The organism is Corallococcus sp. AB030, assembly GCF_003668965.1.
Lineage (GTDB): Bacteria > Myxococcota > Myxococcia > Myxococcales > Myxococcaceae > Corallococcus > Corallococcus exiguus.
Map to the genome: position 1 here is coordinate 1 of NZ_RAWQ01000061.1, position 45,066 is coordinate 45,066.

General features: G+C 68.8%; 38 protein-coding genes and 1 pseudogene. 26 read left to right on the forward strand and 13 right to left on the reverse strand.

Annotated features, from left to right (window positions below; all coding sequences use genetic code 11):
* Together D7Y15_RS16650 and D7Y15_RS16655 are read left to right on the forward strand one after the other, a co-directional pair.
* Positions 1-3,161 (forward strand): flagellar motor protein (locus tag D7Y15_RS16650; protein WP_121753196.1); only part of this gene is annotated, 3,161 nt, incomplete at its 5' end.
* Positions 3,162-3,176: 15 nt separating this feature from the next.
* Positions 3,177-6,284 carry a hypothetical protein gene (locus D7Y15_RS16655; RefSeq protein ID WP_120580648.1) on the forward strand — a complete coding sequence of 1,036 codons (3,108 nt, stop codon included), beginning with the start codon at positions 3,177-3,179 and terminating at the stop codon, positions 6,282-6,284.
* Here the strand turns inward: D7Y15_RS16655 and D7Y15_RS16660 are convergent.
* Positions 6,268-7,623 carry a response regulator gene (locus D7Y15_RS16660; RefSeq protein WP_120580649.1) on the reverse strand — a complete coding sequence of 452 codons (1,356 nt, stop codon included), beginning with the start codon at positions 7,621-7,623 and terminating at the stop codon, positions 6,268-6,270. The two genes, D7Y15_RS16655 and D7Y15_RS16660, sit on opposite strands and share 17 nt — an antisense overlap.
* 27 nt (positions 7,624-7,650) lie before the next feature.
* Here D7Y15_RS16660 and D7Y15_RS16665 point away from each other — a divergent pair, with 27 nt between their 5' ends.
* Positions 7,651-8,040 (forward strand): VOC family protein, encoded by a 390-nt coding sequence (locus D7Y15_RS16665; RefSeq protein WP_120580650.1) that lies wholly within the window; start codon positions 7,651-7,653, stop codon positions 8,038-8,040.
* A gap of 41 nt (positions 8,041-8,081) precedes the next feature.
* Positions 8,082-9,656 (forward strand): general secretion pathway protein GspE, encoded by a 1,575-nt coding sequence (locus D7Y15_RS16670; protein ID WP_233604979.1) that lies wholly within the window; start codon positions 8,082-8,084, stop codon positions 9,654-9,656.
* A gap of 1 nt (position 9,657) precedes the next feature.
* Here D7Y15_RS16670 and D7Y15_RS16675 read toward each other — a convergent pair whose 3' ends face one another.
* Entirely contained in the window at positions 9,658-10,617 is a 960-nt protein-coding gene (locus D7Y15_RS16675) for an alpha/beta fold hydrolase (protein ID WP_121753220.1), read from the reverse strand.
* A 514-nt stretch (positions 10,618-11,131) separates the two neighbouring features.
* On the opposite strand from D7Y15_RS16675, the gene D7Y15_RS16680 reads away from it, so the two are divergent.
* Complete coding sequence (locus D7Y15_RS16680; RefSeq protein ID WP_126933824.1) at positions 11,132-11,962, forward strand: hypothetical protein; 831 nt, start codon at positions 11,132-11,134, stop codon at positions 11,960-11,962.
* On the opposite strand, the gene D7Y15_RS16685 is transcribed toward D7Y15_RS16680, so the two are convergent.
* A complete protein-coding gene (locus tag D7Y15_RS16685) occupies positions 11,955-12,875 on the reverse strand; it encodes a serine protease (RefSeq protein WP_121753199.1) in 921 nt (306 codons plus the stop codon). The two genes, D7Y15_RS16680 and D7Y15_RS16685, sit on opposite strands and share 8 nt — an antisense overlap.
* Positions 12,876-13,296: 421 nt before the next feature.
* On the opposite strand from D7Y15_RS16685, the gene D7Y15_RS16690 reads away from it, so the two are divergent.
* The 10 genes from D7Y15_RS16690 (at position 13,297) to D7Y15_RS44165 (ending at position 23,486) form a co-directional block, all read left to right on the forward strand.
* A complete protein-coding gene (locus D7Y15_RS16690) occupies positions 13,297-14,298 on the forward strand; it encodes a hypothetical protein (RefSeq protein WP_148712786.1) in 1,002 nt (333 codons plus the stop codon).
* Positions 14,291-15,022 carry a PIG-L deacetylase family protein gene (locus tag D7Y15_RS16695; RefSeq protein WP_121753201.1) on the forward strand — a complete coding sequence of 244 codons (732 nt, stop codon included), beginning with the start codon at positions 14,291-14,293 and terminating at the stop codon, positions 15,020-15,022. The genes D7Y15_RS16690 and D7Y15_RS16695 overlap by 8 nt, the downstream gene beginning before the upstream one ends.
* Positions 15,019-16,932 (forward strand): glycosyltransferase, encoded by a 1,914-nt coding sequence (locus tag D7Y15_RS16700; RefSeq protein WP_148712787.1) that lies wholly within the window; start codon positions 15,019-15,021, stop codon positions 16,930-16,932. Before D7Y15_RS16695 ends, D7Y15_RS16700 begins: the two co-directional genes overlap by 4 nt.
* A gap of 38 nt (positions 16,933-16,970) precedes the next feature.
* Positions 16,971-18,074 carry a class I SAM-dependent methyltransferase gene (locus tag D7Y15_RS16705; RefSeq protein ID WP_121753203.1) on the forward strand — a complete coding sequence of 368 codons (1,104 nt, stop codon included), beginning with the start codon at positions 16,971-16,973 and terminating at the stop codon, positions 18,072-18,074.
* Positions 18,075-18,245: 171 nt separating this feature from the next.
* Positions 18,246-18,926 (forward strand): RedB protein, encoded by a 681-nt coding sequence (locus D7Y15_RS16710; protein WP_148712788.1) that lies wholly within the window; start codon positions 18,246-18,248, stop codon positions 18,924-18,926.
* On the forward strand, positions 18,926-20,425 hold the full coding sequence (locus D7Y15_RS16715) for a methyl-accepting chemotaxis protein (protein WP_121753205.1): 1,500 nt from the start codon (positions 18,926-18,928) through the stop codon (positions 20,423-20,425). Before D7Y15_RS16710 ends, D7Y15_RS16715 begins: the two co-directional genes overlap by 1 nt.
* Positions 20,426-20,467: 42 nt before the next feature.
* Positions 20,468-21,679: a proprotein convertase P-domain-containing protein gene (locus tag D7Y15_RS16720; protein WP_121753221.1), complete on the forward strand. Its 1,212-nt coding sequence runs from the start codon at positions 20,468-20,470 to the stop codon at positions 21,677-21,679.
* A 98-nt stretch (positions 21,680-21,777) separates the two neighbouring features.
* A complete protein-coding gene (locus D7Y15_RS16725) occupies positions 21,778-22,209 on the forward strand; it encodes a MauE/DoxX family redox-associated membrane protein (protein ID WP_121753206.1) in 432 nt (143 codons plus the stop codon).
* A 313-nt stretch (positions 22,210-22,522) separates the two neighbouring features.
* Positions 22,523-22,840 carry a hypothetical protein gene (locus D7Y15_RS16735; protein WP_121753207.1) on the forward strand — a complete coding sequence of 106 codons (318 nt, stop codon included), beginning with the start codon at positions 22,523-22,525 and terminating at the stop codon, positions 22,838-22,840.
* Between the two features lie 238 nt (positions 22,841-23,078).
* Positions 23,079-23,486, forward strand: coding sequence for a hypothetical protein (locus D7Y15_RS44165; protein WP_148712789.1), 408 nt, complete (start codon positions 23,079-23,081; stop codon positions 23,484-23,486).
* A 141-nt stretch (positions 23,487-23,627) separates the two neighbouring features.
* Here the strand turns inward: D7Y15_RS44165 and D7Y15_RS16740 are convergent, their stop codons facing one another.
* Complete coding sequence (locus D7Y15_RS16740) at positions 23,628-24,344, reverse strand: hypothetical protein (protein WP_233604980.1); 717 nt, start codon at positions 24,342-24,344, stop codon at positions 23,628-23,630.
* Between the two features lie 433 nt (positions 24,345-24,777).
* On the opposite strand from D7Y15_RS16740, the pseudogene D7Y15_RS16745 reads away from it, so the two are divergent.
* From D7Y15_RS16745 to D7Y15_RS16780, 8 genes and pseudogenes are all read left to right on the forward strand, one after another.
* Positions 24,778-26,357: pseudogene (locus tag D7Y15_RS16745) on the forward strand (IS3 family transposase).
* A gap of 35 nt (positions 26,358-26,392) precedes the next feature.
* The gene (locus D7Y15_RS16750) at positions 26,393-27,406 is read left to right on the forward strand and encodes a hypothetical protein (protein WP_121753208.1); all 1,014 of its coding nucleotides are present in this window, start codon (positions 26,393-26,395) and stop codon (positions 27,404-27,406) included.
* Positions 27,407-27,457: 51 nt separating this feature from the next.
* Entirely contained in the window at positions 27,458-27,922 is a 465-nt protein-coding gene (locus D7Y15_RS16755; RefSeq protein WP_148712790.1) for a hypothetical protein, read from the forward strand.
* Positions 27,923-27,926: 4 nt separating this feature from the next.
* Complete coding sequence (locus D7Y15_RS16760) at positions 27,927-28,541, forward strand: fimbrial protein (protein ID WP_158624511.1); 615 nt, start codon at positions 27,927-27,929, stop codon at positions 28,539-28,541.
* 89 nt (positions 28,542-28,630) lie between these two features.
* Positions 28,631-29,740, forward strand: coding sequence for a tetratricopeptide repeat protein (locus D7Y15_RS16765; protein WP_121753210.1), 1,110 nt, complete (start codon positions 28,631-28,633; stop codon positions 29,738-29,740).
* A gap of 75 nt (positions 29,741-29,815) precedes the next feature.
* Positions 29,816-30,442 carry an SRPBCC family protein gene (locus D7Y15_RS16770; protein ID WP_120579559.1) on the forward strand — a complete coding sequence of 209 codons (627 nt, stop codon included), beginning with the start codon at positions 29,816-29,818 and terminating at the stop codon, positions 30,440-30,442.
* A complete protein-coding gene (locus D7Y15_RS16775) occupies positions 30,442-30,771 on the forward strand; it encodes a helix-turn-helix transcriptional regulator (protein ID WP_014396181.1) in 330 nt (109 codons plus the stop codon). The genes D7Y15_RS16770 and D7Y15_RS16775 overlap by 1 nt, the downstream gene beginning before the upstream one ends.
* A 107-nt stretch (positions 30,772-30,878) precedes the next feature.
* On the forward strand, positions 30,879-31,394 hold the full coding sequence (locus tag D7Y15_RS16780) for an OmpA family protein (RefSeq protein ID WP_120579560.1): 516 nt from the start codon (positions 30,879-30,881) through the stop codon (positions 31,392-31,394).
* 50 nt (positions 31,395-31,444) lie between these two features.
* On the opposite strand, the gene D7Y15_RS16785 is transcribed toward D7Y15_RS16780, so the two are convergent.
* Positions 31,445-32,470 carry a methyltransferase gene (locus tag D7Y15_RS16785; protein ID WP_121753211.1) on the reverse strand — a complete coding sequence of 342 codons (1,026 nt, stop codon included), beginning with the start codon at positions 32,468-32,470 and terminating at the stop codon, positions 31,445-31,447.
* Positions 32,471-32,545: 75 nt separating this feature from the next.
* Between D7Y15_RS16785 and D7Y15_RS16790 the strand changes: the two genes are divergently transcribed.
* Positions 32,546-33,283 carry a class I SAM-dependent methyltransferase gene (locus D7Y15_RS16790; RefSeq protein WP_121753212.1) on the forward strand — a complete coding sequence of 246 codons (738 nt, stop codon included), beginning with the start codon at positions 32,546-32,548 and terminating at the stop codon, positions 33,281-33,283.
* Between the two features lie 696 nt (positions 33,284-33,979).
* Positions 33,980-34,474: a hypothetical protein gene (locus D7Y15_RS16795; RefSeq protein ID WP_121753213.1), complete on the forward strand. Its 495-nt coding sequence runs from the start codon at positions 33,980-33,982 to the stop codon at positions 34,472-34,474.
* Between the two features lie 215 nt (positions 34,475-34,689).
* Here D7Y15_RS16795 and D7Y15_RS16805 read toward each other — a convergent pair whose 3' ends face one another.
* The 5 genes from D7Y15_RS16805 to D7Y15_RS16825 form a co-directional block, all read right to left on the reverse strand.
* The gene (locus tag D7Y15_RS16805) at positions 34,690-35,517 is read right to left on the reverse strand and encodes a crotonase/enoyl-CoA hydratase family protein (RefSeq protein ID WP_120581043.1); all 828 of its coding nucleotides are present in this window, start codon (positions 35,515-35,517) and stop codon (positions 34,690-34,692) included.
* Positions 35,518-35,565: 48 nt separating this feature from the next.
* A complete protein-coding gene (locus D7Y15_RS16810; protein WP_121753214.1) occupies positions 35,566-36,522 on the reverse strand; it encodes a hypothetical protein in 957 nt (318 codons plus the stop codon).
* A gap of 5 nt (positions 36,523-36,527) precedes the next feature.
* Positions 36,528-37,844 (reverse strand): hypothetical protein, encoded by a 1,317-nt coding sequence (locus tag D7Y15_RS16815; RefSeq protein WP_121753215.1) that lies wholly within the window; start codon positions 37,842-37,844, stop codon positions 36,528-36,530.
* A gap of 61 nt (positions 37,845-37,905) precedes the next feature.
* Positions 37,906-40,536 carry an MYXO-CTERM sorting domain-containing protein gene (locus D7Y15_RS16820; protein ID WP_148712791.1) on the reverse strand — a complete coding sequence of 877 codons (2,631 nt, stop codon included), beginning with the start codon at positions 40,534-40,536 and terminating at the stop codon, positions 37,906-37,908.
* 59 nt (positions 40,537-40,595) lie between these two features.
* The gene (locus D7Y15_RS16825) at positions 40,596-42,230 is read right to left on the reverse strand and encodes an LVIVD repeat-containing protein (RefSeq protein WP_121753217.1); all 1,635 of its coding nucleotides are present in this window, start codon (positions 42,228-42,230) and stop codon (positions 40,596-40,598) included.
* A gap of 129 nt (positions 42,231-42,359) precedes the next feature.
* Between D7Y15_RS16825 and D7Y15_RS16830 the strand changes: the two genes are divergently transcribed.
* Positions 42,360-42,743, forward strand: coding sequence for a hypothetical protein (locus D7Y15_RS16830; RefSeq protein WP_148712792.1), 384 nt, complete (start codon positions 42,360-42,362; stop codon positions 42,741-42,743).
* A gap of 10 nt (positions 42,744-42,753) precedes the next feature.
* Here the strand turns inward: D7Y15_RS16830 and D7Y15_RS16835 are convergent, their stop codons facing one another.
* From D7Y15_RS16835 to D7Y15_RS16845, 3 genes are all read right to left on the reverse strand, one after another.
* Positions 42,754-43,347: a hypothetical protein gene (locus D7Y15_RS16835; RefSeq protein WP_120581365.1), complete on the reverse strand. Its 594-nt coding sequence runs from the start codon at positions 43,345-43,347 to the stop codon at positions 42,754-42,756.
* Positions 43,348-43,369: 22 nt separating this feature from the next.
* Complete coding sequence (locus D7Y15_RS16840; RefSeq protein WP_233597509.1) at positions 43,370-44,386, reverse strand: acetylserotonin O-methyltransferase; 1,017 nt, start codon at positions 44,384-44,386, stop codon at positions 43,370-43,372.
* Between the two features lie 120 nt (positions 44,387-44,506).
* Complete coding sequence (locus D7Y15_RS16845) at positions 44,507-44,827, reverse strand: hypothetical protein (RefSeq protein ID WP_120581367.1); 321 nt, start codon at positions 44,825-44,827, stop codon at positions 44,507-44,509.
* Between the last annotated feature and the right edge of the window lie 239 nt (positions 44,828-45,066).

Here is a 45,066-nt window from a genome sequence, read left to right on the forward strand (position 1 = left end):
CCTCCGAGCAGAGCCGTCCCCCGGAAGCGCGCGCCGCCGACCACGGGAAGCTGCGCTTCCTCATCAGCGGCCAGGCCTCTCCCGGAGACCGGGTCCGCGCGGGCGACGTGGACGCCACCGTGGAGGACTCCGGCGCGTGGCTCGCGACCGTGCTGCTGACGCCGGGCTCGAACGTCATCTCCATCACCACCACCTCGCAGGGCGGCGCGGTGGAGTTCGCCCAGCAATCCTTCGACGTGGTTCGGCGCGGTGAGCACGGCTGGATCGTCATCCCTCACGCGAAGGAGCGCCTGGGCGCCATGCGCGGGCTGTCCCCGGACGTGCCCCTGCCCACGGGAGACACCTTCCTGCGGCTGGAGGTCGCCCCTGGTACCCAGGTGACGACCCCTGACACCCAACTCTTCGCGGGCCCCGACGGGGAGGTCCGCCTGCCCGTGCGACTCGTCCCGGGACGCAACACCGTCCGCATCTCGATGGCTCCGCCGCAGCGGTCCTGGAGTGCCGTGACCGTGACCGTCGAGGCGCGTGCCCAACCCTTCGTCGTGGGCCTGCTCGACGTGGAGGCCAGCATCGCGCCGGCCGGCGGTGGCTTCCGGTTGCGGGGACGCGGCGCCCTCCATGGCGAAGCCCAGTTGGGGCCCGTGCAGGTGGTGGGCGAGCTGGACCTCACCGACACCGACCTGCGCCAACTGGACGACGCGCCGCTCGCGGACTGGCTGCGTCCCCGGAGGCCCGAGCGCTTCGACCGCTGGCCCGACCCCGACTTCGCCCCGGCGGAGTGGGGCGACAATTCCGTGTCCCTCACGCCCAACCCCGCGGAGGGACGCCTGCGCCTGGAAGCGCGGCACGAGCAGTACGGCCGCGCGGGCTTTGGCACCTATCGCGCGCTCCTGCAGGACCGCGAGGTGGGCCGCTACCACCGCCCGCTCTTCGGTCCCTACGCGGAGCTGCGCGAACAGCTGGGCCCCGTGAGCGTGGGGCTGGACGCCTTCGCTGGCGGGCTCGTGGACCCCACGCGCGGCCTGGCCGCGACGCCCGCGCACGAAGAGCTGCTGGCCACCGGCGGCAGCCTCTACTACCTGGGCGGCGGCATCGTGGCGGAGGGCTCCGAGCTGGTTCGCGTGGAGGTGCGCGACGGCGTCACCGGCCTGCCGCTGGGCGAACAGCACCTCATCCGGGGCCGCGACTACGAAATTGATTACCTGGCGGGCCGCATCCTCCTCGCGCGCCCGCTGTCGTTCCTCATCGGAGCGTCGCTCCTGCGCACGGACGCGCTCACCGAGACGCCGGCGCCGGTGCTCGTCGTGGACTACGCCGTGCTGCACACGGGGGATCCGCGCGACTCGGTGGGCGGCGAAGCCTGGGCGCGCTGGCTCGACTCCACCGTCGCCCTGGCCGCCGTGCGCGAGCGCCGGCTGGGAGCCCCCTTCCAGCTCCTGTCGGGGCGGGGACAGACGAAGCTGTGGGGATACTCGCTCCTCGCCGAGGCCGCGAGCAGCCGGGGCATCGCGGTGGAGCCCACCGTCTTCGGCGTGTCGGACGACGGCGGCCTGTCCTTCCTCCGCCCGGTGGGCACGCTGGACGACCACGGCGGCGCGGTGACCCTGCGCGTGAGTGGCCCCGGCGTGCTGGGCCCCGGGAAGGGGGGCTCCGTGGACGCCGCGTGGCGCGAGCGCTCGAGGGGCTTCTCCGACGGCGAGCACCTGGACGCGGCCCGCTTCCGGCAGCTGTCCCTGCGCGCCACGCAGCCCGTGGGCCCGGTGGCGATCACGCTCCTGGGCGACGAGCGGCGCTCGGCGGATCCGCGCCTGCCCTTCGAGGACACGCCCTTCGGTGCCCGCACGCTGGGCGCCGCCGTGGCCTATGAGCGCTTCGACGGAAGCGTGCGCCTGGAGCTGCGCGACAGCTGGCTGCGTGCCACGGAGGTGCCCGGCGAGGGCCCCGCGCTCGAAGGCGGCCGGACGTCCCTGGGCGTATCGGTGTCCCGCGTGCTGACGTCCCGCCTCACCGTGTCCGCGGCGCACCGGCAGCGGCTGCTCGAGCGCGGCGAAGGCCTGGGCCGGATGAACGACACGTTCACCTCCGCGGGCGTGGAGGTGCGACTGGACGACGCCGCCGCCGTGGGCGTGAAGGCCGGCTGGGGCCCGGAGCTGGGCCCCCAGGCCTGGCTGGATGCGCGCGTGCAGCGCGGCCGCGAGACCTACTACGGCGGCTACTCCGTGGACGTGGACGGGCCGGACTTCGGCGCGGGTCGCGCGGTGACGGGCGCTCGCACGGAGGTCGGGGATGGCACCACCTTGTTCGTGGAGGACGTGAGCGCGCACGACGCCATGGCGATGCGGCGGGCGCGCGCCGTGGGCTTCCAGTGGGCGGCGGGACAGAGCGGCTTCAGCGCGGGTGCCCGCTACGAGCGCGGCGTGCGCAGCCCGCTGGACATCCAGAGCGACCTCACGCGCGACGTGGCCAGCGTGTCCGCGCAGTGGCTGCGCGAGCGCTTCCGCGCGGACGTGCGCGCCGAGCTGCGCCATGAAGAGGGCACGCCCGTGCGTGGCACCTCTGGCCCGGTGGACCGCACCCAGGTGGTGCTGGCGCTGGCCGCGGAAGGCCAGTTGATGAAGGACGTGACGGCCTCCGGACGGTTGGACTTCGCGCACACCGCGGGCCAGGAAGGGCTGGAGGCCCGGTTCGCGCAAGGGTTCGCGGCGCTCGTCTGGCGGCCCGGTCCCTGGCTGGTGGTGGCCCGCTACGGCCTCACGCGCGAGCTGTCCCCGGGTGCCCGCTTCGCCTTCGGAGACCGGATGCTCCAGACGGTGTCGCTGATGCCGGCGGTGCGGCTGGGCGAGCGGCTCTCCGTGGCGTCCGGCCTGCACGTCGGACGCTCCAGCCTGGGCGAGTCCTCACGCTGGGTGTGGACGGGGACGCTGCGGCCCTCGGTGCGGCTGCTGGGTGGACTGGAGGTCGCGGTGGAGGCCGCCCGGCGTACATCGGCGGCGGACGACCAGGGCCTGACGGCGCTCCGGCCAGAGGTCGCTTACCGGCTGGACGAGCGCCTGCGGGTGGCCCTGGGGTACACGGTCCTGGGGTTCAGCGGCTTGGGTCTGGAGGCCGAATCGGAGGATGCTCCGGATCGCCTCTATCTCCGGGCGGAAGTGGCCTGGTAGGCGCCGGGCAGAGGGATGACGAACGTGCGATTCGGGTGGCTCATCCTGGGACTGGGGTTGTGCGCGGGCGTCGCCCAGGCGCGCTGGAGGAACGTCGCGACCCAGAGCTATCCGAAGGACGTGACCGTCTTCCGGCCCGGCTTCTTCGCCGTGGCGACCGACACGCAGTTGTACGTGTCGCGGGATGGCGTCGTGACGACCCTCAACGTCGGCACGGCGGGCAGCTTCCTGCGCGGGTCCAACTGCGTGGTGGGCATCCGCATGGACGGGATGCTCCAGAGCGTGGCCGGTTGCTCGCCCGCGGATGACGGCAAGCGTCTGTTCCCTGACGACGGCAACGACTACGAGGTAAAGGCCGCGCGCGTCACAGCTGATGGGGGCGTGGGGTATGCCGTCGCCGCCGAAGGGCCCTTGCTGACACCGCGGTTTCGGACCTCGCTCCTCCCGAAAGAGGGAACGGCCGAGTGGGGCACCCTGACGACCCCGCCGACGGACCTGAGCGCCCAGCAGCATCTCGCGGTGCTGCCCCCTCAGTCGGATGGGCAACCCCAGGCGCTGTTCTCCGTCTCCGCGAACAAGGCGAACTTCCTCTGGTACCGGGGCACGGGCGCGGTGTCCTATATCGCCACGGGCATCGCCGCTCCGAACTCGGCCCATGGCGTCGCCCTTCTGCCGGGCTCGACGGCGGAGCAGCCGCTCGCGTTCTTCGGCAACGACTTGGGTCTGTTCCGAGGCACGCTTGGCGGATCCACCTATCCGTTCGAACCCATCCTGCTGGCGCCTGGGTCGGTCGACGCGCTCGCGTTCGACGTGACGAGCGGCTCCAGCGCGGGGACGGGCTTCGGGCTGCTGCTCCTCAAGCAGAAGTCAGACGGCAATGTGGTGGCGTACAGCGCGGAGCCGGTGGTTCCCCCCGAGCGTCCAGGCACGCTCTGGCGCCGGAATACGGACTTCCCCACGGGCATCACCCAGACCGCGGTGCAACTGGCCTGCGCGGATGCGTCCTACTGCGTCGCCATTCTCTACGGCTCCGCGCAGAACGTCCTCATCTACGAGAACTTGAGCCCGCCCAACGTGAGCGAGCTGCCTGACACCCTCTTCGTGGACGAGGGCAAGACCGAGAACGTGGAGCTCAAGCTGCGTGACCCGGATGGGGATGCCGTGCGGCTGTCTGCCACCGTGCGAGCGGGCAGTCCCATCCGCGTCGTTCAGGGGCCGCTCGACTCGCACGAGGACAGCGGGCTCAAGCTGACGCTCACCGCGCCCACGGGCATCTGCAAGACCGAGACATCCTGGCTTGACGTGGTGGCCTCCGACGGTCTGGGGGCGCACGACACGCCGAAGGATGTGAAGCTGGTGGTGAACCACACCGTCAAGCCTGGAGCCCCCCAGGTGACCGTCGACGCGGTGGATGGCAACGACTTCTTCGCGGGAGGGCCTTCCGGCACCTTCACCGCCACGCGAGGCATCACCGGCTGCGCGCCCGTCAAGTACACGTGGACAGCGCCCCCTGGGGCACCCGGGCTCGTGACGGATGCGGGCGTGGCCACGTTCACGCCCCCTTCCACCCGGGAGGACCGCTGCAAGCCGGACACGGCCAACTTCACCTACGCGGTGACGGCGAATGACGGAACCTTGGACTCCCCGCCCTCGACCGTCACGGTGCGGCTCCACCCATGGGGCCCCCCTGAGGTCCCGTTTACCGCCCCCTCGCGTGAAGTCTTCACCAAAACGGCTTTGCTTCCCCAGGCGACCCACGTGTGCGGAGGCTCTCCCGGAACGCCAGGACTGCCGCCGGTGTCGACGTTCTGGTCGGTCCTGGAGAAGCCCTCGGGCGCGACGGTGACGGCCGTCCAGGGAAACGACCGGCGTCCCGTGGACCTGGAACCCGTCGAGGGCAACTCCGTGCTGCTTGACGGGGCGACGTGCGTGGAGGCCCTGAAGCTGAAGCTGCGTGCCTTCAACCGCATCACCGTGGAGGGCTTCGTCCTCGACAGCCCCACGGCCGACGTGGAGGTCACGGTGAAGCCGCGCTGGGTGCCCGTGGAATCGGTGAAGACGCTGGTGAAACTGGAGCCGGCGGAGGAGCGCATGCTGCGCGGCCACGTGACGACGGATCAGCCACTCAACTGCACGGGCATGCGTCTGCTTGCCACGGTGGTGACGCTGGAGGACCGGGACGATCCCAAGAAGGTGTTCGACACGTGGACGGCCACCGGAGGCGGAGGCGACTTCGCGCTGGACCTGCCCCCCACGTGCGGCAGCGGCAACTACACCGTGCGCGCGCGCGTGCATGAGACCCTGCCCGATGGCGGCGTCATGGCGCCGGAGGCGACGACGGAATTCTTCCGGCCGGCGCGCGAGGTGGTGCTGGGCGAGCTGAGCGGTGAGCTCATCGCCACCTGCGGCGAGGGCGCCCGGGGCACGCTGCGCCAGACGATTCCGGAGGGAGCCTGCTCGGCGGTGAAACTGAAGTGGGACCCTGCCGGAGGACCGGAGCTGGCGCCGCCCGTCACCCAGGATGACTCGGCGTCGCTGGCCACGGTGGACACGCAGCTGGAGTCCCTGGTGGGCGAGTTCGTCACCCTGAAGGTGTCGGCCGAGGGCGAGGGCGCCAGCGGGGCGGAGCGCGAGCACGCGGTGCGCATTGGCGCGCGGCCCTTCGTGACGGTGGAGCGGCGCACGGAGACGGGGGAGGGCATCAACTCCGGCCAGGTGGGCGTCACGGTGACGCTGCGCAACGACACTGCCTGTGACGTGAGCTCCATCCGCTACCAGGAGACCGTCACCGGCGCGCAGGTGGTGCCCCAGAGCGTGACGTTGAATGGCCGGCCGGTGACGCCGGCGGATGCGTCCGCGCAGCACTTCGCGGTGGAGCCGGTGTCGCTGCCCGCGGGCTCGACCGCGACGCTCACGTACGTGGTGCGCACGGCGCTCCTGGAGCCGCCGAAGTTCTCGGGCACGGCGTCGCTGCGCGAGGTCGTCGTGTCGCACACGGAGCCTCCGCCTCCCTCCACGTCGGGCTGCGGCTGCTCCGGCGGAGGCTCGGGCGTGACGGCGTTCGGGCTGGGCGCGCTGGCGTGGGCCGCGCGGCGCCGGCGGGGCGTCAGAGCCCGAAGCTGATGCGCTGGCGGCGGTTGGGCGTCTGCTGACGCTCCTCCAGCACGCCGGACAGCTCCAGGCCGCGCAGGGTGGCCAGGGCCTCGCGCTCGGACAGGTCCGTGAGGGCGAGCAGGTCCTCCACCGTCTTCGTGCCGTCCGCGAACGCGAGAAGCATCGCCTGGGGCCCCGCCAGCTTCAGCTCGTGCAGGCCGTAGGGCGGATCCGCAGTGGGGAACAGGCGGCGCCCGGGCGCCATGCGCTGGCGCAGCGCCACCAGCGTCTCCGTGCGCGTGACGCCTTCGAGGATGAGGTCCCCGGGGAAGAGCGACAGCGGCACCAGGTCCGCGCGCTGCGGCCTCATGGGGCTGAAGCCGTAGCCGCCCTCCGTCCACGCGAAGGTGGACCAGAGGATGTCCTTCACCTGCTCCTCCAGCAGCTGACGGCGCTGCTTGGGGGAGAGCAGGCCGCGCTTGAGCAGGGCGTCGCCGGTGCGCAGCGAGTGCTCGCGCGCGTAGCCCGCGGCCTCCGCGAGCTGCGCCTCCGTGAGCGCGCCCTTGCGCAGGCAGAAGCGGCCGAAGCGCTCCGGGGCCAGGTTGGAGGCGGCGTACACCACGCGGCCCGCCTCGAAGTAGACGACCTTGAGCACCGTGCCCTGGCGCAGCTTCAGCTCGCCGTGGTGGCGCGCTTCGTAATAGGCGTTGAGCAGGCGCGGCACCGACGTGTGCGCCAGGTCTCCGCCGAGCGACCACTCCGGCAACTGACGCCGCTGACGCACGGGCGCGGGCGCGGCCTCCGTCCACACGGCGCCACGCTGCGCGAAGGGCAGGGGCAGGGCCTCCGACACGTCGGCGGGCTCTTCCGGGGGCGCGGGTTCGGCGGGCTCGGGCGGGGAGAGGACGGACTCGAGCGCGGGCTCATCCGCCGCGGGCGTCTCCTGGACCAGCTCCTCCAGGACGAGCAGGTCCACCTCGTCGAGCAGCTCCCCGTGCGTCACGGGCGGCACGCCCGCGGCCTCCTCCAGCGCGTTGATCACGCCGTCCAGTTCGAAGGGCTTCTCGAAGAAGGCGCAGGCGCCGTGGACCTGCGTGGCTTCCCGGGCGAAGCGGTCGCCCTTGTACACACCGCTGACGGCGATGGCGGGGATGGCGTGCGCGCGCAGGGCTCCCAGCACCTCGCTGCCGCGGATGTCCGGCAGCAGCAGGTCCACCAGCGCGGCGTCGAAGCGCGAGTGGGGACCCAGGGCCTCCAGCGCGGATTCACCCGTGAAGACGGTGACCGCCTCATGGCCTCGGGTCTCCGCGACCGTGGCGATGAGGGAGGCGAGTTCCTGGTTGTCCTCCACGATGAGCAGTCGCGCCATGGGCCGGCAGACCCTACCATCAACCCCATGAAGGACGTTCAGGGCTTCCACCACGTGGCGATTCAAGCGAAGGACGTGGAGCGCGTGACGGCGTTCTATCGCGACCTGCTGGGCTTTCCGGAACTGAAGCGCCACCTGCGGGAGGACGGCACCCTGCGGAGCGTCTGGGTAGGCGTCCCAGGGGGCGCCTTCCTGGCCATCGAGGCGGTGGACGGGACGCCGGAGGTGGAGCCGTTCCGCCATCCGGCGCCGGGGCTGCTGATGCTCGTGTTCCGGATTGCCCGCGAGGCACGGGGTGGGGTGGTGGAGACCTTGGCCCGCGCGGGCGTGGCGCTGGAGCACGAGACGCGCTGGACGCTCTACGTGCGGGACCCGGAGGGCAACCGGGTGGGGCTGAGCCACCATCCAGACGACTAGGGGCGAGTGCCCGGCCGGGTGCTTGCGGAGGGTGACGGGGCATGGCTACAAGCGGCCCCATGCGCCTGGGTGAATTGCTCGTGAAGGACGGCCTCGTGTCGGCGGCGGGGCTGGAGGAGGCGCTGGAGTCCCAGGTGGTCCACGGCGGCAGGCTGGGGACGAACCTGGTGGAGCTGGGGCTCCTGTCCGAGCAGGACCTGGCCAAGGCGCTGGGTAGGCTGCACAACTGCGCCTACGCGTCCGGGGAGATGGTGCCCGACCCGAAGGCCGTGGCGCTGGTGAACCCCAATGATGCGGACGACAAGGAGTACCTGCCGATGCGGGCGGACGCGACGCGGTTGAGCGTCGCGGTGCTGAACCCGCATGACTTCACGACGTTGGACGCCATCGCGTTCAAGACGGGCAAGCGCGTGGTGCCGGTGGTCATCCCCGAGTTCCGGATGAACCAGCTGCTCCGTCGCCACGCGAAGGCGTTCCGGCAGCTGCGGGCCATCGACATGAACGCCGTCCGCCCGAGGCCCGCGAAGGGCGCGGCGGCGGCGGAGCTGGCGAAGGCGGCGGAGCGGCCGCCGGACCTGATGAGCGAGGAGGAGTTCCAGTCCGTCTACGCGCAGGCGCTGCGCGGTGGCTCGGATGCGGAAGCGGACGTGCTGGAGGGGGAGATCATCATCACCGGCGAGGAGGTGGTGGAGTCTCCAGTGGCCACGCCGCCCCAGGGCCGGCCCGCGATGCCGGCGCAGCCGCGTCCCGGAGCGGCCGCGCCGCCGCGAGTGGACATCCCCGCGCACGTCGCTCCGTCCGTCCCCGCGCAGGGAGTTCCCGCGCAGATGGCCCGTGCCGCCGCGAGTCCGGCGGGGCAGGGCGCGGCGAAGCAGGGAGTGCCCGCGCACATGACGGGTCAGCAGGGAGTGCCCGCGCACGTGGTGGGTCAGCCCGGAGCTCAGGCGGTGCCCGCGCATCTGGCGGGACAAGCCGGAGCGCGCGGTGTGCCCGCGCATGTGGCGGCCCAGGCGGGTGCGCAGGGAGTCCCCGCGCACGTCGCGGCCCAGGCCAGTGCGACGGGCGCGATGCCGCCGGGAGCCGCCGCGAGCCCGCCCGTGGCCGCGAAGCCGGTGGTTCCCCCTCCCACGCCGCTCACGTTCCCGGAGGCCCAGGCGGAGCTTGCGCGCAGCTCGGACCGCGAGGACGTGGCCCGCACGGTGCTCCGCTTCGCGATGGGCAAGTGGCGCCGGTGCCTGCTGCTGTCCGTGCAGGGCAACCTCGTCACCGGCTGGCACGGCATGGGGCAGGGCGTGAGCGACGAAGGCGTCCGTCGCATCGGCGTGCCGCTGCGAGACCAGAGCACCTTCCGCCTCGTGCGCGACCTGCGTTCCCACTACGTCGGTCCAGTGAAGCGCGACGCTGCGATGGGCATGTTCTACCAACTGCTCGGCGGCGGCTTCCCCACCACGGCGGTCATCCTGCCGCTGCTCGTGCGCGGCAAGGTGGTCCACCTGCTCTACGTGGACAACGGAGCGGAGCAGTTCACCCCGCCGGACGTGGGCGAGCTGCTCATCCTCTCCCAGGGCGTGGGCCGTTCGTACGAAGCGATGATGCGGCGTCGCAAGAGCGCGTAGCTCAATCGCCGCCGGTGGACCGTTCGGGTGTGTGCGCCAGCAAGGGCATCGCATCCGGGCGGTCCCACAGGACGAAGTGGCTGCACCCGTCCAGTTCCACCACGTCGAGCCCCGGCTTCGCGCGCCCGGCGCTCTCGCGCATGGACGCGGACTCCAGCACCCGGTCCTTCCCCGGAACGAGCACCGTGCCGCGCCGCAGGTTGCCGAACAGGGACGCATCGCGCGCCTGGCTCCAGGCTTCGATGTCCCGCAGGTTGGCCATCATCGTCGCCACCCGCTTCGGGTTGAACGGGAAGGCCATGATGAGCTCACGCTTGCGAGCATTCTCCAGCGGCCCCCATGCGCCCCGGTTGTGCCGCGCGATGGGCGCGAGCCGCCACAGCGGGATGAGGAACGGCAGCAGCCAGAGCTGCGAGGGTGTCAGGCTCCGGTAGGGGCGGGCCTGCGGGAGCACGGGCGCCTCCAGCACGACCTCCACCCGTTCGAACAGGTCCGGCCGCAGCTTCGCGGCCTCCAGGACCACGGCGCCTCCGCGCGAATGTCCATGGACGCGCACGACGTCCGTCCGGGGCAGGTGCTCCAGGGCCTGCACCAGCACCGCGGCGTCATGGGAGATGGTGCCCTCCGGTTCGGCCGGCACCTTCGCCCAGGGGGCGGGTTCCTCGCGAGGGTCGGTGATGGGCAGGTGGTAGTCGCAGCTCGTCAGCAGGATGAGCTGAAGGTCGGGCCCGCGGTAGTGGTGCGTGAAGTAGCGCATGTCCGCCACGAAGCCGTGCATGACGATGACCGTGGCGCGGGGCTGCTCGCAGCGCCGTTCGGCGATGACGGCCTTGCCCACCCGGTAGACATGTCCGTCGAAGGGCTCACTACCGCGGGGTGTGCCCACCCGGTGCATCAACCACCAGCGCGCGGTGAGCACCAGCACGGCGACACCAGCGAGGACTCCAAGAGCGACGGACATGCGTTCACCCACGGCAGGAAGGGCCCGTGACACGGCGCGCATCATAAGGACAGGACTCAGCGTTTCACGAGCAGGACCGCGTCGCGTGCGCCAGGCGCGGACGGCGCGTACCCTTGCCCAGGCGGGCTTGGAGCGCGTCAGGCCCCTTCGAGGCGGTGCGTCCCCAGCGCGCACTCGCGATGTGGAGCTTGCGATGAACGACGAGCCGGAAGAGCGCCTGACCTGTCCCCGCTGCGGAGGGAGCTTCGGGGATTCCACCCGTGAGCGTGGCATCGTCTTCACCCCCTGTCTTCGGTGTGACCAGGCCATGGCGGCTGCCTGCTGTGCGCCCATCCCTGGGACGGCGTCTGGGTGGCGCGTCCAGATTCCCTGGCGTGGGCCCGAACTGACGCTGAAAGAGGCGGCCTCCCTGCGGCAGATCCTCCCCGTCCACGCGAATGAGTCGATTCAGTGTGTGCGCGACCAATATCGAGGTCTGCCGGGGTGGACGGGGCGGAGACTCTCGCACCCGGAGATGCTCGAGCTCCGTGCGGCGGCGGAGGCCTGTGGGTTCAAGGTGATTGTGGAGGAGGAGGACAAGCACGTTCCCCGGCTGCACCTGCCTCCGCATCCCGCGACGTTCCATGGCGTCGAATTCAGCCCCTCGTTCTTCGAGAAGGGCGCGCTCGCCACGATCTTCCGCGAACCCCACGGCACCCTGGTGATTGCCAGCGAGAGCCTGCCCCTCCCGGAGTGTGTCCCCATTCCCCAGGAGCGAGGACGCCAGTTCCTCGATGAAGTCGCGAGCCTGGCCCCGTTGGAGATGACCGACTCGGACGTCATCGGGATGGATGGAATCAGCCTCTATTTCCGCCTCCGTCATTCGAGCGAAGAGCGCGGTTTCGTCGCGTGGAGCCCGGACGCCCACCGTGCGCCCCGGCATCATGCCCTGGTCCTGGCGCTCTTTCGGCTCGCGACCGAGCTGGCTCGCGAGGCCGGCAGCATCACGTTTCTGGAAGGCATCCACGGCTATCTGGAGGCGGGGCTCCCCGTGAAAGTCTTCGAGGAGACGCCGCGCCGAGTTCGTCTCTTCGGAAGGCTGTCGTCGTTGTCGTCCGAGACCCTGGACTCGCTCTTCGCGGCGACTCCCCCAGAGACACCGCTGTTGATGGATCTGACGGGCTTCGAGGGAATGGGGACGCTGCTCTATCCGCGCTTCGCCCGGTTTCACCAGCGTCCCGGGGGGACGGTGTGGTGGGTCAACCGCATCGCCGCTCGTCAGTTGAAGGAGGCGGGAATCCCCGAGGCGAGCCTCTACACGGACCTGGAGTTGGCGAGGGCAGCCCTTGCCGCGCGCCCTACCTGACGGTGCTGAGGCTCCGGATCTGCGTGTTGATCCACGGGATGTAATTGGAGACCCGCGTGTAGATGCCGGGCAGCCCTGCCCGCGCACAGCCCACCCCGAAGCTCACGATGCCCTGGAGCACGTAGCCTTGGGGGCCATTGACGACGAGCGGCCCGCCGCTGTCGCCCTGGCATGCGTCCTTGCCCCCTTGCTTGTACCCAGCCCCGAACATGGCATTTTCGTCGATGCTGATTCCTTGTGACCTGTAGCTATTGGCGACGTCCTGATGCCTGAGGACGGGGACGCCCACCTGCAGCAGGATGCTTGACGTGTCGTAACCCCCCTCGCGTGTCAGTCCCCAGCCCGCGACCGTCGCCATCGTGTTGTCCGCGACGCGCGCCCCGGAGGAGGGGAGGCAGACAGGGACGCGCGTGTTGCCGCCCGCGAGCGTGGGGGCGAGGTTGGGGCGCATGCCCGAGGACTGGCCGCAAGCCCTGGCGACGGTCGTGTCGAACTTGATGGGCTTGTCGAGCTTGAGGACGGCGATGTCGTTCAGCGTCGTGTCCGGATTGTACTGCGGGTGGTAGACGGCCTTCGTCACCCGGGCTGTCACTTGCGTGGACGTGGGGTTGTACAGGTCATGCGCCCCGGCGACCGCAGTGGCGTTGGCGAGACCGTCATAGACGCAATGGGCCGCGGTGATGACGATGTCGCTCTCCTCCTTGTCGCCCACTCGCACCAGGCTGCCCCCGCAGAAATGGCTGCCGTACTGCTGCAGGCTGACGATCCAGGGGTGGGAGTTCGGCCGGGCCTCGATGCCTCCCACGATCTCCTGGTCCGTTTGACCCACTGTCTCGAAGGGGGCCTGCTCGGCCTCCGGACCACCGCACCCGAGAAGACCGACCGCGACGACGACTCCGCTCATGAAGCGCATGCATTCTCCTGGAACAAGTGCGGAGGGAGACAGCAAGCGACATGCCGCGCTCATGCGCCGTGGTTGTCCGGACGAGACGCGCACCTGGACGCGCGACGGAGCGTCATCTTCGTCGCCGTGTGACACGTCAGCGGAACTGCATGACGCGTCAGCCGTGCCGGGCGGTGAACCCGCACGCGGCCGGAGCGAGTGATGATCAGACGTCTCGCATGCGGAGGCAGGACAGGAATTAGACGCGAGCCCTGGGCCCCCCGTTCACGGAGCGCGACCCTCGCACGCGTAAATGACGGCGCGTGTGTGCCGGGCGACCTGGGAGGTGACTGGGTTTGAGAGGCATTGGCCCCGGGTCCGGGGGCGGGTGGAGCCACGCATGTCAGACGCCACCCGTAGCCTGCGACACGTTCCCGCCTGATTCCCACCCATGACGACCCGACATCCCATGCCCGCCACCGCGCCACGGACACCGGCACCGTCCCTGCCACCCAGACCCTTCACCTCCGCGCGGGACGGCCTCGTGCGCCGTCAGCCCCAGCGCTTCACGGGCATCCGGCCGCTCAAGCTGGAGGACTTCGTGTCCGGGACGCCGCGCCAGCGGGAGTCCTTCGCGCGGCGCCTCGTCACCCAGCTGTCGGAGCGCGGCTTCTTCTACCTGGAGCGACCCACGGCCTTCCTGGAGCGGCACGCCCTGGCGGGTCTGTTCGAGCGCTACGAGGCAACCTTCCAGCACGCGCTGCTGGCGCATCCGTACCTGCACGCGCTGCTGCCCGCGGCCTCGGTGTTCGAGACGGGCTACAACGCCACCTGGTACCCGGAGTCGCCGGTGGTGCGGCAGCCCATCGAGGCCTTCATGGCCAAGCCCGCGACGTGGACGGTCTTCCGCCGCCGCGTGGTGCCGGAGCCGGTGCGGGAGCTCCTGGAGGCCTCGGAGGATGCGTACGACGCCTGTCACGCCGTGGGCGTCGTGCTGCTGGAGGCGCTGGAGCTGGGCTACGGCCTGCGCGCCGGGGGGCTCACGCGGCTGTTCCGCCGCCGCACGGAAGGGGCGGTGCGGTTCGTGAAGTACCACGCGCCCAGCACCGCGCGGCGCAGGCGGGACGTGGTGGCGCACGCGTCGGAGCCGCACTCGGACAAGAGCTTCTTCACCTTCAACCTGGGCGAGTCCCGGCCGGGGCTGGTGTGGCTGGACGGGAACACGCCGCGCCTCATGCCCAACGACGAAGGGCACTGGCTCATCACCTCCGGCCGCTTCTCCGAAGGGCTGACGCGCGAGCTGGACGCGCCGGTGCGGGCGTTCCGGCACACGGTGCACAACGACGGTGAGCGCGTGGTCATCCTGGGCTTCGTGACGCCCGAGGGCGACCTGCACGACCTGCCGCTGGACGCGTGGCCCGCGCCGCCGCTCGCGGGAGGCGCCCGTGGCTGAGCGCGCGCGCAATGGAAGGAGCGAGGGGCCGGAGCACGTCTTCTTCTCCCCGCATCCGGACGACGTGGCGCTGGGGGCGTACGCGAGCCTGCTCGACGTGCCCCGGGGCATCGTGCCCACGCTCGTCACGGTCTTCTCCCAGAGCTGCTGGGAGTTCGTGCTGCCGGTGGACCCGTCGCGGGCCATGGCGGTGACGTCGCTGCGGATGGGCGAGGACCGGAGATTCGCCCGGGCGCACGGGTTGGACCTGGTGCACCTGGGCTTCCGTGACACCAGCCTGCGCGCGCCACCGGGCGGCCCCGTGGAGTCGGAGGAGGCGCGGTCGGCGCTGGCCTCGCGCGTGCTGCTGGCGCTGGACGAGGTGCTGGCGAGCGTGTCCCAGGACGCGGTCTGCTACGTGCCGCTGGGCATCTCCAGCCACGCGGACCACCTGATGGTGCGCGACGCGGTGCGGGCCCTGCGCGGCGAGCGCAACGTCGTCTACTACGAGGACCTGCCGTACTCCGCGCACCACCCGGAGGATGAAATCGTCGACTACGCGTGGGCGCTCGGGCTGTCGCCCCGGTGCCTGGACGTGACGACGCTGTGGTCCGCGAAGCTGCGCGGGCTGTCCTTCTACGCGAGCCAGTTGGAGCCCCAGACGCTGCCCGCGGTGGAGTCTCACGCGCGGCGGCTGGGCGCGGGCCGGGGAATGGCCGAGCGCGTGTGGACGGTGGCGCCATGAGCACGCGGGAGCCCTGGGCGGAGGGGGAGATGCTGGTGCACCTCTCCTATGAGGCGACGCGCACGCTGGGCGGGATGGGCGTGGTGCTGGAGCACCTGTTGTCCGCGCCCGAGTACCGGCAGGCCTTCCCGCGCACGCTGCTGGTGAGCCCCACGGTGCGGCCGTGCGGCCTGGGGAGCTACGCGCCGGAGGAGTCGCTGGCGCGCGACCTGGAGACGCACGGCGAGGTGTTCTACAGCGGCCTGCGCCGGGACAACCCGGAGCGATGGGCGCGCGTCTTCCGGCCGGTGGAGGAGCAGCACGACGTGTCGTTCGTCTACGGGCGGCGCGACGCTCCGGGCGGTCCGGTGGAGGTGCTGCTCGTGGACCTCACGGATGTGCTTCGGGGCTACCGGGTGAGGATGGGCACGCTGCCGAAGTTCCTCGCGCGGCTGCACACGCTGCTCGGGGTGGACCTCCCGTTCGACTGCCGGGGGCCGCGGCCGGCGGCGTGGCGGGGGCTGTCACGCGTGTGGCGAGAGCGCTTCGGCACGCGGCTGGGCGCGGCGCCCTGGGTCAACCGCCTGTTCCGCAAGGCGGTCCGGCACGGCCTCCTGGACGCGCCCGCGTTGGACCACGACGCGATGCTGGCCATCGTGCTCGCGGAGCCCGTCTTCGACGCGCTGGAGCGGCTGCGCCCGAAGGACGGGGCGGGGACCGTCATCCTGGCGCAGGAGCACCTGTCGCTGCCGCTCGCGTACAAGGCGCTGCTCGACGGGCGGCGCTGGTGCCGCACCGTGTACTACGCGGGCGAGGTGCGCACGCCCCGCGTGCTCGTGGAGTACGGCGAGGCAGGGCAGGGCGCGTCCGACGCGCGCTTCTACAACATCCAGCGGCTGGGGCTGGAGCAGGGGAAGACGCTGGACCAGGTGTACCCCGTGAGCACCTGGCCCAACTTTCAAATCCTGCGCAACGGCCACCTGTGTGACCGCGTGGGCGCGGTGAGCGCGTCCGTGGCGGACGAGCTGCGGTTCCTGGATGTGCGTTATGCGCTCCAGCCGGTGACGGTGGTGCCCCACGGGCACCGGCCCATCGAGACGGGCTGGGACGCGAAGGAGGCCGCGCGCGCGAAGGTGCTGGCCCATGCGCGCAAGTCGTGGGGGAAGGACTTCCGCCTGCTGCTCACGCACATCGCGCGGGACGAGGTCTGCAAGGGACTCTGGCGCGACGTGGACGTGTGCGAGCACCTGGCCACGCTGCTGCCACTGGAGCGCAAGCCCGCGCTGTTGATGATGGTGACGGAGTGGAACGAGGCGGAGCCGTCCGACAACCTACGCGCCCTGAAGGCACGGGTGGACGCGTTCAACGCGAAGGACACGGGCCTGCACATCGCGCTGGTGAACCAGCCCACGTGGCCCGCGGGCCTGGACTTCACGCGGGACGACCTGCACCGCGCCACGGACGTGTCCCTGGGGCAGTCGCTGTACGAGTCCTATGGCCTGGCGCAGCTGGAGGCCCTGGGCTGCGGCGCCATCTGCGTCATCTCTGGAGCCAGCGGCGCCCGGCGTGCGCTGAAGGCGGTGTGCGAGCGGCAGGGGCTGTCGGAGGCCGCGCATCCGAACCTCGTGGTGTCGGACCCGGTGGCGGATGCTCGGGTCGCGGGCCTGGCGCACTCGATGGAGACCTGGAAGGCGCTGCCCGCCAGCGTCCTGAGAGAGCAGGAACTGCGCACCGCCGAGCGCGTGGCGGAGGAGGTGGTGCGGCGGCTTCCGCGTGATGCGCACGAAGGCCGCCTCCTGCTCGCTACGGGCTGGGCGCTGTCGGAGCGGCTGCACTGGGAGCCGCTCATCCGCGAGCAGCTGCTGCCGCTGCTCCGCTTCCCGAAGGAGGCGGCGCAGGACGTGTCCGACTGGAGCGCGGCCCATGGCTGAGCCCCTGGCGGAATCCCTTTCAATGTGGAGCGCGGAACATGGCTGAGAACGAGCAGGCCCCGGCGCTCATCGTCGTGGCACACCCGGAGGATGTGGTCCGGTTGTTCAGCACGGTGGCGCCGGGGGCGGACGTCGCGGTGGTGACGGAGGATGGGAGCGCGGGCCGGGAGCTGGAGGCCGTGGGCCGGGCCCTGGGCACGAGGAGCACGCACCTCCTGCTGTCCCCGTCGGAGGTGGGGCCATGGTGCCGCGAGCAGCGCTCCCGGGGCGACGTCCGCGTCTTCACGCACAGCCCGCAGGAGGACGCCCCGCTGCACCGCGAGGTGGCGCTGCTCGTCAGCCGCGTCTTCGAGCGACTGTGGGTCCCCGCGACGGGCGCCAGGCCCACCGCCTGCACGGTGCTGGACGACGCGGCCTTCCAGCGGAAGCTGGGCCTGCTCAACGCGCTCTACCGGGAGCGTCCGGACGGAGCCCGCGCGGGCGCCTGCACGGATCCCGTGCGTGACGGGCCCGGCATCGAGGCCTTCGCGGAGGTGCGGGCCGCGGACGTGGTGCGCGCCCTTTCCCTCACGAAGCCGGAGATCTTCTCCGAGCTCGCGGACCCCTGGGGCTTTGCCCAATCCACCTACGAGGGGGAGCGCTTCGCCCTCACCGCGAAGGTGCTCGGGACGCTGCGCGACGCGGGCGCGCCCCGGCGCGTGGTGGACGTGGGCGCCTGCGAGGGGCTCATGACCGAGCACCTGCTGACGCTCTTCCCGGAGGCGAACGTCCGCGCCGTGGAGTCCGAGCCCCGCTTCGTCACGCGCCTGCGCGAGCGGCTGGGCAGCCACGCGCGCGTGCGGATCGTCGAGGCCAGCGCGGAGGACGTGGCGCTGGAGGCGGACCTGGTGCTGCTCGCGGAGGTGCTCTACTACCTGTCCGAGGACGCCGGCCGCGACCTGCTGAACCGGCTGCGCGCGTCCCACCTGCTCACGTCCTATGGCGGAGGCTTCGGCGCCCAGGTGCACGCCGCGCTCGCCACGCGCGGTTGGAGGTGCGTCCAGTCCGCGACGCTTCCGGGCCGCATCGAGCCGGTGGACGGCGCCGCGAGCCCGCTGCTCGTGCGCCGTGCAGGGACCGAAATCCGGCTCTGGGAACGGTGATAACAAGAATTCAGGGATAGAAGTCCGGGCTTGCCCGCAAGGAAGGCGGGCTTCTCTCCCGGAAGAGGCTGACGACCGGGCTTGTCGTTGTTCCCGGGCTGGGGAGTGTATGGACTTGGTTGCTTGAATACGCGTTGCCATTGGCACGGGAATTCTTCAGCATGACCATGCATGTCCGCCCCGGTTGTCTCGCAGGGCCCCGCGGATGCCCCGGCCCGGGCGTCCCATGACGAGGGCCTGAAACACAGTGCGCTCCGGCGCCGGGCGCTGCCGTGGTTGGTGGGCGGCTGGCTCGTGGCGAGCGTGCTGGGGCTGGGGCTCATGGGGGCGAAGGCGAATGTCGCGGGGCTCGCGGCCACGCCCCCTGTCCGGTTGCCGGAGCGCTTCACGCGGGCGCCGGGCATGTGGACGTTGCTCGTCTTCCTCCACCCGCGGTGCCCGTGTTCCCGCGCGACGCTGTCGGAGCTGGCGAAGCTCCTGGACCGGCACGGCGCGCGGCTCTCCACGCACGTGTTCGTCTGGGCGCCGCGTGAAGCCCCGCCGGGCTTCGAGCGCTCGGAGTTGTGGACGCGCGCCGTGGCCCTGCCAGGGGTGGAGGTGGTGGCGGACGTGGACGGGCAGGTGGCGCACGAGCTGGGCGCGCGCACCTCGGGACAGCTGGTCCTCTTCTCGCCGGACGGAGTGGAGCGCTTCGCCGGCGGCATCACCCCCTCGCGAGGCCACGAAGGTGACAGCGAGGGGGGCGGTGCCATCCGGGACCTTCTGGACGCGGAGGCCTCCAGCCCCTCCACCGCGCCTGTTTTTGGCTGTGCCCTCGAAACACCGCTCACGCCCGCGGGTGATGACACGTGATGAGAATCCAGCTGTCCGAATCGGTCGTGTCCGAGCGTGCGCGCCAGCTGTTCGATGCGCAGTGTCTGTCATTGGGCCGGCGGACGGACCGGACCTTCGTGGTCCTGATGGCGTTGCAGTGGCTGGGCGGCATCGCGGCGGCGGTGTACCTGTCGCCCCGGGCCTGGGAGGGGTTGCAGAGCACGGTCCATTCCCACGTGGTGGCCGCGGTGGGGCTGGGCCTGCTCCTGGGCGGCCTTCCGGTGGTGCTCGCGCTCACGCGGCCCGGCCTCGAGTCCACACGGCACGTCATCGCGGTGGGGCAGGCGCTGATGTCCGGGCTGCTCATCCACCTGATGGGCGGCCGCATCGAGACGCACTTCCACATCTTCGGCTCGCTGGCGCTGCTCTCCATCTACCGGGACTGGAAGGTGCTGCTCACCTTCAGCGGCGTGGTGGCGGCGGACCACCTCCTGCGCGGCCTGCTCTGGCCGGAGTCCATCTTCGGCATGCACGCCCGCGAGTCCTGGCGGTGGATGGAGCACACCGCGTGGGTGGCGTTCGAGGACATCTTCCTCATCGCCTCCTGCGTGCAGGGCCGGCGCGACCTCCGGGAGTCCGCGCGGCGCGAGGCGCAGCTGGAGCTGTCCCGGACCGCGGTGGAGGAGCAGGTCGTCCGGCCGCTGATGGGCTCCGCGGACGCGCTGCGCGACTCCGTGCGGACGCTGACGGAGTCCACCGGCGAGCAGCGCCACGAGCTCTCCCGCCAGGCCCGCGCGCTGGAGGAGACGCGGGTGACGGCGGAGGAGATCCGTCAGACGTCGCTGGTCGCCTCGGAGCAGGCGGCCCGGGTGCTGAATGCCACGCAGCAGGCCGGGGACGTGGGCGCGGCGGTGGAGGAGGCCATCGGCCGGAGCGTGGAGGGACTGGCGGACCTGCGCGCGCAGACGGAGGACCTCTCCGCGCGCATCCAGGAACTCGCGGCGTACACCGAGCGGATCGCCGGCATCACCCGGACCGTGCAGGACCTGGCGGACCAGTCCAACGTGCTCGCCATCAACGCGGCCATCGAGGCGGCGAGGGCCGGAGAGGTGGGCCGGGGCTTCGCAGTGGTGGCGCGGGAGATCCGGGGCCTGGCCACCCAGTCCGTCACGGCCACGCAGCAGGTGCGCGCGGTGCTGGATGACACGCGCTCCCGAATCCAGGGGGTGGTGGACCTCACCCGCCAGGGTGGCGAGCGCATGGGCCGGGGCATCGAGACCATCCGCGCCTCCGGCGAACGGCTGGGCATGCTGTCCGGGCTGGTGAAGGGCAACGTGGACGCCGTCCGCCAGATTTCGGCGTCGGTGAGCCAGCAGTCGGCGGGCGTGGCACAAATCTTCACCGCCGTGTCGGACCTGACGGCGCTGATGCAGGCCTCGGTGGCCCGCGTGGAGGCCACCCACGCGGCGGCGGACCGCCTCCAGCAGGTCACCGACCAGGTCCACGGCGTCATCGCGCTGTATCAAGAGAGAACCTGAACGGTCACCGACACGCGGCCTTTCTTGGAGTACATGGACGCCATGAACTCCAGACTCCGTCGTTTTCTGTCGTTTTCCTCGGTCCCCCTCCTCCTGAGCTGCGGCGCTGCCGCGGTGTCGGACACGCCGGCCGAAGCGCTGGCGGTGCAGACGCAGGAGCTGGCCACGGGCACGCCCGCGGGCATCGGGGTGGTGATGTTCCTCAATGAGTACGCCCTGACCTTCAACCAGCTGGACACGCAGGTGCCGCTCAACGCGCTGGCGGCGCAGAGCATCATCAACTACCGCTTCGGGCCGGACGGCATCTCGCACACGGCGGATGACAAGCGCTTCGTCTCCATCGAGCAGGTGGACGCGCTGCCCCAGGTGGGGCCCGCGGCGCTGGCGGCGCTGGAGGCGTACGCCCGGGGCACGGGCCGGGTGGAGCTGCCGGTGGACGGCTGGGTGGGCACGTACCAGGGCGTGTCGTTCAACGTCGCGGAGGCGCGCCGGGTCCTGGCGGTGGTGAACACGCAGTCGCTGACGGCGCTGCAGTCCACGTACAACGTGCCCTCGGCGGCGGCGAACGCGATGGTGGCGGCGCGGCCCTTCTACGACATCCTGAAGCTGGGCCGGCTGCCGGCCGTGAACACGGTGGCGCTCCAGAACCTCAAGGCGGCCACGCAGCTGGGCGAGGAAGGCGACCCGTGCACGGGCGCGGGGACGTGCGGGACGAACCTCCACTGCGAGGGCAAGCCGTATGACGGCTCCAGCCTCTACGGCCGCTGTGTGACGACGCTGGCCATCCCGGGCGACCACGAGTCGTGCTCGCGCTTCGTGCCGTGTCAGGAGGGGCTGGCGTGCCACGGCCTGGACTCGGGCGCGACGGAGGGCTGGTGCCGTCCGGCGTGGATGTCGGGCGAGTTCACGGCGTACGCGGACCTGACGCTGCAGGGCAACACGACGCCGCTGACGGCGACGCAGGCGGTGGTGGGCCTGGCGACGGTGCCGGAGGACATCACGGTGGAGCTGGACCTGGCGCACAACAACCCGTCCAAGCTGGTGCTCACGCTGGAGGATCCGGGCGGTGAGACGGCGCTCCTGTGGGACGGCCCCAACGAGGGCACGCCGCCCAAGCGCATCCCGGTGACGCGCGGCATCCCCCGCGACGGCACCATCAACGGCCTGTGGAAGCTGCACATCGTCAACCCGTCGGGCGTGGGCAACGGCAAGCTGCGCGAGTGGAAGCTGAAGCTCACCAGCCGCTGGGACTGACGCGCATCCTTCGAGTCCATCGAAGAATGATTTGACGCCCGCGAGCCTTGTCCTCGCGGGCGTTCAGAGGGACACGGGAAGCCTCTGGAGGTTTCCCGATGCCCGCGCCCTCGCAGCCTGTCGACAACGCACGCCTCGCGCACGCCCTGGCCCGGGTGGGCCTGGGGATGAACATCGCGCTCCACGGCCTCTTCCGTCTGCCGCAGCTCACGGCGTTCGCGGTGGGCATGCGCGACTCCTTCGACAAGAGCCCGCTGCCGCCCTCGTGGGTGTACGCGGTGAGTCTGGCCATCCCGGTGGTGGAGGCGGTGGTGGGCCTCCTGCTGCTGGTGGGCGTGGAGGTGCGGCGGGTGCTCGTGGCGGGGACGCTGCTGATGATGTTGCTCATTGGAGGCGCCTGCTCCGCGCAGAACTGGAACGCGGCGAGCATCCAGATGACCTACCTGGGCTTCTACGTCGTCCTCCTCGCCACCGTGCAATACGACCACCTCTCCGTGGATGCGTGGCGGCGGGCCCGCGGCGCGGAGTAGGGCTGTGCTATCACTGAGAGTCCCTCCAGCCGGGAGCCTTTCGTGAAAGCACGTCTGTTGATGGTGTTCGCGTCGGTGTCGTTGGGATTGCTTGCCGCGTGCGGCAACGTGGACATGGATTCCACGTCGCTGGCGCAGAGCGAGTCCGATGTTAGAGGTTGTAAGCTGCCCCGAGGTCGCTCAAGGGTACAGGTGGAGGAGGCCCAGAATTTCGGTGGAGATTTTCGAGAGGGCAAACGCTGGTGGCCCCGCACGAGTCGTCCCCCATAGGGAGGGAGTTCCACCCGGCCGTCAAACCTCCGAAGATAGAGAAATGCCCTCCATACACTTCAAATGCGTTGATCGTCTCAACCTCCATCGCGTTTCCGACGACGAATACGAAAGCGGAAACTGGGTTGTCGCGCCGGCCGATGCTCAGCGGCTCATTGGAGGAATGATCTACCTGCACAACACGAAGTCCGAGCGTTCCTACTTCGGCGGCAAGATCAAGTCAGCTCGCCCAGTGCGCACCAACGACCGCATCCCCGATCGTATCGTCTTCCGGTTCGTCCCGCTGTCTGAAGCCAGGGGAATTCGATGGAGGGGAATTGACCACATCAACGCTCATCAGAGCGGTGTGGTGGAAGACTAATAAGCAGCCATTCCCATGATGAAGGAGGAGCGCCTGCGGCCTCTAGTCGTGCACTGCTCCGAACTTCTTCACCGTCATCCTGTCTTCCAGGAAGTGCTCAGCTTCATATGAGAGGCTGACTCAGGATCGGGACCTGCGTAGTGGACCAGTTCATTAGGCTGGCTCACTCGCGCCATCACTCCCTTGGTGAGTTAAGATAAATGGCAGTACGCCGCAGGCTGCAACTCAGGAATAGCATTTGAGAAGAACTCTCTCTGGAAACAAAAAAATGGTGCCAGCAAAGAGCATCCTTGATGCTGCAAAGTGGATTCATAAAGTTGCACTTGGGAAAATGAACCCTCCCGGTGGCTCTTTCCCAAGCAAAGGGTATGCAACATACACCGAATTCTGCCAAAACTTTAAGCTGGGCGAACCCTATAATAACCACTACATGGATCAGCTCTTGCTGGCAGTAATGAAAGAGTGCGACCAACAAGGTTGGCCAGATTTGGCTTCACTGGTCATTCATGAATATGGCACCGGACAGCGCGAAGGACCTGGAGATGGCTGGTATGAAGGGCATGGTTTGTGGAATGGTGATATTCCAACGTGGAGACGATACAGAGATGAGTGCTGGCGTCGTGCGACACAGTTTACAATTCCGTGAATTGATGCGCCTTGGTTAATGCGGTTTTTTTCGAAAAAAGTTAAAGTTCACCCCTCGAGAGAGCCGTCAAGCTCTTGAGGGAAATGACTGAGTAGTACTCAAGAGAGCCTCGACTGAGGGAAAAGTCACAAGATTCTGTTTCTACAAAGACGGCGCCGTTGGTGCGTCTCCTTGAGGCCCCTCGACGATCTCGATAAGTCCAATCCTAGTCCGGATGGCTTCGCAGATGGCATCGACCTGCTCTATAATTCGCTGCTGATTCTCTTCTGCTTCTTCCCAGTACTTCATGTCGAATCCTTTCTTTTGTCTGCCCTTGTAGTAGTATGAGAACGCTTCCCGTCTGGAAAGGTTCTGTAATTCGTGAATTTTTACGAAGACCTCTCTGGGGAAAAAGGGCTCGTTTTCCGCTATTACGCTCACTGCTGCATTGAAAGCCTCGGCGAACTCTTTGTATCGTCGCTCTCGGCGCTCCTCCTCCGTTTCGCGTACATCCACCACGTCACCGACTGGCCGGAGCGTCAGGGTCTTTATCTTCAATGCGTGGAGAGCTTTCCATGTGTCGGCGTACAACTGGAACTCCTTCGCAAACTGCAGATTATGCACTCGGTGCCTTCGTGAGTGCTCAGCCTCAATGTTCTTTAGGAGAACGTCCGTGCGCTCCTTCAACGTGTGAAGACGCTGCGCGGACTCCGCCTGCAGTGCCTGGAGTTCCCGCTGTATGGCAAGTTTTTCACGCTCAAGGATGCGGTTGGCCCAAACTTTTCCGAGCCAGTTCGACAGCCCAAGAATAATGCCGCCCGCGCTGCCGATGGAGAGGAGAATGGACCAAGCCAAATTCCACGTTTCCAAGATCGTCATGGTCTTCGAGTGCCTCCAACCGCGTGTGTTGATGTAAGTGTCGTCTTGATACGACCATAGGCGGCAGCACGCTGGATTCGCCGGGTATGCAGTGAGGGTGGACCCAAGCCCCTAACGACTACTTTGCCTCATATGGCTGGGAAAGTGCCCCTCTCCTAACCCTATAAGCCTGGAAGCCGGGCACACCTGCACAGCCGTGCGCGCCGTCCCCAGAAGTTCTACTGAGACTTTCGCAGGGGCTATCGTCCCTCTGCTCCTCCCGCTTCCCCTGGAGCCCCCCGGCCTCGCACTGCACTGCGATGCCCTACCGACCCCTGTTCTCTCAAGCGCCCGCGCGCTCGGAGGCAGGGTTCCCCCCTGTGTCAGGGAAGTTGTCGCCTCGGCTGAATGGCCGGGATGACCACGCCTTGGGGGCGAGAGCAGACAGGACGCAGTGCCGTACACGGATGCATTCAAGTCTCAGATGGTGAAGCGGATGGTGGGCCCGGGGGCGGTGAGTGCGGCGGCGCTGGCCCGCCAGGTGGGCGTCTCGCAGCCGACGTTGTCGCAGTGGTTGCGGGAGGCGAATAAGTTGGCGGCGATGACGCCCCCACCCGAGGAGAAGAAGCCTGCCGTGCCGAAGAAGTGGACGCCCGAGGAGAAGCTGCGCGTGCTGGCGGAGGCGCACGGACTGGAGGGCGAGACGCTGGGGGCACTTCTGCGCCGGGAAGGGCTGCACGAAGAGCAGTTGGCGGAGTGGCGGGCCGCGGCCGCTGGAGCACTTGCCCAAGGCGCGCAGACGGCCTCCTCCGGAGCGCTGACGGCCAGCCAGCGTCGTCGGCTGGCCTCCTCGGAAAAGCGGGTGAAGGAGCTGGAGCGGGAGCTACGCCGCAAGGAGAAGGCGCTGGCGGAGACGGCGGCGCTGCTGGTGCTCGAAAAAAAACTTCAGGCGATGGGCTGGGACGAGAAGGACGTGGACGACGAGGACGACGCAGCGGACGAGAAGCACGAGAAATGACGCTCGCCCACGTGCAGGAGGCCCTCCAGCAGGGCGTGCGGCTGGAGGCCGTCTGCGAGCGGCTCGGGGTGGCCCCTCGCACTATTCAGCGCTGGCGGAAGCCGGGCACCGCGCAGGACGGGCGGGCAGGTCCGCGCACCCGGCCCGCCAACCGCCTGTCCGAGGCGGAGAAGCGCCGCATGCTGGCGGTGGCCAACAGCGAGGAGTTCCGCGACGTCTCGCCCAAGCAATTGGTGCCGAGGCTGGCGGACAAGGGCGAGTACGTGGCCAGCGAGGCGAGCTTCTACCGGGTGCTGCGCGAAGCGGGCCAGTTGGCCCACCGGGGCCCCGCGAAGCCGCCCACGCCGCGCCCCAGGGCCGAGCACATGGCCAGCGCACCCTGCCAGGTGTGGAGCTGGGACATCACCTACCTGAAGGGCCCGGTGAAGGGCACCTTCCTCTACCTCTACCTCGTGGTGGACGTCTTCAGCCGCCGCATCATGGGCTGGCGCGTCCACGAGGAGGAGGCCTCCACGCATGCCGCGGCCCTCATCCGCGAAACCTGGCAGGCCGCGGGCTGCCCCCAGGGCCTGGTGCTGCACTCGGACAACGGCGGCCCGATGAAGGGCGCCACGATGCTCGCGACGCTGCAATGGCTGGGCGTGGCGCCTTCCTTCAGCCGGCCCCGCGTCTCGGACGACAACGCCTTTTCCGAGGCCCTCTTTCGTACCCTGAAGTACCGCCCCGCCTTCCCTCAGCGCCCCTTCGCGTCTGTCGGGGAGGCTCATGCATGGGTGGCGCGTTTCGTCGCCTGGTACAACACCGAGCACCGGCACTCCGCCATCCGCTTCGTCACGCCCGACGACAGACACTTCGGCCGCGATGCAGCCCTGCTCGCCCAGCGCCACCAGGTGTACCAGCGCGCCCGCGCACGTCACCCCGAGCGCTGGAGCCGCGACACCCGCGACTGGACGCCCGCGGGCCCCGTGCGCCTCAACCCCTCACCGGAAGTGCAGGAGCTGAAGCACATCGGCTGAACCCTCTCACGCGACAACTACCTTGACGCTCACCGGTGGCGGCGCTGCCGGTGCTGGACGGCTACCGCCACGGCGGCGGCATGCAGGCGGTGGGCAGCATCCTGGCGCTGCCCATGGAGCAGGGGCCCGGTCTGGGGCGCATCGCGCTCTATGATTACAACCCATCCCTGACGCCGAGCCCGTTTGCCTTTGTCCACGGTGAAACGGCGACCGCGGGCACGGCCTCGTTCACGAAGCTGTCGGACGGGCATTTCCTGCTCCTGCTCGGGCAGGTGGACGCGAACACGCTGGAGGTCTTCCGCTCCTCGGAGGCCGACCTCCACTCCGCGTCCAACCAATGGGTGCGCGTCGACACGTGGCGGAAGTCGGAGCTGCCGGACGGGCAGTGGGGCGCCTTCCAGAACCTCAACTTCGTGACGGACTGCAATGACTCACAGCTCTACCTGGTGGGCACACGGCTGGGGGGCCTGCGCTGGGGCGCGGTGAGCGACGACTACGCGCACCTGTACCGGGTGCACCTGGACGGCCACATGCGCCTGGAGCACGTCGCCTCCAAGCACCTGTACTGCAGCAACGATGGCTCACGGCAGTGCAACCTGGACGCCGCCGCGGGTCTCTTCGTGGGGCCCGACCGCGGCCTCATCCTCTACGGCACCGAGCACGCGGATGACGGTCCCGGTTCGACGGTGAAGATGGTGGAGTTCCGCGGCATCTGGGCGGACACCCGCTGCCGCACGGACATCTGGCACGCCTACGTCGACTTCTACGACGACTCCAACTTCAGCGACCGAGGCGTCATCTTCGACTTCGAGGACCAGGGCCTGAAGAACTGGGCGCGCTTCGACGACGTCGACAGGTTCAACGACAAGACCTCGTCGGTCCGCTGGTGCATTCCGCCGGGCTACCGGGTGCGGCTCTACGACGACTCGAATTACAAGGGCAGCTACAGGGACCTCGTGGGCGACGGCACGCTCCACGAAGCCAACCTGAACAGCAAGGCCTGGGGCTTCAACGACAAGGTGTCCTCCGCGCGCTGGCTGAATGAGTGACGCGGAGGGCGGCTGGCGGTGCGGTGCGGGGAGGTGTTATCGCAGGGAGTCATGCGATCTCGCCTCTCGCTGCTCGTCCCACTGCTGCTCTGCGCGTGTGCAAGCGGCCCGTCACCGCGCGCGGAGGAACCCGGCGAGGAGCGCCTGCCGCCAAGGAGCCCCATGAATCCGGATGCCCCGTCCCTCAAGCGTGGTGAGGCACTGTTGCGCCATGGCACTGGCAGCGACGTGGTCCTGCCGGCCGAGCCGGTCCCCATTGCCCAGGAGCTCGGAGCCCTCGCGGGTTTCGGCCAGACCTGGACGTCGTGCTCGGCCCGAGCGTCGGTCTACCTGTTCGACAGCTACGGTGACGCGACCACGGCGGATGCGCGGCTGAGGAAACAGGTGCCCGAAGGGAAGCACGGCGCCGTGACGGTCAACGGAGACTGGCTGATATGGGCCACCGCCGATGCGACGGACGAGGCCGGCCGCGACGTCATCGAGCGGGTGGTCTCCGCCTTCGCGGGCGAGGAGTGAGGCCGTGAATCAGGACGCAGGGACCCGCACGGGTGAGGAGAGTCGCTCCCGCCGGAAGTGGGTCTTCATCGTCCTTGGCGTGATGGCCTGTTCGTGTCTGGGCGTGGTGGTTGTCAACACGGTCCGCAACTTCGTGCGCTTCGGACAGCGCGCCCGCGCGGCGGAGTGCAAGTCGAACCTGAAGGCCTGGTACGCGCTCCAGCGGCGGCACTTCCAGGACACGAAGACCTACGAGCCGGTCTTCGCGAAGGTGGGCTTCGCGCCCGAGCGGGGCAACCGCTACGCATACTTCGCGGGCCGGGGACCGATGGAGGTTCGCGACCAGGAGCGGAGCGAGGCCCCTGAAGGCGCGGTGTCCATCGGTGCGGACACCTACCGGTTCACCTACCTGCGCCCCATCGACGTGGAGGCGCTTCATCCGTCATTGAGGGCCCGGCTTGGTGTCTCCGGCACGTGCCCCACGTGCGAAATCACCCTGGCGTGCGTGGGGAACACCGACGACGACGCGACCCTGGATGTCTGGGTCCTCTCCACCGGACCGCTGGACCTCCAGGACGCGGACGGAGACCCCGTCGAGCCCGGTGTCCCCGTGCAGCTTGTGGACGACACGAAGGACTGATCATGCGCGAACCATGATGAAGGCATGCGGGGCGGGTGACGCGGAGCGGAGGGGCAGGCGTACGATGCTCACGCCCAGAAAGGCGGACCATGCATCGCTCCTTCCTCTTCTTGCTGCTGCCGCTCACCTTCGGCTGTGCCACGACGCCCGCCACCCCTCGCGCCGCCGCGCCCGTGCAGGCGGCCCCCGCGGAGAAGAAGGGCCTGCTTTCGCTGCCGGAGATCCTCCAACGCATGGAGGCTTCGCCCGTGAAGTACGAGCTGGGTGAGAAGGACTCCCCGCCGGATGGATGGGCTGACACGCTCTGGCCCCAGCGGATACCTCCGCTGCCCTATGCGCGAGTCGTGAGGGAAGGGGGCTCGGCCACCCTCGCGCCGCCACACGAGACCCCCGAGTCAGAGCGCCTGCTCGCGGAGGCCGAGCCGCACTTCAAGGACAACCGCTTCGACGAAGCCGCGAAGTTCTACGCGCGCGCCACCGAGGCCTGTCCGACGTGTGCGAACGCCTGGATCTTCCGAGGCGACGCGGCGCTCTTCGCCGCCAGGCCAGAGGAGGCGCTCGGCTACTACCGCAAGGCCGCCGAGCTCAACCCCGATGACTATCGCGGGCACTTCTTCATGGGGCACGCGTTGTCGCGGCTGGGGCGGCGTGCCGAGGCCCGCGAGGCCTTCGCCTCCGCGCTGGTACTCAACCCGCGCCTGCCCACGCTGCGCACGCTGCTCAAGAAGTATCCCGGGTTCGGGCTCGTCATCACGCCAGACGTGGTGGTGCCGCGCGGCATGGCCGAGCGAACGGAGACCGGCGTGGCGGCGAGGTACGACGGTCACTACGGCACCGCGTGGCTCGCGTTCGCGGCGTGCAAGGCTCTGTGGCTGGGGGAACCCTCGCATCGCAAGGAGATGACGGGCAGCGACAGTGACACCCAATTCACCTCCACCGAGGAACTCGAGTGCCTGGGCGCCGCGCTCTCAGGCTACGAGGTCGCGAAGGAACAGAAGGACGCGGACGCGGACACGACGATTCCAGACAAGGGCCTGGAGCGCCTGGAGCGCATCGTCGAGGCCGGGATGGTCGACATGCTCGTGCTCTTCGAGCTCGCCTCGCGCGTCCATCCGCAAGCGACGTTGACGATGAGCGAAGACGCGCGCCAGCGGCTGCGCGCCTACATCCTCGAGTTCGTCCTGCTGGAGCGCGGCTGAATCGCTGGAGTCATATTAGATTTGACTAATATTAGTGCGGACTGTAGTGACTCCGTGAACGGAGGAGGTCCACACATGCTTCACCAGCTCATTGGCGCCCAGTTCCGCACCTGCGTCGAACGTGACTACGAAGGCAAGCCGGCCCACGTGGTCGTCGCGCAGCGCGTGTACCCCACGACCATCGAGGACCTGTGGGACGCGGTCACCAACGCCGAGCGCATCCCGCGTTGGTTCGCGCCCGTCGAGGGCCAGCTGCAGAAGGGCGGCCGCTATCAGATCAAGGGGAACGCGGGAGGCACCATCACCCGGTGTGACAAGCCCTCGGCGTTCGACCTGACCTGGGAGATGAACGGCGGGATGAGCTGGGTGACCATCCGCCTGGCGCCGGAAGGGAAGGGCACGCGGCTGACGCTCGAGCACATCGTGCACTCGGCGGACGTGGAGCAATTCTGGAGCCAGTTCGGCCCTGGCGCCACGGGCGTGGGCTGGGATTTGAGCTTCCTGGGCCTGGGCATGTACCTGGAGACGGGCAAGGACGTGGCCGCGGAGGCCGCCGCGTCGTGGGGGACGTCCGACGAGGCGAAGACCTTCATGCGTGCGAGCGCCCAGGCCTGGGCCGACGCACACGTGGCGGGCGGAGAGGCGCCGGACGTGGCACGCGGGATGGCCGAGCGCACGGCCGCGTTCTATACAGGGGGCTGATGCACGCCTTCGACGTCCTCGGCGATCCGGTCCGCCGCCGCATCCTGGAGCTGCTCGCGGAAGGCGAGCACGCTTCGGGCGAGGTCGTGGACGTGATCCAGCGCGAGTTCGGCATCACGCAGTCCGCTGTCTCGCAGCACCTGAAGGTCCTGCGGGACAACGGCTTCGCGACGGTGCGGGTGGATGGCGCCCGACGCCTCTACGCCGTGGACGCCGCGCCGCTGGCGGAGGTGGACGCCTGGCTGGACCGCTTCCGTGCGTTCTGGACGCCGAAGCTGGACGCCCTGGCTACAGAAGTCGCGCGGGGAAAGAAAAAGAGGGGCGAGTAGGCGGCAGGCGCCCCCACGGCCCACGCCGTGTCACTGGACGCGGCGCGCTGCCCTCGGCAGCGTCTGGCTCCGGCTCCCTTCCCCCTGGAGCCCAAGGAGTCCAAAGGATGAAGCTCAAGGCGCTCTGCATCGCCGTATCGCTGCTGGCCGTCCCGGGCGTGGCCACCGCGCAAGGCGCGCTGGATTCGCTCAAGAAGGCCGCGGGCGACGCCGGCAAGTCCACCGTGGAGAAGCGCGTCAACACGAAGCTCACGGACGAGGGCCGCAAGAACCAGTGCAGCTTCAAGACGGGCACCGCCGAGCTGGCCCCCGGCTGCGACGCGAAGCTCAAGAAGCTCACCAACGCCCTCGTAGACGCGAAGAAGCAGCTCGTCGCCGCTGGCGTCAAAAGCTACAAGTTCGAGGTCTCCGGCCACACCGACTCGACGGGTGACGCCGCGAAGAACAAGACGCTCAGCGAGCAGCGCGCGGAGGCCATCGTCAAGGAGCTGGTCGCGCGAGGCATCCCCCGCGGCGAAATCACCGCCGTGGGCTTCGGCTCAGAGCGCATGCTGGTGAAGCCGGACAACACCGAGGCGAAGAAGGCGCAGAACCGCCGCTACGAGCTCCAGGTCCGGCTGTAATCCGTCTCACCGTGTGACAGAGGGCGGCGGTCGTGGCGCCGCCCCCTCACTCAGGCCTTCACCACCTCGAGGATGCTGGTCCCACTCTGGGTGGGGATGAGGCGCTGGACCTTCCAGCCGGTCGCGCTGAGCAGTGCCTGGAACTCGTTGTAGGTGCGCTCGCGCCCGTTGGCGACCACCAGCATGTTGAGGTCCATCAGGTGGGTGATGTCGGGCGTCCGGTTGTCCGGAATCACCATCTCCACCACGAAGAGCCGGGCCGAGGAGGGAGCGGCCTCATGGAGCCGGCGCAGGAGGGTGGAGCAGGCGTCATCCTCCCAGTCGTGGAGGATGTGCTTGAGCAGGTAGGCCTCGGCTGCCGGCATGCCGGGCTCGAAGAAGTTCCCGGTCACCACGTCCACCCGGCTGGCGATGCCCCGGGACTCCAGGACGGGCTTCGCGCTTTCGGCGACCTGGGGCAGCTCGAAGAGGATGCCCCGGCAGGAGGGATGGGCGCGCAGCACCTGCGCCAGGAGGTCTCCGTGGCTGCCTCCAATGTCCGCCACGCGGGCGAAGGGGGAGAAGTCGACGTGCCGGGCCACCTGACTGGCGACCATCTCGGACCAGTCCCCCATGGACCGGGCGAAGTGCTCCGCCTCGTCGGGGTTCTTGGCGAAGTGGGCCCAGATGTCGGAGCCCAGCGCGGCCTGGATGGGAGAGCTCCCGGTGCGAATCGCCTCGGGGAGGCGCCCCCAGGGCAGCCAATGTGACGGGCTGGCCTGGATGATGGCCAGCTCCCTCAGTGAGCCCGGGACGTTCGAGCACAGCCCCTCGCCCATCGGCGTCAGGGCGAAGGTCCGCTCGGCGAAGGCCACGAAGATGCCCGTGGCGAGGCCGGCGCGCATCAGCCGGAACAAGGCGTCTGGATGGACGCCCAGCTGGGTCGCCAGCGAATCACTGTCGCGGGCCCCTTCCTCGAGCAGGTCCGCGATTCCCAGGCGGGCCACGGTGCCAATGACCTGGGTGCGCCAGTAGCTGGTGATGGCCAGGTGGAGCTGCTGCGTGGGGGACGGACTCTCGCCAGGCATGTTTTCCATGGCGCGAGTCTAACGCCGGGATCCCCGGAGTAGGCTCTTTCCGTGGAAGGCGGATGCCAGGAAAGGTCGTGTGGAATGTCGGCGCAATACGATGACATTGGCGTGAAGGTGGCGGACTGGGATGTCCTCCCGGTGCGTTCGGAGTACATCGAAGGTCACACCTTCTTCAAAGCGCTCGGCTCCGTGAAGGGGCAGTCCGTCCTGGACCTGGCCTGTGGTGACGGGCTGTACACGCGGCAGTTCCAGGCGAGGGGAGCGCAGCGGGTGGCCGGCGTGGACATCTCGGAGGAGATGATTCGCGCAGCCCGGCAGCACGAATCAGCCCAGCCCCTGGGAATCGAGTACCACGTGTCGGACGTGGCCGACATGGCGCCGCTGGGTGTCTTTGATTGCGTGACGGCCGTCTATCTCCTGCACTATGCGAACTCACCCGAACACCTGCTGCGCATGTGCCGGAACATCCACGCCCACCTGAAGCCCGGGGGCCGCTTCGTCACCTACACCTTCAACCCCGGGTTCAGCGCGAAGGGGCCGAACAGCACGCGCTATGGCATCACGATGTTGGACTTCCCGGAGTCACCCAGGGAGGGGCAGGGCATCTCCGCGCAGCTGCACACGAAGACGCCCTTCACCATCCACTTCTCCCACTGGAGCCGGGACACCTACGAAAGCGCGCTGCGCGAGGCGGGCTTTCACAACCTCACCTGGATGCGCCCGGAATGCTCCCCCGAGGGCATTGCCCGGTATGGCCAGGAGTTCTGGCAGGACTATCTGGACAACCCGCACGCGGTCGCGCTGCGCTGCGAGCGGTGAGCTTTCCCCTATCCTTGGGGCGCCTGATTCACGCCTCGGCTGAACCCTTTCACGCGACAACTACCTTGACGCTCACCGGAACCCACTCCGGCCTGAGCCGTTTCCCCGCCCTTGCGTCATGGGGGCGCAACTAGAACTCTCTTCATTCTATGATTCTCCGTGGAACCAGAAAAGGCGACATGCGCTCCGTCCGGATGGTGAAGCAGTTATGTGGGACCTAATCGCAGCTAGACCAGCCCGAGCGCACTTCACCTCGCACCTGGCGGTCGCAGCACTATTGCTTTCCTTCGGTTGTACTTCCGCCAATTCTCATAGAACAGGCCGGACGACGTTTGCCTTGGCGCAAGCTGAGTGCAACCAGAGCGACTCTACTATTTCCTGTTGCCTCAAGAGACATCCGTACAGCCCTGAAAGTTGCGGAGCTGAAGCGCCTGTAAGACCGCCTCAACCGCCCATTCTCCTCCCGCCGCCGGGGGCTACGGGCCCCTCCAGGGCAGAAGAGTTACCAACACCAGCAGAGAGAGAACGCTGGCGATCAGAAATATGCGAGCCGCACTACAACAAGTGTGTAGACAAAGGAGGCGGAACAACGCCCGGCCGCGTCCACAACGAGACGCAATGTAAAGCCTGTTACGAATACTGCACGCGCAGAGGTTTTTGGCCCAGCTCTGCCAACGGGAAAAGGTGTCCAGGAGGATGAAGAACCGCCAGCCGCAGAAGACAGAACGCGAGCCCATTGGTGCACTGGAGAGCGGTAGGCTTCACCTCTCTTTGTCAAAGGCGACCTTCGCGGAGTTCGAACGCACATTTCTGGAACACCAGCGAGCATGGCTGCGCAAGGCGAAGACGCCGAAGGAGCAGCTTGTCATCAAGCGAAGGACGGCTGAAGACATTCTACTGGGCGCTTACGGGCGCGAGTGCACCTGGGCTGAATTCAGTCGCGCGTTGCGTCGCACCGAAAAAATGGGCTACGACAATCCAGGAAGGCGAGCACACATTGCGTGCTTGTTTGCATTGACCGTCAAGCAGTTTCCCAGCCAGTCCGAGAGGGCGCGGCGGAAGCTGGATGAAGCAGAGAGACACCTGCTCTTCCTGCGCAAAGCGCACCCTGTGCGGAAGGAAAACCTAAAAGACATTCAACGCATCCGGCGGATGGCCGGATGGGAGACAAGTGCTCCACAGGCGCGCTAGCACCTTGATGAAGAACCGGTGTTCCGACCACCAGTCGAAATGACCGCGGCTGGGTGAGAAGTAGATGCCACGGTCGGCATCCAGGACCTTCTCCCAGACACTGCCGCCGTCCTTCTTCTTGAGTTCGCCCGCGCGGAAGGGGCGCGAGCTTCTTCACGCCCGCGCTCACCACGTGCGCAGTGCCTCGCGCTCGTGGTCCTGGAATGCCCTTTTCCTCAGCGCCCCTGGAACTTGGGCGGACGGCGCTCGGCGAAGGCGGAGAAGGCCTCCGTCAAATCCAGTGACTGGAGGAACGCCGAGTTCCACACCGCCACGTAGCGCAGCCCGTCCGCGATGGACTTGTCCGCGCAGTACTCCATCACCTGCTTGGCGCCCTGGACCACGAGCGGCGGGTTGTCCGCGATGCGCCTCGCTGTCGCCCGCGCCTCCGTGAGCAGAGCCTCGGGGGAGGGGAAGACCTCGTTGACCAGTCCCATGCGCAGCGCGCGCGCCGCGTCCACGTCACCGCCTGTGTAGGCCAGCTCGCGCGTGTTCCCCTCGCCAATGATGCGCGGCAACCGCTGGAGCGCGCCCAGGTCCGCGACGATGCCGACCTTCACCTCGCGCAGGGAGAACTTCGCCTCCTGTGAGCAGTACCGGAAGTCACACGCGGCGATGAGGTCCATGCCCCCGCCAATGCACCAGCCATGCACCGCGGCGATGACGGGCTTCCTGCACCGGGCCATGCCTTCCGTGGCCTGCTGCATCTCTCCAATCAGCTTGAGCAGCCGGCTGCGCTCCAGCGCCAGGTTGCTCTCGCCGGTGAGCAGCGGCCCCAGGGACTCCATCATCCCCATCAGGTCCAGGCCGTAGGTGAAGTTCTGCCCCTCACCGCGCACCAGCAGCACGCGCACGGCGTCGTCAGCGTCCAGCGCTCGGAGCGCCTCGGGCATCTCCCGCCAGAAGTCGGGGCCCATGGCGTTGCCCTTGCCCGGGCCGGTGAGCACCAGCTCGGCGATGCCGTCGGCCTTCTCGATGCGCAGTGACTTGTACGTGCCGTCCATCCGTTCCCTCCCAGCGAAGTGAGCGGACGGCACTTGAGCAGATGCCGCTCAGGCGGGCCAGAACCGGTGGCACTCCGCGCTCCATTCGGCATGGCGGGCGCGGCCGGACATCCAGGTCTTGTAGCGGTACTCATGGCGGCTGCGCTTCTGGAAGTAGAAGGACCAGCGCCCCGACTCCCGCACCCCGAACACGGTGCCGAACTGCATCAGCTCGTCCTGGTCCACCTTCCAGAACGACCGGAAGCCATGCGTGCCCACGTCGTACCAGGAAGCGCCGCTCACGCCGCGCTCGTATTCGAGCTGCGCGGTGCCCGCCGTGCTCAGCATGCCGGGCATGTAGTCATGCATCGACGCGGAGGCCGACGACTGCTGGCTGCCGCCCAGGGTCTTCCGGGCTGCGTTGAAGCGGGCCTCCATGACCTGGACCTTCGCCTGATACCTCGCCGCGTCGTTGGGCGCGTTCGCTCCCGCCGAGTTCGCGTTCAGGTGGTACACCGTCGGCGAAGCGGGGTCTCCGGTGACGAAGATGGAGCACCCCTGGAGGGCGGCGGTGACGAAGTAGTTCGCGTGCGAGCCCAGCCGCACGCAGTGGGTGCTGTCGAAGCCCCAGTGCAGGTAGTAGATGTCGAAGGACTGAGCGACCACGGGGCCGCCCACCACCAGGGCCATCAGGTTGTGGTCCCCGTTGAACATGACGCCGGTGCCCGGCTCGGTGATGGGGTTCGTGTTCTCCGACAGGTCGACGGCCTCGTGCAGCGCCCCGCTGAGCACACAGCCCTGCGTGTCGTAGACCGTGGCCTCCAGTCCGTGCGGGTCCAGGTTGCGCTCGTGCATCATGCGCTTCAACCCGACGAGCGACCGCTGCTGGGACGGCGGCGCCGGCACCGTGAGGGACGGGAAGACGGCCTGCTTCGAGGCCTTCTTCACCAGGTCTTGCGGCTTGTAGAGGGGAACGAGCGCCAGGGGCCATCCTCCGCGTTGGGGGCCGCGCGAGCATACCGCCATCGGCGTCAGGGCACGTCCATGGCCGTGGGATCCGCCTTCCAGCGCTGGAGCTGTTCCTTGGAGGGAAAGCCCGTCACGCGGTAGCGCTCCGGGTACACGCCCAGCTCGGGCATCAGCAGCGTTCCAGCGTCGCGCACCACGAGGTCCCAGCGGACCGCGGCCACCGGGGGCGCGTCGGGGCCCAGCGTCGCGTCGATGAAGAGGATGACGTCCGCTCGCGGGAGCAGCGCCTCGCCTTCGTTGGACCAGACGGTCTGACCGAAGTAGCGCCCCTCGGCGTCCTTCTCCGGTAGGAGGCTGGCGACGAAGACCTCGCTGTGCTCCTGCTCCTGTTGTTTCCGGAGCCTGTCGGTCTGGTCCTGGTAGCCGCGCACCTTGCTGGTGAACGCCAGGTTCTCCAGGATGCTCCGCGCCGGGCTCTTGGGTCCGGGGAGGAAGGGCTTCCATCCGTCGGCCGTGAGGCGCAGCGCGCTCCCATCCACGGGGCGCGGCGCCTGGACGCCCTCCAGCGCGGCCTCCGCCAACGTGAGCAGGCCCGTGGCGTCGTCGGCGCCGGTGATGAGCACCGTGTCCCGGTTGGGGACGACCACCACCGGATCGCCCTTCACCTCGCAGCCGCGCACCACGTCGTCCAGCAGCAGCCGTGAGGCACCGTAGCTGTCGTTCGTGAAGATGGCGCAGACGCCCAGGGTCAGGTGCCGGAGCGGCACGGCCTCCATCCGTCGCAGGTTGGCCATCGCATCGGCGCGGGCCTGCTCGTAGGAGATGCCCCAGCGCGCCAGCTCCTCCGTGGGCACGTAGCGCATGGCGTCTGGAGTGTCCTGGACGATCGCCTCCGCCAGCACCTCGCCCACCGGCCGCCAGGACACCGGCGCGGACTCACCGGCCTGCTGGGAGAATGCCTCGAAGGTGTCGCGGGCACGCACCACGAGCCTCAGCAGGGGACGCGCCTGTTCGTAGGTGGCCGCGGCCTCCGGGAGCACGCCTGCCCGCCCCAACCGCGCGAGCACCTCGCCGCGCCGCTCGGGCGGGGTGGCCTGGTACTCGCGGTAGAAGTTCGCGAGGAAGAGGGACATCCCCAGACCGCCGTCCGGGGCGATGCGCTGGATGAGGAATTGCTCCGGGTCGTACTTCAGCTCGCCCGTGGGGTCCGCGTCGCGGAGGGCGGCCAGGGCCAACTGGACGTATTCATCCCGGTCGCTCCGCGCCGAAGACAGCGTTTCATGAACCTCTGGCGTTCCGTTGGCGAGGACCAGCGCGGCGACGAGCACCAGGGCCGACACACCGAAGCCGGCCACCTTCCACTGCGTGTTGCGTGACATGGGCCCGGCAGCAGACACCCGCCGGGCCGCATCGCGCAACCACGCCGCTCCGGCGGCCTCCCTACGCCGTCCGCGAGCGGCGGCGGCGCAGCAGCAGGGCCAGGGGCAGGAAGCCCCAGAGCGGCGCGCCCGTGGACGAGCACCCGCAGCCGGAGTCCTCGGGCTCCTCCGGAGCGCCCGTGCCCGCATCGACCGTCGTGCCCGCGTCCGGCCGCGTGCCGCTGTCGGTGCCTGCATCCACACCCCCGTCCGTGCCCGCGTCGCCGCCACCATCCGTGTCGCCGCCACCACCGTCGGTGCCGGCATCCACGCCGCTGTCCAGGCCCGCGTCGCCGCTGCCGGCGTCCGGCTTGTCCTCTTCCGGTGTGATGCTCAGCACCCGCCCGTGCACGCGGGTCACGTACAGGCCGGGGCCCGAGTCGAAGCGCTGGTAGACGATGACCGCCTTGTGGGGCGCGATCAGGGAGATGCTCGCCGGGTTCGCGTTGTCCTGAGCGGGCCACACGTCCAGCGGCGCGGGCGTCAACACCGTCCCATCCAGCGATACGCGCACCAGCTTGAGACCCATGAATGCATCCGACCCCTGCTGCCAGAGGACGGTGAAGCCGGAGCCGTCGAACATCGGCTGCGCGAACCGCTTCATCGAATAATCCGCGATGATGACCTTTCCGTCCGGGTCCTTCAGCGTGCCGTCGCTCGCCACGCGCGCGGCGCGGATCTGCGGCAAACCCCCTCCGTTGCGGTAGTCCGACCAGGTGACCAGGAAGTCACCATGCGCGGCGACGTCCGGCTCGTACTGGGTGGACCTCGCGGCGGAGATGATCCGCGGTGTCGCATCCACCAGTTGCCCGGTGGGGCTCACCCGGGCGGCATGGATGTCGTAATCGCCGTTGTAGTTCGCCCACACGACCAGGAAGTGGGTGCCGTTGAAGGCCACCTTGGGCTGGCTCTGCGTCTGGGCGGTGGAGGCAGGCCTGGGAAGCTGGATGGGGCTCGACACCGAGCCGTCCTCGCGAACCATCACCCCGGTGATGCGGCGGCCCGCCGCCTCCCAGACAACGAAGAAGGTGTTCCCGGCGCTGGCGACGGAGGCGGGGCCGGTCAGGGTGTACGTGGCGAGCGCGAGGGGCTGCGCATCAATGAGCGTTCCGTCCGCCCGCACCCGCTGGGCCTTGACGTCATAGCTGGAGCCCCCCTCGCCCCAGGCCACCAGGTACACGCCGTCGCCAGCGCTCACCTTCGGACTGACCACGTACGTCGGGGAGGGGAGGACCCGCACGTCGCCCATGGGCTGCCCGTCGGCGTTCAGCGGCTGGATCCGGATGCTGGCGGTGCTCGCGGCCTCCTCGCCCAGCTGATCCCTCCACGCCACGAGCCCGGTGCCTCCCGAGGAGGCCACGCTCGGCACGTCCTGGAAGTTGGCGCCCCAGGCCAGATAGCGGCCCTCTCCATCCACCACGGTGCCGTCGGTCTCGAAGCGTCCGGACTTGAGGCCGAACGAGCCGACGTACTCGGTCCACACCGCGCGCAGCCGCGTGCCGTCGAAGTAGAGGTCATGCAGCGCCTTCTGCCCCGAGTGGGTGAAGAGGGGCACCCGCGCGGTGTCCTTCACCACGCCGTCCTTGCCGAAGCGCACCCCGTAGAAGCGCTCGTCGTAGGAGCCAGTCGCGGCGCGCCAGGTGACCCAGGTCTGCGTCCCGTCGAAGGCGATGGCCGGGCCCTGCTTGTAGTCGTAGCTGGCGGGCGTGATGCGCACCCCGGTGCCGTCCAGCGGCGCACCCGCCAGGCTCACCCGTCCCCCATAGAAGTCGCCGTAGCTGGAGGGGTCCCGGCCATCGCTCCACACCACCTGGTAGTTCGTCCCGTCAAAGAGGGCCCGGGGACTCCCCTGGTAGCTCGATGCGACGACGCTCACCGGGATGCCCGCGGCGTCCAGCACCTCGCCGGAGGGCGCCACCCGCGTGGCATAGAGGTCCCACTCGCTGGTCTCGCCCACCTGGTGGCGGCCATCCCCCCAGGCCACGAGGAATCCATCCGGACCGCCCGCGACGGTGGGGTTCGCCTGATTGCCGGACGCAGAGACGAGCACCCGCGGGGTGGGATCCAGCACGGTGCCGTCGTCGCGGATGCGGGCCCCGAGGATGTCGTGGTCGTAGATGCTGCGGGTCCCGCGCTGCCACACCACCAGGCTCACCCCTCCGGACGAGGCCACCCTCGGGGCCTCCTCCCACTCACCGTCGATTTCCGGGATGGGGGCGGAGATGCGGAAGCCATCAGGCGGAGTGGTGACGGTGCCGTCGGGGCTCACCCGCGCGCCGTAGATGGCGTAGTTGCGGTTGTCCCGGTAGTCCTGCCACACGACGAGGAACTGCTTGCCGTCCCACGTCACCGCGGGCGCTTCCTGGCCGTAGGGCGCGGTGCACAGGGGGATGCCGGCCGGGTCCAGCACGTTGCCTTCCGCGTCGATGCGCGCGGCATAGATTTCCGGGCCGGTGCCATAGAAGGCGCTGTTCTCCCCACGCCGCTCGTCGCCCCAGACCAGCAGCGTGACGCCGCCGCCAGTCGCGGCGCGTGGCGCCCGGACGTTGGCCAGCAACCGCCCGTACCGGGGCGACTCCAGCGAGAACTCGTTGGACAGCTCCGTCGCCCCAACCACCGAAGCCCACAGCCACATCACCAGCACGGCACGCATCGACACCATCCCCCGGAAGAGGGCGGCATCATCCCCAATTCGCACCCCAGCGCGCCAGCTCAGGGCTCGTTGAAGATGAGCAGTCCCCGGGAGGTGTCCACGACGTACACGTGGCCGTCTCCGGGAACGCGGATGCCAATGGCTCCTTCGAGCAGGTCATCGCCCCGGTGAACGTCGGACTCACGGAACGTGTTGAAATGGGCGATCTCACGCGGCTGTGGGGGAACGGAGACGTCCAACACGCGCAGCCCTTCCTGGTACCAGGCGATGTAGAGCCGCGTGCCCCTGAGGATCATGTTGTGGATGGAGGTCTGCGGGCGCAGCTTGTAGCGACCCATGAGCTGGATGTTCGTGGGGTCCGTGACGTCCAGCACGCGCAGGTGGGCGCCCTGGTACTCGCCTCCCTCGAATGCGACGGTCTTGCCCGCGAAGGTGCCCACCGCGCTCGCGTGACTGGTCGCGAAGCTGTTGTCGGTCTCGAACGTGTAGTGGCCCAGTTCCAGCGGGCTCATCGGGTCCTTCACGTCGAAGACGACGTAGCCCGCGCTGAAGTGGTTGACGTAGAGCCGATCCTGGTAGGCGAAGGAGTCATGCGCCGAGGGAACCGCGGACTCCGTGTCGGCGGCGGTGAAGCGATTGAGCAGGACGGGTTGAAGCGGCGTGGAGATGTCGAAGACCAGCGTCTCGCCAGTGGGCGCGGGACCCGGCGACACGGCGTAGAGCCGGTTGCCATCCACGAACATCGTGTGGACGTCGATGGGTCCGCGGCCGGGCACGCTGCGCACGAAGGTCGGGTCCGCGGGATGGCTGATATCGAAGACGATGACGCCCGAGCTCTTGCTGGCGATGTAGAGCGCGTCGTCCTTGGCCCAGGCTGCGTTCCAGTACGAGTCTCCCGGGAGGGTGATCCGCTTCGTGATGACGGGGTGACTCGGGTCACGGACGTCGATCACCGCGAGCCCTCCCGGGGCCTGCGTGAGCGGGTCGTCAATGGAGACGACGTAGGCGTGGCCCCGGTGGACATACACATCCACCGGGCGCACCGCCTGGACATGGGTCTCGGAGAGGAGTCGCAACCCTCCCGAGGATTCAGCCTCGCCCCGCGCCCAGGTCATCCGCGCGGCTTCGAAGGTGCCGGAGGTGGCCACCTTGCCGTCGGTGCAGCGGGCGAAGCAGCCCGTCACCAGCCCGGGCGCGGTGATGCCGCAGCCCGCGAAGACCAGGTTCCGGACGGTGTCCCGGAAGGTGTACTGCGCGGAGAAGCGGAAGCCTCCCTGGAGTTGCTGCCGCGTGACCGGAGCGCTCCGCATCATCGGGAGGTAGTTCATGGTCGCGGTGCCGCCCTCCTCGGGGACCCGGATGCCGGCGAAGTCCGCGAAGCCCGAGGCGTGGCGCATGTCCACCTGGTAGATGCCATGCGGCTCCAAGGTGGCGAGCGAGGCGGTGTCACACTTCGACAGGTCGAAGAGGGACGGGTCGTCGCAGTCGACGACGGTCCCCGGAGGCGGTGTGAACGCGCAGGGGGCGTACTCGCCCCGGTCGACCCAGTCCGACGGGTCGACCAGGGGCGTGTAGGTCCCGTCCCAGGGTTCCTCGGGAGGAGGCGGCGGGGGCCCGGATGTGTCGGAGCAGGAGGACGACAGCAGGGCACAACCGAGGATGACTGCACGCAGGGCAGGGGACTCGAGGGCCATGCCCGGGAGTGTATAGCGTTGCGCCGGGTGAGAGGGATTCGCCTCCTGCCTTTGTGGCCCGAGCGTTCAGTGGACAATCACTCGCGAGGAGGTGCGCATGTCGGGTAGGTTGCCCCGATGCTGGTAGCCATGTTCATCTTTGTCGTCGCACTCTTCCTGGCCATTGGAGGCCTGCTTTTCGTCGGCATCCCGTCCTGGGAGCAGAACCGATACGAACGCGTCCGTCGCGAGGGTCAACGCTATCTCGCCGTCATCAAGGAGGTCAGCACCTCCAATAACGACCGAAGCCAGGCGTGGCTCCTGCTGAAGCTCGAGACTCCGTCGGGTCCGGTGGCGAAGCGGCTGATCGTGAAGTTCACGGAGGCGATCACCTGGGAATTCCTCTCCACGGCGCGCGTGACGGATCGGCCGGTGTACGTGCACTGCCTCCTGGACGAGCGCGTCGGGGAAGACGTGCGTCAATTCGGCTTCGTCCTCGAAGAAGCGCCAGTCACGCCTGTCGCAAGGGGGTGAAAAGCCCTGCTCAATCCGTCATCAGCACCATCAGCACCTCCGTCAGGGACCGGGCCTCGGCGTGATTCGGATTCAGCCGCAATGCCTCGTCAACCATCACCTGGGATTCCCCCAGCCTGCCATTCTCCTTGAGGTGCGCGGCGTAGGCGTAGAAGGCCTCCGCCGACTCCGGCTCTTTCGCGATGCGGTCCAGGAGTGGCTTCTCCTCGGCGTCAGGCGGCAGGAAGGCTGAGTCGGGAGGGCAGGGGTCGCCGTACTGGCCCTTGATGCTCTTGGAGTACGCACCCGGCGCGTGTGCCTTCACCGCCTTCATGAGCTTCTTGATGTCCGTGTCGCCGCCCTTGGGGCACAGGCCGAGGACGGCGATGTACAGCCCCTTGTTGAGGCCGGGATATTCATCTGACTTCGACACGCCCGGGAACCCGGTGGTCGACAGGCGGACCCAGAGCACCTTGGGCTTCAGCTTGTCGAGCGCGGCCTGGGCCTCTTCCTCGGTCTTCCCGCCGCCGACGATGACGATGTCATAGGTCCGCGGCTTGGGCTCCTTGGCCAAAGCCGTGAAGGGAAGACAGACGTAGAGGAGGAGCAGGAGTCGTGAGGTCATCCCACGACTCTAGTTCAAACGCTCAGGCCTTCACCGTCTCGATGATGCTGGCCCCGCTCCGGGTGGGGAGGATGCGCTCCACCTTCCAGGACGTGGCGGTGAACAGCGCCTGGAACTCGTCCCGGGTGCGCTCGCGGCCGTCGGCGAGCACCAGCATGTTGAGGTCCATCAAGTGGCTGGGGTGTGGACTCCGGTTGTCCGGAATCACCATCTCCAGCACGAAGAGCCGTGCCCCGGCGGGAGCTGCCTCGTGGATGCGGCGCAGGATGGTGAGGGAGGCGTCGTCCTCCCAGTCATGGAGGATGTGTTTGAGCAGATAGGCGTCGGCCGCGGGGATGCCGGGCTCGAAGAAGCTCCCGGTCACCACGTCCACCCGGCCGGCGAGGCCCCGGGACTCCAGCGCCGCCTTCGCGCCCTCGGCGACCTTGGGCAGGTCGAAGAGGATGCCCTGGCAGGAGGGATGGGCGCGCAGCACCTGCGAGAGCAGATCGCCGTGGCTGCCTCCAATGTCCGCCACGCGAGCGAAGGGGGCGAAGTCGATATGGTGCGTCAGCTCGCTGCCCACCAGGCCGGACAGATTTCCCATGGCCTGGGCGAAGTGCTCCGCCTCGTCGGGATTCCGGGCGAAGTGCTCCCAGATGTCGCAGCCCAGCGCGGCCTGCACCGGGGCCCTGCCCGTGCGAACCGCCTCGGAGAGGAGCCCCCAGGGCGACCAGTGGGACTTGTCGCTCTGCATGATGGCCACCGCCCGCAGCGAGTCCGGGACGTCCGAGCGCAGCCCTTCGCCCATCGGTGTCAGGGCAAAGGTCCGCTCGGAGGCAGCCGTGAAGAGGCCGGCGGTGATGCCGCCGCGCATCAGCCGGAACAAGGCGCCCGGGTGGACGCCCAACTCCGCCGCCAGCGAGTCACTGTCGCGGGCTCCTCCCGTGAGCAGGTCCGCGATCCCCAGGCGGGCCACCGTGCCGATGACCTGGGTGATCCAATGGCCATTGATTGCCGCGAAGAGCTGCTGCGTGGGAGACGGATTCTCGCTGGGCATGGTTGTCATGCCAGGAGTCTAAATCCGTTCGTGGAAGGCGGGGGCAGCCGTGGGAGCAAACCGGGCGCGGGGGGAACCGTGAAGCAGACATCCATCCCGCTCTGCCCTGGAGCGCCCGGTTCAGGGAGACGGAGGCGGCTCTCGCAGGAGTTGGTGCTCCTTTGCTTGAACCGGTCCCAGGTGCTGCTTGAACCAGGGGAACAAGGAGGGGCCGTCATCGAGCCGCAGTTCGCCGCCCTGCGCTTCCTCCCCCTCGCACCACCGTGTCTCGTTCATGCGCAGCACGTCCCCGCGTACCAGTTGCCCGAACACCACCTGACCGTCCCGGAACTGCATTTCCAGGAGGGCGGATTCCCAGGGCGGCGTCGTCAGGGCCTTGTCCTCCGTCACCACGGCCTGGGCGAGCGCGGGCCGGAGTTGCTCCAGCAACGGTTCGGGCATTCGCGCGAACACCTTGTCTCCCTGACAGGCGATGAGCCGGACCGATACGACAAGAGCCGCATCTGCCTTGAGCCGCTTTGCGGCGCTGATGCCATGCGAGGCGACGCCTTGCGGGTGTGGCGCCCATCCTGATCACGAGACGCGCCGCACCTCCGCGCGCTGCGGCGCGAGCGTGAGGTTCATGGCGGCGTCCCACCGGTCCGAGAGCGCAAGGGAGCGGAGGTCCAGGATGTGCTGGC

Excerpts from the sequence above, each read along its gene's own strand:
- D7Y15_RS16655 (WP_120580648.1), top strand. The coding sequence starts at position 3,177 with ATGACGAACGTGCGATTCGGGTGGCTCATCCTGGGACTGGGGTTGTGC.
- D7Y15_RS16660 (WP_120580649.1), bottom strand. The coding sequence starts at position 7,623 with ATGGCGCGACTGCTCATCGTGGAGGACAACCAGGAACTCGCCTCCCTC.
- D7Y15_RS16665 (WP_120580650.1), top strand. The coding sequence starts at position 7,651 with ATGAAGGACGTTCAGGGCTTCCACCACGTGGCGATTCAAGCGAAGGAC.
- D7Y15_RS16670 (WP_233604979.1), top strand. The coding sequence starts at position 8,082 with ATGGCTACAAGCGGCCCCATGCGCCTGGGTGAATTGCTCGTGAAGGAC.
- D7Y15_RS16675 (WP_121753220.1), bottom strand. The coding sequence starts at position 10,617 with ATGTCCGTCGCTCTTGGAGTCCTCGCTGGTGTCGCCGTGCTGGTGCTC.
- D7Y15_RS16680 (WP_126933824.1), top strand. The coding sequence starts at position 11,132 with ATGCTCGAGCTCCGTGCGGCGGCGGAGGCCTGTGGGTTCAAGGTGATT.
- D7Y15_RS16685 (WP_121753199.1), bottom strand. The coding sequence starts at position 12,875 with ATGCGCTTCATGAGCGGAGTCGTCGTCGCGGTCGGTCTTCTCGGGTGC.
- D7Y15_RS16690 (WP_148712786.1), top strand. The coding sequence starts at position 13,297 with ATGACGACCCGACATCCCATGCCCGCCACCGCGCCACGGACACCGGCA.
- D7Y15_RS16700 (WP_148712787.1), top strand. The coding sequence starts at position 15,019 with ATGAGCACGCGGGAGCCCTGGGCGGAGGGGGAGATGCTGGTGCACCTC.
- D7Y15_RS16705 (WP_121753203.1), top strand. The coding sequence starts at position 16,971 with ATGGCTGAGAACGAGCAGGCCCCGGCGCTCATCGTCGTGGCACACCCG.
- D7Y15_RS16710 (WP_148712788.1), top strand. The coding sequence starts at position 18,246 with ATGTCCGCCCCGGTTGTCTCGCAGGGCCCCGCGGATGCCCCGGCCCGG.
- D7Y15_RS16715 (WP_121753205.1), top strand. The coding sequence starts at position 18,926 with ATGAGAATCCAGCTGTCCGAATCGGTCGTGTCCGAGCGTGCGCGCCAG.
- D7Y15_RS16720 (WP_121753221.1), top strand. The coding sequence starts at position 20,468 with ATGAACTCCAGACTCCGTCGTTTTCTGTCGTTTTCCTCGGTCCCCCTC.
- D7Y15_RS16725 (WP_121753206.1), top strand. The coding sequence starts at position 21,778 with ATGCCCGCGCCCTCGCAGCCTGTCGACAACGCACGCCTCGCGCACGCC.
- D7Y15_RS16735 (WP_121753207.1), top strand. The coding sequence starts at position 22,523 with ATGCCCTCCATACACTTCAAATGCGTTGATCGTCTCAACCTCCATCGC.
- D7Y15_RS16740 (WP_233604980.1), bottom strand. The coding sequence starts at position 24,344 with ATGACGATCTTGGAAACGTGGAATTTGGCTTGGTCCATTCTCCTCTCC.
- D7Y15_RS16755 (WP_148712790.1), top strand. The coding sequence starts at position 27,458 with ATGCGATCTCGCCTCTCGCTGCTCGTCCCACTGCTGCTCTGCGCGTGT.
- D7Y15_RS16765 (WP_121753210.1), top strand. The coding sequence starts at position 28,631 with ATGCATCGCTCCTTCCTCTTCTTGCTGCTGCCGCTCACCTTCGGCTGT.
- D7Y15_RS16770 (WP_120579559.1), top strand. The coding sequence starts at position 29,816 with ATGCTTCACCAGCTCATTGGCGCCCAGTTCCGCACCTGCGTCGAACGT.
- D7Y15_RS16775 (WP_014396181.1), top strand. The coding sequence starts at position 30,442 with ATGCACGCCTTCGACGTCCTCGGCGATCCGGTCCGCCGCCGCATCCTG.
- D7Y15_RS16780 (WP_120579560.1), top strand. The coding sequence starts at position 30,879 with ATGAAGCTCAAGGCGCTCTGCATCGCCGTATCGCTGCTGGCCGTCCCG.
- D7Y15_RS16785 (WP_121753211.1), bottom strand. The coding sequence starts at position 32,470 with ATGGAAAACATGCCTGGCGAGAGTCCGTCCCCCACGCAGCAGCTCCAC.
- D7Y15_RS16790 (WP_121753212.1), top strand. The coding sequence starts at position 32,546 with ATGTCGGCGCAATACGATGACATTGGCGTGAAGGTGGCGGACTGGGAT.
- D7Y15_RS16795 (WP_121753213.1), top strand. The coding sequence starts at position 33,980 with ATGAAGAACCGCCAGCCGCAGAAGACAGAACGCGAGCCCATTGGTGCA.
- D7Y15_RS16805 (WP_120581043.1), bottom strand. The coding sequence starts at position 35,517 with ATGGACGGCACGTACAAGTCACTGCGCATCGAGAAGGCCGACGGCATC.
- D7Y15_RS16810 (WP_121753214.1), bottom strand. The coding sequence starts at position 36,522 with ATGGCGGTATGCTCGCGCGGCCCCCAACGCGGAGGATGGCCCCTGGCG.
- D7Y15_RS16815 (WP_121753215.1), bottom strand. The coding sequence starts at position 37,844 with ATGTCACGCAACACGCAGTGGAAGGTGGCCGGCTTCGGTGTGTCGGCC.
- D7Y15_RS16820 (WP_148712791.1), bottom strand. The coding sequence starts at position 40,536 with ATGCGTGCCGTGCTGGTGATGTGGCTGTGGGCTTCGGTGGTTGGGGCG.
- D7Y15_RS16825 (WP_121753217.1), bottom strand. The coding sequence starts at position 42,230 with ATGGCCCTCGAGTCCCCTGCCCTGCGTGCAGTCATCCTCGGTTGTGCC.
- D7Y15_RS16830 (WP_148712792.1), top strand. The coding sequence starts at position 42,360 with ATGTTCATCTTTGTCGTCGCACTCTTCCTGGCCATTGGAGGCCTGCTT.
- D7Y15_RS16835 (WP_120581365.1), bottom strand. The coding sequence starts at position 43,347 with ATGACCTCACGACTCCTGCTCCTCCTCTACGTCTGTCTTCCCTTCACG.
- D7Y15_RS16840 (WP_233597509.1), bottom strand. The coding sequence starts at position 44,386 with ATGCCCAGCGAGAATCCGTCTCCCACGCAGCAGCTCTTCGCGGCAATC.
- D7Y15_RS16845 (WP_120581367.1), bottom strand. The coding sequence starts at position 44,827 with ATGCCCGAACCGTTGCTGGAGCAACTCCGGCCCGCGCTCGCCCAGGCC.